The sequence below is a fragment of the Mesorhizobium sp. WSM4884 genome (assembly GCF_029625675.1).
Classification (GTDB): domain Bacteria; phylum Pseudomonadota; class Alphaproteobacteria; order Rhizobiales; family Rhizobiaceae; genus Mesorhizobium.
Genome location: NZ_JARTVO010000018.1, coordinates 54,361 through 106,059, shown reverse-complemented (window position 1 = coordinate 106,059; position 51,699 = coordinate 54,361). Strand labels below are relative to the sequence as shown.

Below are 51,699 nucleotides of genomic sequence, written 5' to 3'. Positions count from 1 at the left end.
ATCCAGAGGTCTCTCAGAATCGATTTCCACATACCGCACAAGAGTCCTTTTCTACTCATGTGCGATTCCCCTGCCCTCAAGGGGGGAGATTAATCGCTTCGCCGATTTCGCCAATTACCAGCGCCACAAAGGAATAAGAGCCGGCATGGTAGCATTTCTTAGTCCTAAGCCCAGAGTTCATTAGCCGGTTAAAAGCTGATCAGTTCATTATCATGGCGCCCGCCGGTTGGAAGGTTGGCAGCGCCTGTGGAAGGACCAGTACCGTCGCGCCGTAGAGGAGCAGGGCGACACCAGACACCTTTGCTATCCGCTCTCCTGACGGGAGGGTCTTTTCCGCAAAGATCAGCAGGGTGACCACGGCCATCGCGGCGAGGTTCATGATCCCCAGAGGAAAAAGAGCGAGAAACAAAAGCCAGCAGCAGCCCAGGCAAAAGAGCCCATGCTGCACGCCCATGCGCACAGCGCCCCACTGACCGTCGCGCCAAGAGGTCAGGATGAAACCGACCGGCGTACGGCATTTGGCGAGGCACAGATCTTTCAGCGGGGAGAGCTGGTAGGCGCCCCCTGCCATCAGCAGCGCCCCGCCGATGCGCGCGGCCGTTGCCGTGGACAATCCCATAGACCCGGCAAGCACCTCCGAGCCCGCCGCACCGGCAAAGGCGAGAATGCCCATCACGCCCCAAACCAGCAGGTACCCGGCCACGAACACCCAGGTCGAGACAAAGGTTTCGCCGCGGCCACGTTTGCCGGCCTGAACTTGGTGAAACGTCAGGATCATCGGCGCGGCCGTTGGAAACATCATCGCAACCATCATGATCATCCAGACGGCGAGAAACAGCGGCGCCTTCATGCCCATGGTGGGCGAGTACATTTCCATGCGCATGTCCGCGTCCAAGCCGATCTGCTGCCAGATGAGCAAGGCCCAGGCTGCCGCCGCGACAGCGATCAGCAGCGCGAGAATGACGTTTCGCTGTAACGTCGACGCCGTGGGCGAATGAGATCCAAGCATGCGGCCAAGCGCTATTGCTGGCCGGACCAATTGATCGGGGCGTAATGTCCGTTCCGGCGCGAATTGTCCCAGCTCATGCCATGGTCGCTGAACGTGCTGCCTTCCACCCCCATCGCCAGGGCGAGCCAGTCGGGATTGATCGGATGGCCGGTTGCCGCCCACATCTGCCCGTCCTCGCGCATGGTCGGCAACGGTTCGACCGCCATCTTCATGACCCCTGCAATCTCAGCCGACCGCTTCTTGCCGTCTATCCGATAGTCTATCGGAACCTTCTTGGCTCCGAGGTTGGTGCCGATCATGGGGGCCAGCAATGCCATCGGACCGCCCGCGGCACCGGTGAAGATCGCGCCCAGCGCCTCTGTTTGCCTGTCATCGGCCCTTTCGTCGATATAGGCGGCGGCTGTCCAATTGCCGTCCGCCATCGGACCGGGCGTGTGGGCAACCATCGCGACGCTGAGGCCGTCCAAGCGAACGTCGCCGAAATTGCCCTTGTCGATGTGAAAAACCAGGCCGACGTCGCAAACGCCTCTCGTCGGCTTCGATGTCAGCTGCGCGTTGGTGGACAGCAGGCAAGGACATACGACATCGCAGCTACAATTTTCGAAGTAACTTCCAGACAATTGCCAGCTGACTGCCATTTTCACCTCCCATTTGTGTCTGGCGCATCGGCAGGATCGCTTTGTGTGGCGCCGTTTCACGTCGATTGCTGAAACGGCAAATAGCCCACGCCGCGACTGTTGGGCACGCCAGGGCATATAATTTCAACTTGCTAATGAGCGTACGCTGATGCCCGGCGCAGTCAAGCTGAGCGGCACTGCTCGGCATTGTGATCGAAATCGCGAGATTTAGGGACAAAGGTGGGCAGTTGGCCAATCTCCGTGGGAGATGTCCGCAGGATATAGGAGGGCGCTGTCCCGTCCGGTAGGATGGGCCGAACCTGCGCTTCGTCATCCTCGGCCTTGACCCGAGGATCCATGCCGTGACCCTTGCCGTAGAGTGCAACGGCGCAGAATTCTGTAACCGTTGCATCGCCTTAGCGTCACGGCATGGATTCTAGGGTCTGCGCGCGTCGCTTCGCTCCTTGCTCCGCCCTAGAATGACGACGGAGATGGTCGCTGCTTTTCGTCAATCGCCAACAAAAAAGGCCGGCATAACACCCCCCGGCCCCTTGATGTCTATCACCGATATATCAGGTGTATCCAGTCTTAAACCAGAACTTTATTAGCCGGCTAACGCATTGTGCATCAGAAACTTATCGCTCGTCCTTCAATCGCCGGCATAACTCGTCGAGCTGCTCCAGCGTGCGATAATTGATGCGCAGCGTGCCGCCTTTGCCCTTGTGCTCGATGCTCACGATCATGCCGATCGTGTCGGTCATAAGCTTTTCCAGCGCCAGCGTGTCGGGATCCTTCTCCGGTGCGCTCGCCGCGGACTTCGCTTCGGCCGGCGTCGGACCGGCGGGCATCTGCGCCAGCGCCTCGGCCTGGCGCACCGAAAGCCCTTCCTTGACGATGCGCTTGGCAAGCCCGGCCGGGTCTTCGGCCGTGACCAGCGTGCGGGCATGGCCGGCCGACAGATCGCCGTCGACCAGCATGCTCTGGATGACATTGGGCAGCTTTAAGAGTCTCAGCGTGTTGGCGACATGGCTGCGGCTCTTGCCGATGACCTGACCGAGATCGGCCTGGGTGTAGCCATGCTCGTCGATGAGCTGCTGGTAGCCTTGCGCCTCTTCGACCGGATTGAGGTCGGCGCGCTGCACGTTCTCGATGATCGCCAGTTCCAGCGCGGTGCGGTCGTTGACGTCGCGCACGATCAGCGGGATCTCGGTCAGGCCGGCACGCTGCGCCGCCCGCCAGCGCCGCTCGCCGGCGATGATCTCGTAGCGGCCGGGCTGCGAGGGCGAGGGCCGCGCCACCACCGGCTGCACGACGCCATGCTCGCGGATCGACTGCGCGAGATCGGTGAGATCGGCATCGCCGAAGTGCCGGCGCGGGTTCTTCGGGTTCGGGCTGACGAACTCGATCGGCACCTTGCCGTCCGCCGCGACTGACGTGCTCGGCTTTTCCGGCGCCGACGGACGGTCGATCTCGCCGATCAGTGCCGCGAGGCCACGGCCCAGTCTTTTTCTTGATTGGTCTTCGCTCATTATGATGTCCAGATCGTTTCGGAATCGAATCGGCTAGTTAACCAAACCTGCTGGATCGCTAGCGGGCTCAAGCGGCGCGCAGCTTGCGCTCGCGGCGGATCACCTCGGAGGCGAGCTGCAGATAAGCCTGGCTGCCCGAGCATTTGAGATCGTAGAGGATCGCCGGTTTGCCGTAGGACGGCGCTTCGGAAACGCGCACGTTGCGCGGGATGATGGTCTCGTAGACCTTGTCGCCCATATGGGTGCGCACATCCTGCACCACCTGATTGGCGAGGTTGTTGCGCCCGTCATACATGGTGAGCACGATGCCCTGGATGGTGAGATCCGGATTGATCGTTCCGCGCACCTGCTCGACCGTCTCAAGCAACTGGCTGAGGCCTTCGAGCGCGAAGAACTCGCATTGCAGCGGCACCAGAACGGAATCGGCTGCCGCCATTGAATTCAAGGTCAAAAGGTTGAGCGAGGGCGGGCAGTCGATCAGCACGTAGCCGAACGGCGCCGCCCGCTCGGCGGCGGCGCGCAGCGCATTGCGCAGCCTGAGCACGCGGTCGGGCGCCGAGGCGATCTCCATCTCGATGCCGAGCAGGTCGAGCGTCGACGGTACGATGGACAGGCCCGGCACCGCCGTCGGCATCGCGGCTGCCTCCAGATCGAGCTCGCCGGTCAGCACGTCGTAGGACGAGACCGTGCGGTCCTTGCGGTCGATGCCGAGACCGGTGCTGGCATTGCCCTGCGGATCAAGGTCGACGATCAGCACGCGCTCGCCGATCGCGGCCAGCGCCGTGGCCAGATTGATAGCCGTCGTCGTCTTGCCGACGCCGCCCTTCTGGTTGGCGACAGTGATGATACGCGGTCCAGTTTTCATGGGTCGATGCCAGTAATTCATTGCGGGGTCGCCGAGCGCAGATCGGTGATTTCCAGGATGATGCCGTGAGGGTCGGTCATGCTTGGATGTTCTACCAGATCGAAGGCCCAGCGGTGAGTGCTTTCTTCCACTTCGGCCCGGTAATCCCGGCCTTTGTGGAAAAGAGCGCGCGCGCCCTTGCTCAGCCACGGCGCTGCCAGATCGAGCAGGTCGGGAAGCGCTGCCAGCGCCCGCGCCGTGACGATTTCCGGTTCGGAAACAAAGGCATAGCTATCATTGATGCGTCGCGCGAGCACCCTCGCCGGCAGGCCGAACTGGCCGATCACCGATTGCAGGAACGACGCCTTCTTGCGGTTGCTTTCGACCAGATCGATCGAGGCGCCCGGCCGCTCGCCGAGCAGGAAACCGAGCACCAATCCGGGAAACCCGCCACCCGAGCCGAGGTCGACCCATCGCGTAGCTGCAGGAGCGATTCGCGCCAGTTGCGCGCTGTCCAGGATGTGGCGGCGCCAGACGTCGTCCAGCGTCGACGGCGCCGCAAGATTGATGCTGCGGTTCCATTTCAGGAAGAGCTGCTCGAAGGCCTGCAGCCGCTCGAATGTTTCACGTGAAACCGGACCCGCCGCCTCCTGCAGGTCCGCCCAAGCACTGGCGCCCAAGTCATCGGCGCTCACGCCACAGACCTTCGCGAGACGAGCTCGGCATTGCGGACATGAGCGACGATGATCGCAAGCGCCGCCGGCGTCATGCCCTCCATGCGCTGCGCATCGGCGATCGAACGCGGCTGGCGCAGCTTCATCTTCTGCTTCAACTCATTGGAGAGGCCCGGCACATCGGAAAAGTCGATGCTCTCGGGAATCAGCCGCGACTCTTCATGCCTAATCTGCGCGACGTCGGCCTGCTGGCGCTCGAGATAGACGGAATATTTTGCTTCCGTCTCGAGCCGCTCGGTCGTCTTCGCGTCGAGCTCGGCGAAGCGGAGCTCGACGCGTTTCAGCCAAGCCATGTCGACGCCCGGATGTGCAAGCAGCTCATAGGCCGAGCGGCGCACGCCGTCCTTGTTGATCTCAAGCCCATGCCGCGCCGCTTCGTTCGGCGTGAAGGTGACCGACTTTGCCAGCGCGCGGGCATCGTCGAGCTTGCCCGCCATCTCGTCGAACCGACGCATGCGTTCCGATGCGGTTATCCCGAGCCGACCGGCCAGGGGCGTCAGCCGCTCGTCGGCATTGTCGGCCCGCAGCGAAAGCCGGAACTCGGCCCGCGAGGTGAACATGCGATAGGGCTCGGCGATGCCGCGGCTGGTGAGGTCGTCGACCATCACGCCGATATAGGCCTCCGTGCGGCTGAGCACGACCGGCTCGCTCGCCGACGCCTTGCGCGCGGCGTTAATGCCGGCAAGCAGGCCCTGCGCGCCGGCTTCTTCATAACCGGTCGTGCCGTTGATCTGCCCGGCCAGGAACAGGCCGGCGACACGCTTCGTCTCCAAAGTTGTTGACAACTCGCGCGGATCGACGTGGTCGTATTCGATCGCATAACCCGGCTGCAGCATCGTCGCCTTCTCCAGCCCGGGTATGGTCTTCAAAATGTCGAGCTGGACATCTTCCGGCAGCGAGGTCGAGATGCCGTTCGGATAGACGGTGTCGTCGTCGAGGCCTTCCGGCTCCAGGAAAATCTGGTGGCCTTCGCGGTCGCCGAACTTGACGATCTTGTCCTCGATCGACGGGCAGTAACGCGGCCCAACACCTTCGATCGAGCCGGAATACATGGCGGAGCGGCCGAGATTGGCGCGGACCAGCTCATGGGTGGCCGGCATCGTGCGGGTGATCCCGCAACGGATCTGCGGATTGGCGATGCGGTCGGTCATCAGCGAGAACGGCACCGGGTCATCGTCGGCTGCCTGGCTTTCCAGCGACGCCCAGTCGATGGTCCGACCGTCGAGGCGAGGGGGCGTCCCGGTCTTGAGCCGCCCGAGCTTGAAGCCGGTGCGGGCCATCGTGGCCGAAAGCCCGTGGCTTGCCTGCTCGGCCATCCGGCCGGCGACGATCTTCCTTTCGCCGATATGGATCAGCCCGCGCAGGAAGGTGCCGGTGGTCAGCACCACGGCGCCGCAGGCGAGGCGCCGATCGCCTGAGACCAGCACGGCCGCGACCCGCCCGTCTTCGATCTCGAGATCCAGAACTTCGCCTTCGACCACGTCGAGATTGGCCTGCTCGCTGATCGCGGCCTGCATGGCCAGCCGATAGAGCTTGCGGTCGGCCTGGGTACGCGGCCCGCGCACGGCGGGGCCCTTGCGACGATTGAGCAGGCGGAATTGGATACCGGCGGCATCGGCGATGCGCCCCATCAGCCCATCCATGGCATCGATCTCGCGCACGAGATGTCCTTTGCCCAGGCCGCCGATCGCCGGGTTGCAGGACATGACGCCGATCGTGTCGAGACGCAGCGTCACCAGCGCGGTCCTGGCGCCAGCGCGTGCTGCAGCGCTTGCCGCCTCGCATCCGGCATGGCCGCCGCCCACCACCACCACATCATAGTGATTGGTCATTTCAAGAATCCGGTTTCAGAAATTGACCGACACATGTCCCCGCGGCTCGATGCTGTCAAGGACGAAGGCCGGACTCGTTTCACGTGAAACAATGAAATGGCGGGGGGCATCCTTTGAGGCCCGCGGGACAGCGTCCCCCTCTGGCCTGCCGGCCATCTCCCCCACAAGGGGGGAGATCAGAGGTCACCCTCGCTTTCGCCAATCGCCAACGTTGCAGGGATGACGCCTTCCGCGGAACTGCCACATCTCCCCCACGTGGGGGAAATGGCCGGCAGGCCAGAGGGGGCGCGAAGGAATGCGGCGGCTCTCGTCCTGGCCTCCGCAGCGCCGCCCGCTGTTTCACGTGAATCACGCGCAGTGTCTCGTTTCACGTGAATCACTTGCCGATGCAGAACTGCGAAAAGATGACATCCAGCATGTCTTCGACATCCACCGCGCCCACGATTCGCCCGAGCCGATCGGTTGCCAGCCGCAGTTCCTCGGCGCGCAACTCCTGGCTCTGCCCCGACACCGCCGCGACGAGAAAACCCTTCGCTTGCCTCAGCAGCTCGACATGACGAAGCCTGGAAGGCAGGACATCGCCGGCGTTTCCAATCGCCGCGGCCGCACGCCGCCCAATCTCATCCAGCAGTTCGGAAAGCCCAGAGCCGTCCTTGGAGGAGATGACCAGGTCGTAGTTGCCGGTAGCCGGGCTTTTGAGGTCCGCCTTGGTCCCGATCTTCAGCAGCGGAACGCCTGTCGGAATCTCGCCCACGGACTGCGGGTCGACCATGTCCTCCAGCAGGAGGACCAGGTCCGCCCCGCCTGCCTTGGCGCGCGCCCGCTCGATGCCGATCGTCTCCACCTTCCCGGTGGTCTCGCGCAGGCCCGCCGTATCGACGACCCGCACCCGCATCCCGTTGAGATCCAGCACCACTTCGAGCAGGTCGCGTGTGGTGCCTGGCTCGTCGGTGACGATTGCCGCCTCGCGTTTGGCCAGCGCGTTGAACAGGCTGGACTTGCCGGCGTTCGGCGCGCCGAGGATGACGACCTCGAAGCCGTCGCGGATGATTTCGGCCGTCTTGAACCCCCGGATGTGGCGCTCGATTTCGCCGATCATCGCCGCCACGTCGGCCCAGACCGCATCGGACACGGAGCCCGGCACGTCCTCTTCGTCGGCGAAGTCGATCTCCGCCTCGATCATCGCCCGCGCATGAATCAGCCGGCGGCGCCAGCTCGCATAAAGTTCGCTCTGCGCTCCTTCGGCATTGCGCAGGGCGAAGCGGCGCTGGGCCTCCGTCTCGGCGTTGACCAGATCGGCCAACGCCTCGGTCTCGACCAGATCGAGCTTCCCGTTAAGAAAGGCGCGCCGGGTGAATTCGCCGGGCTCGGCATGTCTGACGCCCTCGAAACCGGTGATCGTTTCCAGCATTTTGGCGGCAACGGCGCGGCTGCCGTGGACATGGAACTCGGCAACGTCCTCGCCGGTAAAGCTTCCGGGGCCGGGGAAGAACAGGACAAGTCCGTGATCGATGATCGAACCGTCGGGCGCTTTCAGCTTGCGCAGTGTGGTAAACCGATCCTTAACGCCGCCGGCGATTGTTTCGATCACGAATCGAGTCCTCGGGCCGGAAATCCGGATCACGGCAATGCCGGCGGGCAGGCGGCCGCTCGACAGCGCCACGATCGAATCCTTCGAACTTACCATTTGCCCGACCTGCCGAACCACCCTAGGTATCTTCCTTCACGCACCGTTCCGCACGGAAGCCGCTGCGCGGCTTTCCTGGAATTGCTTCGCTCATCAACCAAGCCGAGCCGCCCATCGTGACCTTGCCAGCGCGAAACCTGCTTGCCGAAGAAGCCAGCCCCTATCTGCAGCAGCACAGCGGAAATCCGGTGCATTGGCGGGCGTGGTCGCCGGCAGCGCTTGCCGAAGCGAAGGATCTCGGACGGCCGATCCTGCTCTCCATCGGCTATGCCGCCTGCCACTGGTGCCATGTCATGGCGCATGAAAGCTTCGAGAACGACGCCGTCGCCGCCGTCATGAACCGGCTCTTCGTCAATATCAAGGTCGATCGTGAGGAGCGGCCGGACATCGACCAGATCTATATGGCGGCGCTCCATGCCATGGGCGAGCAGGGCGGCTGGCCGCTGACCATGTTTCTCACGCCCGATGGCAAGCCTTTCTGGGGCGGCACCTATTTTCCGAGCGAGGCCCGCTACGGCCGGCCGGGCTTCGTCCAGGTGCTGGAAGCAGTCGACAAGGCCTGGCGCGAAAAGCAGCAAAGCCTCGCCGAAAGCGCCGACGGGCTGACCGCTCATGTCGAACAGCGGCTGGCCGGCGCGAAAGGCAAGGCGGTGCTCGACCGCGAGGCGCTTGCCGATCTCGCGGGCCGCCTCGATGGCATGATCGACCGCGATCTCGGCGGCTTGCGCGGCGCGCCGAAATTCCCCAATGCGCCCTTCATGCACAGCCTGTGGCTGTCCTGGCTGCGCGACGGCCAGACGGTGCATCGCGACGCCGTGCTCGCCAGCCTGGAAAAAATGCTTGCCGGCGGCATTTACGATCATGTCGGCGGCGGCCTCAGCCGCTATTCGACCGACGCCGAATGGCTGGTGCCGCATTTCGAAAAGATGCTCTACGACAACGCCCAGCTCATCCGCATGTGCAACTGGGCCTTCGCGGCCACCGGCAACGACCTGTTCCGGATACGAATCGAAGAAACCGTCGCCTGGCTGCTTCGCGAGATGCGCGTCGATGGCGGTGCCTTCGCCGCCAGCCTCGATGCCGACAGTGACGGCGAGGAGGGGCTTTTCTACACCTGGAGCAGGAAAGAGGTCGAAACCGCGCTCGGCGACGATTCAGATCCATTCTTCCAATATTTCGAGCTGGCTGCCCCGCATGGCTGGGAAGGCAAGCCGATCATCCGCCAGAGCGAAGCCCAGCAACGCCAGGGTATCGCCGATTATGCCCGGCTCGGGCCGCTGAAGGCGAAGCTGCTGGCCATCCGGGAAAAGCGGGTCAGACCGGGCCGCGACGGCAAGGCACTTACCGACTGGAACGGCCTTGCGATCGCGGCGCTTGCGGAAGCGGGGCGTTCCCTCGGTCGGCGAGAATGGATCGACGCCGCGGCCAAGGCCTTTGCCCGTATCGTCGAAGCCGGCCGGGATGTTCGTTTGCCGCATTCGATGCTGGCCGACAAGAAACTCTTTCCGGCGCTGTCGAGCGACTATGCCGCCATGACCAACGCGGCGATCGCCCTGTTCGAGGCGACCGGCGATGAGGCTTACTCCGATCACGCCCGACGGTTCGTCGCGGAACTCGACCGCTGGCATCAAGACGGTGAAAACACCGGCTACTATTTGACGGCGTCGGACAGCGGCGACGTTCCGATCCGCATCCGCGGCAATGTCGACGAAGCGATCCCGTCGGCCACCGGCCAGATCGTCGAAGCGCTGGTGCGGCTCTCCTCGCTCACCGGCGATCTCAACCTTTGGGAGAAAGCCTGGACGACCGCCGAACACGCCATGGGCCGCGCCGCGCAACAGGCCTATGGCCAGGCCGGCATCGTCAACGCCTGCGCGCTGGCGCTCGAACCGCTCAAGCTCGTCATCATAGACAAGCCAGAGTTTCCAAGCCTCGTTCCGGTCATGAATCGAAATCCCGATCCGCGTCGGGTCGATATCGTCGTGACGGTTGGTACGGAAACGAATCGACCGCTTCTGCCCGGCGGCGTGCTGCCGCCGACGGACAAGCCAGGCGCCTGGTTCTGCAGCGGACAGGCGTGCCTGCCGGCGGTGACGGATGCGGGCGAGTTGGAGAAGCTGCTGCGGCGATAGCGCCTTCCCTTCTCCCACAAGGGGAGAAGGAGAAGCCCACCCAATCACGTATTCATCGAATCGAAGAAATCGGAGTTGGTCTTGGTCTGCTTGAGCTTGTCGATGAGGAACTCGATCGCGTCGGTCGTTCCCATCGGCGCGAGAATCCGGCGTAGCACGAAGATCTTCTGCAGGTCCTGCCGCGGAACCAGCAGGTCTTCCTTGCGGGTGCCGGATTTGAGGATGTCGATCGCCGGATAGATGCGCTTGTCGGCCACCTTGCGGTCGAGCTGGATTTCGCAGTTGCCGGTGCCCTTGAACTCTTCGAAGATCACTTCGTCCATGCGGCTGCCGGTATCGATCAGCGCCGTGGCGATGATGGTGAGCGAGCCGCCCTCCTCGATGTTGCGGGCGGCGCCGAAGAAGCGCTTCGGCCGCTGCAGCGCGTTGGCGTCGACACCGCCGGTCAGCACCTTGCCGGATGACGGCACGACGGTGTTGTAGGCGCGGCCGAGACGCGTGATCGAATCGAGCAGGATGACGACATCGCGGCCGTGTTCGACCAGGCGCTTGGCCTTCTCGATCACCATCTCGGCGACCTGGACGTGTCGCGCCGCCGGCTCGTCGAAGGTCGAGGAGATCACCTCGCCCTTGACCGAGCGCTGCATGTCGGTGACTTCCTCCGGACGCTCGTCGATCAGAAGCACGATCAGGTAGCATTCCGGATGGTTGGCGGTGATCGAATGCGCGATGTTCTGCAAAAGCACCGTCTTACCGGTTCGCGGCTGCGCATTGATCAACGCGCGCTGACCCTTGCCGATCGGCGCCACCAGGTCGATCACGCGCGGCGAGATGTCCTTGCTGGTCGGGTTGTCGACCTCCATCTTCAGCCGCGAGGTCGGGTAGAGCGGCGTCAGATTGTCGAAATGGATCTTGTGCCGGATCTTTTCCGGGTCGTCGAAATTGATCGAGTTGACCTTGAGCAGCGCGAAATAGCGCTCGCCCTCTTTCGGGCTGCGGATCGGTCCTTCGACGGTATCGCCGGTCTTCAGCGAAAAGCGCCTTATTTGCGAGGGCGAGATATAGATGTCGTCGGGACCTGGCAGGTAGTTTGCATTGGCCGAGCGCAGGAAACCGAAACCGTCCTGCAGCACCTCGACCACGCCGTCGCCGATGATCTCGATGTCCTGGGTGGCGAGCTTCTTCAGGATCGCGAACATCAGCTCCTGCTTGCGCATGACGCTGGCGTTCTCCACCTCGAGCGATTCGGCGTAGGCGATCAGCTCCGGCGGCTTCTTGTTCTTGAACTCTGCGAGTTTCATTTCTTGCATTAGATGGACTCTGGGTAGGCTTTTGGGGAGAAAATATCGGCTGGTATGCGACAAATGCCGAGCGCGGCCGAAGCGAGAAAAGGGCGGCGCGTGACGGGAAGGAAGACCCGTCTTTTATCGTCGGTCGTCTGAAAGAGCAAGCCGCCTTTTGCCGGGTGTGAGGAAGCCTCAGAACGGCTTCACAACGACCAGGATGACGATGACGATCATCAGCAATGTGGGGATTTCATTGACGATCCGCCAGTGCCTCGCCGACTTTTCGTTTCGGTCCTCGGCAAATTTTCTCACCGCCCCGGCGAGATAGCCATGCAGGCCTGAAAGCAACAGCACCGCGAGGATCTTGGCGTGCAGCCAGCCGCCCTGGAATCCAAAACCTTTCCAGGCGAGCCAGAGGCCGAAGATCCAAGTCAGGGTCATCGCCGGATTGATGATCGCCCTCAGCAGCCGGCGCTCCATCACCTTGAAGGTCTCGGACTGCACGGAGCCTTTCTCGGCTTCGACGTGATAGACGAAAAGCCGCGGCAGATAGAGCATGCCGGCCATCCAGGAGATGACGGAAATGACATGGATCGCCTTCGCCCAGGGATAGAAGCTGTCGGGTGCTGTGAAGTAGAGCAGGGCAGTCAGCACGACGAGAACGACAATGCCGATCGTCATGCGCTTCATCGCCTGGCCGGTGCTGTTATCATCGCTCTTGCCGGTCATCCTCGGCTCCTCACCATTTTCACCATGGCCTCGACATGCGCCACCGGCGTTTCCGGCGTGATGCCATGGCCGAGATTGAAGATCAGCGGCCCGTCGCCCAGCGAGCGAAGAATGGCGTCGACGCCGTCGGCCAGCGCCTTGCCGCCGGCGACCAGCCGCAACGGATCGAGATTGCCCTGCACCGCGCCCTCACCCTGCAGCGCCTTCGCCATCGACAACGGCACTGTCCAGTCGAGGCCGAGACCGGTAATGCCGGTCTTCCTGCGATAGTCGCGATAGCGCTCGCCGGCGCCTTTCGGAAAGCCGATCACCGGCACATCAGGATATACAGCCTTCACCTGCCGGACGATCTCGGCCACCGGTTCGACGCAGAACGCCTCGAAGGAAGCCTCGTCGAGCACGCCCGACCAGGAATCGAAAATCTGCACCACATCGGCGCCTGCCTCGACCTGACGGATGAGATAGGCAGCTGAATGGTCCGCAAGTATTTTCAGAAGGCGCCCGAAAGCCTCCGGCTCGCGATAGGCGAAAAGCCGCGCCGGCCCCTGGTCCGGCGTGCCGTGGCCGGCAATCATATAGGTCGCCACCGTCCAGGGTGCGCCGCAGAAGCCGATCAGCGTCGTCTCGTCCGGCAGCTTCGCGCGCAGTCGGCGGACCGTTTCGTAGACCGGTTCGAGATTCACGTGAAACGTCTCGCCGTTCAGAGCTGAAATCTCAGCCGTGGCAATCGGCTTCAGGATCGGCCCATGCCCCTCTTCGAAGCGGACCTCTCGTCCGAGCGCATTGGGAACGACGAGGATGTCGGAGAACAGGATCGAGGCATCGAAGCCGAAGCGTTCGATCGGCTGCAGCGTCACTTCGACGGCGAGGTCGGGATCGTAGCAGAGGTCAAGGAAGGATCCGGCTCGTTTCCGGGTCTCGCGATACTCAGGGAGGTAGCGGCCTGCCTGACGCATCATCCAGAGCGGCGGCGGTGAAACCGTCTCGCCCTTGAGGACGTCCAGCATGATCCGTTTCCCAGGCATTCGGCGTTCGCCCTCTCCAGGTCCCTTAAATCAAATATCTATTTTAAAAGAGTCTTCTGATTCTAAGAGTCTGTTGGTTGTGGTGGTTGCGACCTGTCCCGCCTGCCGCTGGAAAAGGCCAGTCAGCATATTGTCGCGCAGCCTCATTCGCAAATTGGAGGGATCTGGGGAAGAATCGGATTCCGGCTTTCGAGTCAGCGGCTTGGCATTCCCGCTCCAGGTCTTGCGCTGTGGACGATATCGCCAAAGAAAAGTTGATCCCCAGTTTTGTCCCCAGTGCCGCGACAAAGCCTACAGCAGAGCGAATTGTGGACAAGGTGCCATCTGATACAGTCGCCCCTCAGCGACCAGGCTTCCTCATCCAGCCTTGTCCACAATTGCCCACAGTCTGGAACCACCCCCTGTGAACAAACCACAAAGCTTCTTCCACCTGCATCTGATATCCGACGCCACTGGCGAGACCCTGCTGGCGGCCGGCCGCGCCGCGTCCGCCCAGTACAAGGATGCGCGCGCCATCGAGCACATCTATCCGCTGATCCGCACCGAAAAGCAGGTCGCCAAGGTGTTCGAGGATATCGAGGAAGAGCCCGGCATCATTCTCTATACGGTCGTCGACCAGAAGCTGGCGCGCAGCATCGACGAACGCTGCGCCGCCATGGGCCTGCCTTGCGTCTCGGTGTTGGAACCCGTGCTCAGCGTCTTCCAGTCCTATCTCGGCACGCCTGCCGGGCGGCGCGTCGGCGCCCAGCATGTGCTCGATGCCGAATATTTCCGCCGCATCGATGCGCTGAACTTCACCATGGAGCATGACGACGGCCAGCTTCCGGCGAACATGGACGATGCCGATATCGTGCTGATCGGCATCTCGCGCACCTCGAAGACGCCGACCAGCATCTATCTCGCCAATCGCGGCATCAAGACCGCCAACATTCCGATCGTGCTCGGCGTGCCGTTGCCGGAAAGTCTGATCGCCGCCAAGACGCCGCTGATTGTCGGCCTTGTCGCCACCGCCGAGCGCATCTCGCATGTCCGCCAGAACCGCATCCTCGGCAACACCGCACCCTATGTTTCGACCGACTATATCGACCGCGCCGCGATCAACGAAGAGCTCGCCTACGCGCGCCAGCTATGCACGAAACATGGCTGGCCGATGATCGACGTCAGCCGGCGCTCGATCGAGGAAACGGCCGCGGCCATCGTTGCCCTGCGCGGAAAGACGAGATAACGGAGATCGAGCCGGGTGAGGGTGGACCTGCCACTGTCGCCGGGTAGATCGAAAAGCCACGACGGATCCCCATGCCTTGGAGATTGGCCGAAACGCCCATCGCTTCGTCATCCTGGGGCGGAGCAAGGAGCGACGCGGCGCAGACCCCAGGATCCATGCCGTGACGCCGAAGCGTTGCGACGATGCAGAATTCTGCTCCGTTGCGCTCTTCGATCGAGGGAACGGCATGGATCCTAGGGTCTCCGCGACGGAGCTTCGCTCCTGCTTCGCCCTAGGATCACGACGTTGGAGAGGGCTCCGGCTAATCTCCACGGTTTGTGCTGGCCCAACGGACCAGCAATGGAATCTCGGTCGCCGGCAAAGCGCCAAACCGGCCGGAACCAACAAAGGGAGCTAATTGGCGAATACCATGGCCGAGAAAATCATCCTCGCTTCGGGCAGCCCGTTCCGCAAGGCGATGCTCGTCAATGCCGGGCTCGACATCGAGGCGGTGCCGGCAAACGTCGACGAGCGGGCGCTCGAGGCGCCTTTGCAGGACAGCGGCGTGTCTCCCGAAGATGTCGCGTCGATCCTGGCTGAAGCCAAGGCGACCGAGGTCAGCGAGCGCAGACCGGGCGCGCTGGTGCTCGGCTGCGACCAGACGCTGTCGCTCGGCGACGAAATCTTCCACAAGCCGGCCGACATGGAAGGCGCGAGGAGGCATCTCCTGGCTTTGTCGGGCAAGACGCATCAGTTGAACAGCGCCGCCGTGCTCTGCCGCAACGGCGAAGTGCTGTGGCGCCATGTCGGCGTCGCCGGCCTGACCGTGCGCAAGCTCGATCCCGCCTTCATCGGCCGGCACCTGGCGCGCGTCGGCGCCAAGGCTTTGGCAAGTGTCGGCGCCTACCAGATCGAGGGCGAGGGCATCCAGCTCTTCGAAAAGATCGAAGGCGACTATTTCACCATCGTCGGCCTGCCGCTCCTGCCGGTGCTGAGGGAGCTGCGCGCGCTGGGAGCGATCGATGGCTGAGCACAAGGCTTTCGTCACCGGCCATCCGATCGCGCATTCGCGCTCGCCGAAGATTCATGGCTACTGGCTGGCGAAATACGGCATCGACGGCAGCTACAGCGCGATCGACGTCGCGCCGGACGATTTCGCCGCGTTCCTGAAATCGCTGGGCGAAAACGGCTATCGGGGAGGCAATGTCACCATACCGCACAAGGAAGCGGCCTTTGCCCTGGTCCAGCGCCGCGACGACGCGGCCGAGGCGATCGGCGCGGTCAACACGCTGTGGCTGGAAGACGATGTCTTGTGGGGCGGCAACACCGACGGTCTCGGCTTTGCCGGCAATCTCGACGAACACGCCCCTAGCTGGGCGGCGAACGGGCCGGCCGTGGTGCTGGGCGCGGGCGGCGCGTCCCGCGCGGTCATCCACGCGCTGAAGCAGCGCGGCGTGAGCGACATCCGCATCGTCAACCGCACGTTGGCAAGGGCTGAAGAACTCGCCGACCGCTTCGGCGCCGGCGTTTCCGCGCATCCAGCCGGCGCGGCCGGCGAACTGCTTGCCGATGCCGGCCTGCTCGTCAACACCACCGCGCTCGGCATGCACGGCAACGAAACCCTCGCCGCCGATCCGGCGGGCCTGCCCGGCCATGCCATCGTCACCGACATCGTCTATGTGCCGCTGGAGACGCCGCTTCTGGCAGCAGCCAGAGCTCGCGGCCTGAAGACGGTCGATGGGCTCGGCATGCTGCTGCATCAGGCGGTGCCCGGTTTCGAGCGCTGGTTCGGCAAGCGGCCGGAGGTCACGCCCGAATTGCGGCGCATGATCGTCGCCGACATCGAAGCGCATTGAGATGGCGGGCAAGGCCATGATCGTGCTCGGCCTCACCGGATCGATCGGCATGGGCAAGTCGACGACGGCCAAGATGTTCGCCGAGGCCGGCGTGCCGGTGCATGATTCGGACGAGACCGTGCATCGGCTCTATGCCGGCAAGGCAGCGCCGCTGGTCGAAGCGGCCTTTCCCGGCACGACGAAGGCGGGCGTGGTCGATCGCGCCCGGCTGACCGAGAAGGTGCTGGGCGATCCCGCGGCGCTGAAGAAGCTCGAGGCGATCATCCATCCACTGGTGCGCGCCGATGCCGATGCGTTCCTGGCCAGGCACCGTGCCAGCGGCGCGCCGCTCGCCGTGCTCGACATCCCTCTGCTGTTCGAGACCGGCGGCCGCAACCGCGTCGACAAGGTCGTGGTCGTCACCGCGCCTGCCGAGGTGCAGCGCGCCCGTGTGCTCGAAAGGTCCGGCATGAGCGAGGAGAAATTCGCCTCCATCCTTGCCAAGCAGGTCCCGGACGCCGAAAAGCGCCGCCGGGCCGATTTCATCGTCGACACCGGCCAGGGTTTTGACGCCGCGCGGGCGGCGGTCGCCGCCATCGTCAGCGATTTGACGACGGCCAAGAATTGACGGGGATAAGTCCGGCAAAAACGCGTCCTGACGCCTGTTGTCAGCAGCCCCCATTGCCATTTTGTTCCGGTGTATGATTCTGCTCTCCTGGAGCAGGCTGATTCGAAATGCGTGAGATCATCTTCGATACCGAAACCACCGGCCTCGATCTGCGCGACGACCGCATCATCGAACTCGGCGGCGTCGAGCTGGTCAACCGCTTCCCGACCGGCCGCACCTTCCACAAATTCATCAATCCGCAGGGGCGCGCCATTCATGCCGAGGCGCAGGCCGTGCACGGCATCAGCGCCGCCGATCTGGTTGGCAAGCCGACCTTCGCCGAAATCGCCGACGAATGGCTGGCCTTCACCGACGGCGCCAAGCTGATCGCCCACAACGCCACGTTCGACATCGGCTTTCTCAACCTCGAATTCAGCCGGCTCGACCATCCGGCCATCGATCCCGGCCGCATCGTCGACACGCTGGCGCTGGCGCGCCGCAAGCATCCGATGGGCCCCAATTCGCTGGACGCGCTTTGCCGGCGCTACGGCATCGACAACACCCGCCGCACCAAGCACGGCGCGCTGCTCGACTCCGAATTGCTGGCCGAGGTCTACATCGAGCTCATCGGCGGCAAGCAGGCGGCGCTGGTCCTCGAGACCGTGGCCGTGCAGATGAACGGTGCCGGCGAGGTGGCCGATATCGACATCTCGATCGGCGCAAGGCCGATCGCCCTGCCGCCGCGCCTCACCCAGGCGGATCGGTCGGCGCATGCCGGGCTGGTCGCGACGCTGGGTGAAAAGGCGCTGTGGCTGAAGGTGGCGGTGGGTTGAGCGGGCCACTGGCGCCAACCTACGCGGTTAGCTGTATTGCCCATTCTTTCGTCATACTCGGGCTTGACCCGAGTATCCATGCCGTGACCCTCGCCGCGGAGTGCAACGGTGCAGAATTCTGTAAGCGCAGCAATGCCTTAGCGTAACGGCATGGATCCTCGGGTCTGCACTGCGTCGCTGCGCTCCTCGCTCCGCCCGTGGATGACGATGGAAGGACGGCCTCGCCAATCTCCAACATCCAAACAAAAAGCCCGGCACGAAGCCGGGCTCTCGACATGGTGCGGCGTTAAGCTGCCTCAGCTCACCTGGACCTTGCTCGCCGCCTGGTCTTCGGCGATGCGCTGCTGGAACATCTGCGCGAAATCGATCGGGTCGAGCATCAGCGGCGGGAAGCCGCCATTGCGGGTGGCGTCCGCGATGATCTGACGGGCGAAGGGGAACAGAAGCCGCGGGCACTCGATGAACAGGATCGGCAGCATGTGCTCCTGCGGGAAGCCGCTGATGGCGAAGACGCCGCCATAGACCAGCTCGACGTTGAACAGCACTTCCTGATCGAAGGAGGCCTTGGCGTTCAACGTGAGATTGACGTCGAACTGCTTGTCCGAAAGCGGATTGGCGTTGACGTTGACGTTGATGGCGATGCCGGGTGCCTTGTCGCGGCCGCGCAGCGAGTTCGGCGCGCCGGGGCTTTCGAAGGACAGGTCCTTCACATATTGCGCAAGCACGTTGAGCGAGGGCTGTGCCTGGTTGCCGTTGCCATTGGCGGCGCCCGCCGCGGCGTCATCGTTGCTGGCCATGAGCCTTTGTCCTTTTGCCTGGGCAGCATTGCTGACCGGATTGAAATCGCGGGTTCGCTACCATGCTCGGCAAGACAAAACAAGTTTTGCCGCCTTATGCATGTCGCCCAAAAGTGCGTAGCGGTTTTGGGACAACGACATGCGTCGGGCAAACTGCATGTCGCCCAAAAGTGCGTAGCGGTTTTTTGGGACAACGACATGCGGTCAGAGGACCGAGCCTGCATCCAGACCTAGTCGTCCTTCAGTCGCCGCCAAGGGGAATTGTGGTCCGGGCCGCGTTTGAAGTCGTCCTCACGCGTATAATCGCTGTCGTCGAGATCGATGACCTTGTCGCGCCGGCGGGCCGAAAAGCCGCTGCTGAAGCTGGTCGCCATCACGATGCGGTTCTTGAGCAGGCGCCAGGCGAGATCCCGCACCGGCGGCAGGAGCAGCAGGATGGCGATGATGTCGGTGATGAAGCCCGGAATGATGAGCAGGACCGCCGCCAGCACGATCATCGCGCCATGCGCGAGCTGGCGGCTGGGATCGCGTCCGGCATCCATTTCCGCCCGCACCCGCGCCATCACCCCGAAACCCTGGTGGCGAAGCAGCAGGCTGCCGGCGATGCCGGAAAGGACGACGAGCCCGACCGTCGCCAGCGCGCCGATTTCGCGGCCGACGACGACGAAGCCTGCGATCTCCAGAAGTGGCAGCAGGATCAGGAACAGCGGGAAGAGTGAAAGTCGCAAATCTCTACCGATCGCTTTCTCTTTTACGGCCTCGCGGGCAATCGCCGCTGGCACTGGGGCCATTAGATAGGTATGGCTGCCTTTGATTTGAATGATTGCGCCCGCCGTTCTATATGCTTTGGGTAATGAACGCTATGCGACCGCCGCCATCCTAGGGGCTCTGGTGGTCCGGCCAGAACAGGGATCGAATTGGCGGAAGATATGGGTTTCTTCGACTTCGGCACGATTTTCTTCTTGATTGCGGCGGTTGTGATCTTCTTCCAGCTCCGCAACGTGCTGGGCCGTCGCACCGGAAACGAGCGCCCGCCTTTCGACCCTTATTCGGCAAGCCGCACGCGCGACCAGGACGCGGCGCAGAAATCCGAGAATGTGGTGTCGCTGCCGCGCAAGCGCATGCCGGGGGAGGCGACGGCCGAGACCTATGCCGCGATCGACGCCTTCGCCAAACCGGACACCGATCTCAACAAGGGTCTGCGCACGATCAAGGACAACGATTCGTCCTTCGATCCGAAGACCTTCATCGACGGCGCCAAGATGGCCTATGAGATGATCGTCATGTCCTTTGCCGACGGCGACCGCAAAACGCTGAAGAATCTTTTGTCGCGCGAGGTCTACGACAGCTTCGTCGCCGCGATCGGCGAGCGCGAGGCGAAATCGGAAAAGATCCAGTCCTCCTTCGTCGGCATCGACAAGGTCGATATCGTCGCCGCCGAGATGAAGGGCACCGAGGCGCATATCACGCTGCGCATCGTCAGCGAGCTGATTTCGGCGACCCGCGACAAGGTCGGCGCCGTCATCGACGGCGATCCCGAGAAGGTCGCCGAGGTCAAGGATGTCTGGACCTTCTTCCGCGATACCCGCTCACGGGATCCGAACTGGAAGCTCGTCGCCACGGAAGAAGAAGACTGAGAGCAAGCGGCGGGGCCAGGTCGTGCCGCTCTCTCCCACATTCATCCAAAAATCCTTCGGCGACCTGCCCGGCTGGGACGCGGACGACCATCTCGCCGCCTTCGCGGCGTTTAAACGCTCTGCCCTCCACGCGCCGACCAAGCCCTATCGCACCGGGTCGCTCGGCATTACCTTCGACGCCTTTGCCGAGGCCTATGGCGAGGCCCGTTCCGTTTCGCCCGCGAATCGGCTGGAGGCTCGGTCCTTCTTCGAACGCTGTTTCGTTCCCGCACTGGTGACGGCGGACGGCGGCGGCGCTGGGCTCGTCACCGGCTTTTACGAACCGGAGGCCGAGGCCTCGCCGGTAAAGACGGAACGGTTCGCCGTGCCGCTGCTCTCGCGCCCCGCCGATTTGATCGACATCGATGACAAAAACCGCCCCGCTGGCATGGATCCCTATCTCGCCTTCGCCCGCGATACGCCCGCCGGTCCGATCGAATACTTCGATCGCGGCGCAATCGAGCGCGGCGCGCTCTCCGACCGGAGGCTCGAGATTGCCTGGCTCGCCGACAAGGTCGACGCCTTCTTCATCCACGTCCAGGGCGCGGCACGACTGAAGATGACCGACGGCAGGCTCTGCCGCGTCACTTATGCCGCCAAATCCGGCCAGCGCTTCACCGGTCCGGGCAAGATCCTGAGCGAGCTCGGCGAGATCCCGCTTGCGAAGGTGACGATGCAGTCGATCCGCGCCTGGTTCGAGACGCATCCCGACCGCGTCGACGAGATCCTCTGGCGGAACCGCTCCTATATTTTCTTCCGCGAAGCGCCGGTCGAGGATACGACGCTCGGCCCGATCGCCGCCGCCAAGGTGCCGCTGACGCCCGGTCGCTCGGTCGCCGTCGATCGGCTGCTGCACACCTTCGGCACGCCCTTCTACATCGATGCGCCGACGCTCACCGCCTTCGACCGGAAACCGTTCCGGCGGCTGATGATCGCGCAGGACACCGGCTCGGCCATCACCGGACCCGCGCGCGGCGATCTCTTCGCAGGCTCGGGTGCCGCCGCCGGCGAAATCGCCGGCGTTGTGCGCAACGCCGCCGACTTCTACGCGCTGGTCCCGCGCGGGCTGGTCGACAGGAGGGGCGCGTGACCCGCCGCGACGACAAGCTCAGCGAGGACGATCGTATCCTCTGGAACCTGGTGGCGCGGACGACGCGGCCGCTGAAAGGCAAGGCCGCGGTCGAGATTCCAGACATCGTCGAGCCCAAGCCGGCGCCGGCGCCCGCGCCGGCCAACGGCGCTCCGGTCGTTGCCGCGAAGCCGAAGCCGCAGCACGTCTCGCATGTGCTGGACGATCAGACGCGAGACAAGCTGAAAAAAGGCCGGCTGCCGATCGAAGGCCGCGTCGATCTGCATGGCATGACGCAGGACGAGGCCTATTCGCTGCTGCTCAGCTTCCTGCATCGCGCCCATGCCGGCGGCATCCGCTACGTGCTGGTCATCACCGGCAAGGGCTCGTCCTCGGGCGGCGACGGGATCTTGCGGCGCTCGGTGCCGCATTGGTTGTCGACACCGGCCTTCCGGCACCTTGTCTCCAGTCATGATCATGCCGCCCGCAATCATGGCGGCTCGGGCGCGCTCTATATCCGCTTGCGGCGGACGCGGTCATGAGGATGCCGGCCTTGAGGACGCGACAGTGACCCCGTTCGGCGAGAAGCTTAGGGCATTGCGCGCCGAGCGCGGCGTCAGCCAGAAGGCGATGGCGCAGGCTATCGGCGTCAGCGCCGCCTATCTGTCGGCGCTGGAGCATGGCCGGCGCGGCGCGCCGACCTGGACGCTGATCCAGAAGATTATCGGCTATTTCAACATCATCTGGGACGACGCCGAGGATCTCGCCCGCCTCGCCGAGACCTCGCATCCTAGGGTGAGGATCGACACCTCCGGCCTGTCGCCCGCCGCGACCGAGCTGGCCAATCTTCTGGCCGAGAGCATCGAGAAGCTGGACGAGGCGGAGCTGCGGAAGATCACCGCATCGGTTCGGGCCGCGCTGAGAAGATAGCCTCTGCCTACTGTACCGAGCCGACCAGGACCGGCTGGCCGTCGCGGATCGAGACCCAGCGGCCGGTGTTGTCGATCGCCTGCCGCTTGAGATAGCGGTAGCCGGTCGCGTCCCAGGCTTTGACCTTGTCGGTCAGATTGTCGAGGATGTAGTCACCCTTGTCGGTGCGCACCGTCAGCACGGAATGGCCTTCGCCGTCGGGCTTGCGCACGACGGTGATCAAGAGATCGGCGAGCGACATGCCCATGCGATAGAGCTCGCGCCGTTTTTCCAGCACATAGTCCTCGCAGTCGCCGAAGCCGTTGTCCGGATAGGTCCAGACCTCGTCCTTGCCGTAATTGTCGAGATCGCTCATCGGCTTGACGGCGGCGTTGACCTTGGCGGTCACGCTGATCAGCCTGCGCCACAGGCCGTCGGTCATCGTGGCCGGCGCGAGATTGGCCGGGCGGATGTTGCATTCACTCGGATACGCCTTGCAGAAATCGTAGTGTCCGATCGGCTGCGAGGTCAGGCCGCCGGTGGCCATGGCGCCCGCCGCCGATGCCGGCACCGCCCAGTGGGCCGAGATCGCCAACCCTGCGACTGCGCACAAGCGCAGCATCCGCGTCATCGGTGAGGAAGTCATTGTCCCCCGGTCCGCCCTGTTCTTTTATTAACGAAACGTTAAAGGCGATTTACAGTCCGTGTCAATTAGAGACAACGGCTAGTTTGACGGCATGGTTACCCGCGCGATGCTGACAGCGGCACTTTCGCAACAGCGCCGTCGGCGAACGCCGCAAGCCGCCCGCCGTTAGCTTCCCTAACCGGCGCGGACGCCTCCTCGTCATTCAAGGGCGAAGCAGGAGCGAAGCTCCGTCGCGGAGACCCTGGAATCCGTGTCGTGAGGTTGCGCGAAGAGCAAAGGCGGCGCAAGACGGAGGTTGTTCTGCACCGCTGCACCATTCGTATGTAACGGCACGGATCCTTGGGTCTGCGCTGCGTCGCTTCGCTCCTTGCTCCGCCCTAGGATAACGAGGCAGCGGGTGTCTCGGCCGATCACCAAGGCATGCGACCCGCCAGCGCAAGCATAGCCGCCGGGCAAGCGTTTCGGCGCCTTGCTCAGCTCTTGGCGGAGCGGACCAGCTTCGGTTTCGCCGCCACCCGGGTCTGGCGGCCATAGCTGGCGATGAAGTCGACGATGCGCGGCACGATCTCGGACCGGAACCGCGAGCCGTTGAAGACGCCATAATGGCCGACGGCCGGCTGCATGTAGTGGGCTTGCCTGTCGGCCGGGATGTTCGCGCAAAGGTCATGCGCGGCCTGGGTCTGGCCGAGGCCGGAAATATCGTCGTTCTCACCCTCGACGGTGAACAGGGCGACGTTGCGGATGAGGCTCGGATCGACGGCCTCGCCGCGATGGGTCATTTCGCCCTTCGGCAAGGCGTGGCGCACGAACACCGTGTCGACGGTCTGCAGGTAGAACTCCGCCGTCAGGTCCATCACCGCCAGATATTCGTCATAGAAGTCGCGGTGCTTCTCGGCGTTGTCGCCATCGTTCTTCACAAGGTGCATGAAGAAGTCCTTGTGGGCGATGATATGGCGGTCGAGATTCATGCTCATGAAGCCCGAGAGCTGCAGGAAGCCGGGATAGACCTCGCGGCCGAAGCCCGGCACCGGCCAGGGCGCCTGCATGATGACGTTGTCGCGGAACCAGCCGATGCCCTTTTCCTCGGCCAGCAGATTGACCGCGGTCGGGTTGCGGCGGGTGTCTATCGGGCCGCCCATCAGCGTCATGGTCGACGGCACGAAGGGGTCGCCGCGCTTTTCCATCAGCGCCACCGCCGCCAGCACCGGCACCGATGGCTGGCAGACCGCCATCACATGGGTGTCCGGACCCAGCGCATGGAACATGTCGATGACATAGTCGATATAGTCGTCGAGATCGAAGCTCCCCTGCGACAGCGGCACCATGCGGGCGTCGACCCAGTCGGTGATGTACACGTCGGCGTGAGGCAGCATCGCCTCGACCGTGCCGCGTAGCAGCGTCGCGTAGTGGCCGGACATCGGCGCCACGATCAGAAGCTTCGGGTCCGGCTTGCGGCCCGCCGGAAGCGAACGCTCGAAGCGGGTGAGGTTGCAGAAAGGCTTCGTCCAGACGGTCTTTTCGGTGACGCCGACGGTCTTCCAGTCGATCACCGTCTCGGTCAGGCCGAATTGCGGCTTGCCGTAGCGGCGCGTGGTGCGCTCGAACAGTTCGGCGGCTGCCGCGACCGAACGGCCGAGCGGCGTGTGCGAGACAGGATTGAGCGGGTTGGAATAGAAAAGCCGCACCGCGTCGGCGTAGAGGCGGGCGGGCTGCAGCGCCGCATGGTTCATTTCGTAGAGCTGGTAGAACATCGGGAACCTCGCTGCTGCCTGACGACCAAAGGGCCGACGAGCAGCGCCGAGCCTCGAATGTCTCGCAGCGAGGTTAACAAGATACTGTTGCGATGCAATACGTCACGTGGCGTGACGAATAGGTCTTTCGTCGAAAGCGTTGGAAAACCGGCTCGAAGGGCACAGCCGGCTCAATGTGCACCGCCGAAATATGTAGGAAATATGTCCGGCCCCTCTTGCCGGACATATCGGACATATCAGACGCGCGCCATGCACACCGCGGTGTGGCCCGAGCCGATGAAACCGAGCTGATTGGCTGCGCCGCGCGAGAGGTCGAGCACGCGGCCTCTGACGAACGGACCGCGATCGTTGATGCGCACCACGACGCTGCGGCCATTGTTCTTGTTGGTGACCCTGAGCCTGGTGCCGAACGGCAAGGTGCGGTGCGCAGCGGTCAGTTCGGCGGGATTCATGCGCTCGCCGGACGCGGTTCTCGAATGCAGCGCATACCAGGAGGCGCGTCCGCATTGCGCGGCGGCCGAGGAGGCGTTCGACGCGCCAGCCATCAGGCCAGCCGCGATCGTTACCGCGACAAGCGCGGTGCGGTTGGTTTTCTTCATCTTTTAGGGGTGGGCTCCGTTTACAGACAACTCGCCGTAAGTGCCGAATGAGGCGGGAAATGCGGCATTGATCTGGCGGTTCCATGGCAAAGGCACACGTTTGGAGTCGCCGCGAAACAGTTTGTCATGAAATTTCCGGAGCACGCAGGCGTATTCTTTGTGAAGACCGAGCCGGTTTGCGGGAAGTCTCGAGTAGGATCGGCCGTCAATCCGCAAGTAGAAGAGGAAGCGATTGCCTGGCTTCCTTTCGCTTCTTTACTGCGCGTGCATTCCGGTGGAGGATCGACTTTCCGGGGGGATTTCGCCGATGCGATTGATCAGGAATTTGCTGGCGCTGCTCGTGCTGGCGATCGGCGTGCTTTGGTCGCTGCAGGGGCTTGGCCTGGTCCAGGGCAGCTTCATGACCGGCCAGAGGCAATGGCTCTATATCGGACTCGTGACCGCGCTTATCGGCCTGCTCGGCCTCGGCTGGGCGAACCGCCCGCGCGTTTGAGGGAGGAAAGCCCTTCTCCCTAGGGAGAAGGGCCCGCTCCGCCTGTCTTCACGCGGCCTTTGCCGCCGGCTTGGCCGTCTTGACGTGAGTGACGCTACGACGTCCGTCGACGCTCACCGGCACATCGCCGTCGACTGTGGCGCGGCGCACGATCCGCTGCTGGTCGCCATAGTCGTTCACCGCGTAATGCTGGGTGGCCCGATTGTCCCAGATCGCGACGTCACCGGCCTGCCAGCGCCAGCGCACGGTGTTTTCGGGCGCCGTCACATAGCTCTGGAACAATTCGTAGAGCTTCGAGGAGTCGCTCTTCGACAGGCCGACGAAGCGCTGGACGAAATTGCCGAGCAGCAGCGAGCGCTCGCCGGTTTCCGGATGCACCCGCACGACGGGGTGCTCGGTTTCGTAGACGGTCGAGGTGAAGACCTCCTCGAAATGCTTCCTTTCCTCGGCGGTGGCGCGAGGCCGCACCGCGGCATAATCGTAGGCATTGCTGTGGATGGCCCAGAGACTGTCGGCCAGCAGCTTGAGCGGCGCCGGCAGGCTTTCATAGGCGGCGTGCGTGTTGGACCAGATGGTATCGCCGCCGGCCGGGGGAATGACGACGCCGCGAAGCACGGAGAATTTCGGATAGACGTCCACGAAGGTGACGTCCGTGTGCCATTGATCCGCGCGGCCGCCGCCGCGGCTGGAATCCAGATTGAGGATCGAGGCGGTGCCCGATACCGGCCCTTGCGTGGGATGCGGCACGAGATCGCCCAGGCGCCGCGCGAACAGTTCATGCTCGGAATCGTCGAGATGCTCCTGGCCACGGAAGAAGATGACCTTGTGCTTCAAAAGCAGCTGGTTGATTGCCGCGATGGTGGCGTCCGGCAGGCTTCCGCCAAGGCGGATGCCCCTGATTTCCGCGCCCACGCGGGCGGTCAGCGGAATGACGTCGGTTGGCGGAATGACCTGGTCGACGGCGGCTAGGTTGCTCATGGGGATCTCCTCGTTGCTGGTTGGGGAAGGGAAATGTCTATGAGGGCCGGTCACTGCGACCAGTATTGCCAGGCCCAGTAGAAGCTCTCGTCGTGTGGCGGCAGGCGGCCGCGCTCCGCGTCGAGCTGGACCGGCGCCGGCGATCGGGGCGCGTCGTCCCGTGACGGCTTGTCCTCGTCGGGAAGGCGCAGAAGCCAGTGCCCGAGCGAGCGGCCGAGATAGGCGAAAAGCACTGCGGTGGAATGGGTCATCGTCATTCTCCTTGGCTCGGATCATTCCCGCCCCGCCCAGGGCACCAGCGCGCGCTCGATCCTGCGGATGACGAATTCCAGCGCGAAGGCGATGGTCGCGATCACCAGGATGCCCATCACCACGACGTCGGTGACCAGGAACTGCGCGGCCGACTGGATCATGAAGCCCAGTCCGCGCGTCGCCGCCACCAGTTCGGCCGCCACCAGCGTCGACCAGCCGGCGCCGAGCGCGATGCGCAGGCCGGTGAGGATCGAGGGCAGCGCGCTGGGCAGCACGACATGGCGGACAAGCTGGTTCCGCGTCGCGCCGAGCGAACGCGCCGCGTCGATGCGCTCGCGCGACACGCCGCGCACGCCGGCGGCGGTCGATAGCGCCACCGGCGCCAGCATGGCGATGGCGATCACCAGGATCTTCGACGGCTCGCCGATGCCGAACCAGATGACGATCAGCGGCAGATAGGCAAGCGGCGGGATCGGCCGCAGGAACTCGAGCAGCGGATCGAACACGCCGCGCCCGACCCTACTGATGCCGATGGCGAGCCCCATCGGAATGCCGACGACGATCGCCGCGATCAGCGCGACGAACACGCGCCAGAGGCTGGCGGCGACGTGCTGGATCAGCGTCGCGTCGACGAAACCGTCGCGGGCGACGACGACGAACTTTGCCCAGACGGCGGCGGGCGATGGCAGGAAGACTGGCGAGACCAGTTGCAGCCGGGCCGACACCGTCCAAGCGGCCAACAGGACGAGGATGGTTATGGCGCTGACCAGCCGTGCCGAAATGCCCGTCCGGTCGCGTCGCAGCCGCGACCATGGCACCGAGAATCCATCGTGCTCCCCGGCTTTCGCTTCCTGTCGTTCGCTGTAGTTGCCGACGCTCATGCCGCCTCTCCCTCGAAGATCGCGTCGGTCAGCTCCGAGCGGGCCGCGGCAAAGGCCGGATCCGCCTTGATCGCGCGAATCGGCTCGCCAGCGGCATAGCGCCGGCCGAAATGGGTTTCGAAGCTGCGCACCACATGGCCGGGTCCCGGCGCCAGCACGACGATCCTGGTGGCAAGCACCAGCGCCTCCTCGATGCCGTGCGTGACCATCAGTACGCCGACCTGGGCAGCCGACCAGAGATCGAGCAACGTCGTCTGCATGCGTTCGCGCGTCAGCGCGTCGAGCGCCCCGAGCGGCTCGTCGAGCAGCAGGAATTCGGGTTCGGCGGCCAGCGCGCGCGCCAGGCCGACGCGCTGGCGCATGCCGCCGGAGAGTTCCCAGATGCGCCTGTCGCCGGCGCCGTCGAGCTTGACCAGCGACAGCAATTCGTCGGCGCGCCGCGCCCTGCTGTCGGCGCTCACGCCGCGCAATCGAAGCGCGAAGGCGACGTTTTCCCGCGCGGTCAGCCAGGGAAACAGCGCATCGTTCTGGAACACCACGGCGCGGTCGGGTCCGGGCGCGGTGATCGGCCGGCCGGCGATCATGGCCCGGCCGCGCGCCGGCTCCACCAGGCCGGCGGCGACGTTGAGCAGTGAGGTCTTGCCGCAGCCCGAGCGGCCGACCAGCACGACGAAGTCGCCCTTGCCTATGTCGAGCGAAATGCGTTCGACCGCCGGCGCCGGTTGGCCGTCATAGTGGACGGTGACCTTGTCGAGCGTCAGATGCGGCATTGGGCTCAAACCTCCGCTGGATCAAGCGCTGGGTCAGGGGGCCTGCCCCGAAGCCGCGCCTCGTAAGCGGTTCCGGGACAGGCAAGCGCATGGCCAGGGAAGAAGGGCCGCGCTTGTCGAGCAATTCCAGGAAAGGCGATCTTCCTTCCGGAACTGCCTGGAGAAAAGCTCAGTTCGAGGCGAGCGCCTCGCTGGCATATTTGGTCGTGACGTATTTCGAATAGTCGGGCAGCACGGCGTCGATTTTGCCCTGCTCCTTGAGGAAGGCCGATGCCGCCGCGATCGCCTTGACCGTGCCGCCGCCGAGGAACTTGTCGGAGGCCTGCTCGTCCAGCGTCGGGAAGACATAGCCCTTGAGCAGTTCCGGCACCTCTTCCAGCTTGGCGCCGGTGATCTTGGCGATCTTGCCGGCCTCAGGCGAAGAGACCGACCAGGCCTCTGGCTTGGCCAGGTATTGGGCATAGGCCTCGCCCGTCACCTTGACGAAGTCGCGCACCGCTTCCGGATGTTTGTCGGCGAAGTCGGCGCGCACGATCCAGGCGTCGAAGGTCGGCGCGCCCCAGGCCGCCACTTGCGAGGAATCGAGCACCACCTTGCCGGAGGTCTTGATCTGGCCGAGCGCCGGGTCCCAGACATAGGCCGCGTCGATGTCGCCGCGCGCGAAGGCGGCGGCGATTTCCGGCGGCCTGAGATTGAGGATCTCGACCGCCTTGGGATCGACGCCCTCGTGCTTCAGCGCCGCGAGCAGGCTGTAATGCGTGGTCGACACGAACGGCACCGCCACCTTCTTGCCGGCGAGGTCGGCGACTTTCTCGATGCCGGCGCCGTTACGGGCGACGAGCGCTTCCGACGGACCGATCAGCCCGACCACGAAGATGGTCTCAATCGGCAGCTCGCGGCTGGCGGCCGCGGCCAGCGGACTCGAGCCGACATAGCCGATATCGACCGAACCGGAAGCGATCGCCGCGATGACATCGGCGCCGGAATCGAATTTGCGCCAGTCGATCGCGGCCTTGGTCGCCTTCTCATAAGCGCCATCTGCCTGCGGCACCTTCGAGGGCTCGACCACCGTCTGGTAGCCGATGGTGATTTTCAAATCCTCGGCCATGACCGGGCCGAGCAGGGCGGCGCTTGCCAGCGCTGCCGACGACAGGACAAGAATGCGTCTGGAAATGGTCGACATGAAAGGCTCCATTCAAAGGAGAAAGCCGGATTGCCTTTCTATCGTCTGTTAATTCTATGGGGTTTGTAGAGTTAAATCCTTCCAACCAAACGGGCTTTGTTGGAAAAAAGCGGCTCCGGGTTGGTTGGAAGGCCGCAAAAGGACAGTCGCGGTGTTCTGCCGGAGACTGTGCTAGGCCCTTTTGGACGCCGCAGCGGCGCTCGAAGCATTCGCTGCGAACAAAAATCCCGCTGTCACCTTTCCCGGGTAAATCCATGCCCCAGATAGCGGCGGAATTGAAACCGGCTTTCGTGTGCGAGCAGGTTAGTATAGTAATCTTATCGACATTAGGGAGAGAGAACGATGCGCGACCAACTGAATCGCATACCGCCAATCGTTCGTGGCGCCGGCCGGGCGGCCGCGGCATCGGCTGCCTCATGGCAGTCGGCCCCGGCTGTCTAGGCCCGATCGCGGCCCCTCGAAAGCTCCTGAATTTCAGCCATGGTTGGACGCGGCAATTCCATCATCATTGTCGGCGGCGGCGCCAGCGGCGTCGTGCTGGCTGCGCATCTGCTTAAGTCGCCGAACCCCGATCTGCGCGTCACGCTGATCGAGAAGCGTCCGCATTTCGGCCAGGGTATGGCCTATTCGACGCTGCTTTCCGCGCATGTGCTCAACGTCAAGGCCTCGGGCATGAGCGCCTATGCCGACGATCCGGACAATTTCGCGCGCTGGGTGCTGGAGCGCGGCCTTGCCCAGCCGGACCAGGGGCCGTTCTATGCGCCGCGCAGCCTCTATGCCCGCTATCTGAAGGAGCTGCTCGACGATCTCGAAGACCGCGAGCGCGAGCGCGGCCGTTTGCGGCTGATCCGCGAGGAGAGCCTGTCGGTCTCGCCGACCCCGTCGGGCGTCGAGGTGGCCCTGGCCAACGGCACCAGCGTCGTCGGCCACCTTGCCGTTTTGGCCACCGGCCATGACGAGCAGCCGGGTGCCTTCCAGGGCCGCGCCATCCGGATGGGATCGGAGGCCGACACGGCGCTCGACCCGCAGGCTCCCGTGCTGGTGCTCGGCACGGGCCTCAGCATGGTCGACGCCTTTCTTTCGCTGGAGCAGCGCGGCCATCGCGGCGAGATCATAGCTGTGTCGCGGCGCGGCCTGCTGCCCTCGCCGCATCGCAAGGGCAACCCGATCAAGCTCGACGTCGCCGATATCCCGCTCGGCACCCAGCTCTCCTATTTCGTCGGCTGGTTCCGCAACCTGATCCGCGAGAACCAGAAGGCCGGCGGCGACTGGCGCGATGTCGTCGACGGCTTGAGGCCCTTCAACCAGAAGATCTGGCAGAACTGGCCGCCCTCGGCCAAACGCCGCTTCGTCGAGCACACCAAAGCCTGGTGGGACATCCATCGCCACCGCATGGCGCCGGAGGTTTACGAGCGTGTCACCGAAGCGGTCGGCTCGGGTCGCATCCGCCTCGTTGCCGGACGCGTCGCGGACATTGAACCGAACGACGGCTTCACCGTCACGATCCAACAGCGCGGCACGCAGGCGCTGGAGACGCTTGAGGTCGCGCGCATCTATGACTGCATGGGCATCGCCCGCGACATCTCGAAGACCTCGAACGGGCTCGTGCGCTCGCTTGTCGAGCGCGGCCTGGCGCGCCCCGACCCGCTGCGCCTCGGCCTCGACGTCACCGCCAGTTGCGAGCTGATAGCGGCCGACGGCACGGTGTCGTCGAAACTCCTCGCCGTCGGGCCGCTGACACGCGGCACCTTCTTCGAGATCGACGCCATTCCCGATATCCGCGTCCAATGCGCCAAGCTCAGCAAGCAATTGCTGGGCTAGCACAGCTAGCGCATTCCAGGAAAAGCGTACCGGTTTCCGTCCGGAATTGCGTAAAAACAAATACTCCAGGTTCCGGTTTGACCTTCAGCCGCCAAGCGCCTCGCAGACGACCCGCGCGGTCTCGGCACCGGAAAAGTTCTGCTGGCCGGTGATGAGATTGCCGTCGCGCACGGCAAAGCCGCGCCACAAGCCGGCTTGGACATAGTTGGCGCCGATCGCCTTGAGTTCGTCCTCGATCCGCCACGGCATCAGATGCTTGCCGCGTTCGAGCGCACCCATCTCCCAGGTGGCTTTGTCGGCAAAATCCTCCTCGGCATTGGCAAAGCCGGTGACGGTCTTGCCGGCGGCGAGCAGCGATCCGTCGGTGTGCCTGGCGTAGCGGAGGATGGCGGTGCCATGGCAGAGCGCGGCGGCCACCTTGCCAGCCTCATGGAAGGCGACGAATATCCGCTGCAAATCGGTCGCGCGCTCGTAGGTGAACATCGGCGCCTGGCCGCCGGCAACGACGATTGCGTCGAAGCGCTCGACATCGATCTCGGCCACCGGTCGCGTATTGTCGACCAGGGCAGAGAGTTTCGGGCTCGAAATGAAGCCTAGCGAGATGAGGTCGGTCTCCGAATAGCCCGATGGATCGCGCGGGTCGCTCAGCGCATCGGCCTCGCACTTGCCGCCGTCGGGCGAAAAGATCTCGACTTGATAGCCGCGTTCGGTGAAGGCGAACCAGGGATGCGTGAGCTCGCTCCACCAGAAGCCGACCGGCCACCCGGTCGTGGTCGAGACGGCCGGATTGGCGATGACGATCGCCACGCGCTTGGGTTTTCGCCCATTGACCGGATTTGGATCCCGCACGCTCATTGTCGCACTCCTTTCTGAAAGTGTTGCCTGCGAAGTCGGACAAGGCAATCTGGCCACATGGCCGGGCAATTTCCGCTTCCGTCGCGGCCCTGCCTTGCCTACCATCTGCACATGGCCCAACGCGGTAGACTCTATGGCTGCCCGGTCGAGTTCGCGCTCGATGCGCTCGGCGGCAAGTGGAAGACGGTAATCCTGGCCCGAATCAAGGAGCGACCGCTGCGCTATTCCGAATTGCGCCGAACGATCCCGTCGCTTTCCGACAAGATGCTGACCCAGCGCCTGGGCGATCTCGTCGAGATCGGTTTCGTCAGGCTCGAGGCATCGCCCGACGGCAAGGGGCGCTATACATTGACCGAGCGCGGCCACGACCTTGCCGCTGCGCTGCAGGCGCTCTACGACTGGGGCAGCGTGCATGGCCGCGCCGAAGGCGTGCGCTTCCGCACCGATGTCGAAGCCGCCGCCTAAAGCCCGTCGCGCTGAAGCGGATTCAGGCGACGCGCTTTAAGTCTTTGTTTTTATGCATGTCCGTTATCGCAAAACCGCTGCGCACTTTTGCGCGACATGCATTAACAAGCCATCTCCTCAGACCGTGTTGGCAAGCGCGCCGCAAAAGCCCGCGGCATCGGTGACAACCGCTTCGCCGAGGAAACGAAGCGCGGCCAGCGAGCGGTCGCGCGCTTCCCTGTTGCCGAAGCCGCAGGCGTCCTCGATCAGAACGGCCACGAAGCCATTGTCGGTCGCTTGGCGCACCGTCGGCTCGATGCCGATCTCCATGGCGATGCCGGCGAGCGCCACGGCGCGCACGCCGCAGTCACGCAAGGCAAAGCCGAGGGCGGTGGAATCGAAGGCCGACATGGTGAGCTTATCGAACACCGCCTCGTCAGGGCGCGGCTCCAATTCGGGTACGATCAGCGTTGCCTCGGCGTCGCGCAGGAACCAGGGCCCGACAGCGTCGGGGTCATCGCGCCGCTGCCAGGCCATGGCGGTGCGCAATTGCGTGGCGCCCATCCATTTCTTCGGCAGCGACAGGTGGCGCGTGAACGCCACCCGCATGCCGGCCGAGCGGGCCGCTTCCAGTGCCGTGCCGGTGCGCTCGATGATCGTCGCCGCGCCTGCGACCTGGCGGCAGATGCCGACCTGCATGTCGTAGACGACCAGTGCCATGCGGCGCGGATCGCACCATTCGGCCAGGCTGGTCGGGATCTCGATGCCTTCGCTCGACCGGATCATGCCGCCGTCCGATCCCAGGGCTTGGCGATGTCGACGGTCGGGTCGAACAGGAATTCGAGCGGCAGCGGCGCGTCGAAGGCGATGAAATGCCATTCCAGCAGTCCGGCCTTGGACAGCGGGAAATCGTCGGTGTAGTGCCTGGCTTCCTCGACGCTGTCAAGCTCGAAGACAATGATCACGCCGCCGACATCTGCACGCGCGTAGTTCTCGCGCACGATGCCTGTCTTCCAAAGCCGCCAGACATTCGAGACCTCGTCGCGCAGATAGGGCCGCAGATCGTCGAGCGTGACGCCTGGCTTGAAGTTGTCATAGGCAAGAATCTTCATCGGCTGCTCCTTGCATTGGCCCCGCGCGGAATTCGGCTAGCATGGCGAAATCGGCGGCTGCAACGAACCACATGGTTCGTTGAAACGTGGCAACCGGATTCCTCATGGAGAATGGAGATCGAAGGCCAGCCCGCCACCGTCCGAGACCGGACCGAGCGCTCACAATCTCGGGCGCGCAAAGGCGGTCTTGGCCGTCGGCCGTCTCCCGTGAAATTCCATTCCCCCACTCGCCGCCGGATTGGCACGATCTATCTTCTTTCCAAGCCGAAAGGGCTGGAAAAGACGCTCCTGTGTGATGCGTGAAGCCGGAATGGATTCCGGCCGCCATCATGCGCGAGATTGTAACTGGTCACCCGCGTCGAACTTGCTTCCATGGAGGGTCCGAGATGAGCGTGCACGGGAAAGCGGCGCCGGACGGCGCGGAAGGCAATTTGGCGCGGCTGCGTCCGCCCTACGCCTCGGTGCTCGACCTGATCGGCCAGACGCCGGTTGTCGAGCTCACCAAATTCGACACCGGCAAGTGCCGGCTGTTCATCAAGCTCGAAAGCCAGAATCCCGGCGGCTCGATCAAGGACCGCATCGCGCTGTCGATGATCGCGGCGGCCGAGAAGGCGGGCCAGCTGAAGCCGGGCGGCACCATCGTCGAGGCCACCGCCGGCAACACCGGCCTCGGCCTCGCCCAGGTCGGCATCCCCAAGGGCTATCGCATCATCCTCGTCGTGCCCGACAAGATGTCGCGCGAAAAGATCCAGCACCTGCGCGCTTTAGGCGCCGAGGTGCGCATGACCCGTTCCGACGTCGGCAAGGGCCATCCCGAATATTACCAGGACATGGCCGAGAAGATCGCCGCCGATCTGCCCGGTGCCTTCTACGCCAACCAGTTCGCCAACCCGGCAAACCCGCTGGCGCACGAGACCACCACCGGCCCGGAAATCTTTACCCAGCTCGACGGCGACGTCGACGCGGTGGTGGTCGGCGTCGGCTCCGGCGGCACGCTCACCGGCCTCGGCCGCTATTTCGCAAGACATTCGCCGAAGACCGAGATGGTGCTTGCCGATCCGGTCGGCTCGGTGCTGGCGCCGCTGATCAAGACCGGCAAGATGGAAGAGGCCGGCAGCTGGACCGTCGAAGGCATCGGCGAGGATTTCGTGCCGCCCAACGCCGATCTCTCGCTGGTCAAGAAGGCCTATTCCATCACCGACAAGCAGAGCATGCTGGCGGTGCGCGATCTCCTGTCCCGCGAAGGCATCCTGGCCGGCTCGTCCTCCGGCACGCTTCTGTCGGCAGCGCTTCGCTATTGCCGCGAGCAGACCACGCCGAAACGCGTCGTCACGCTGGTCTGCGACAGCGGCAACAAATACCTGTCGAAGGTGTTCGACGACATCTGGCTGGCCGAGCAGGGCTTGGCCGACCAGGAGCAGCATGGCGATCTGCGCGACCTTGTCATGCGCTCGCCGCGCACCGGTGACATCGTCACCGTCGGCCCCGAGGAAACCCTGCTCAACGCCTATGGCCGCATGCGCCGCTCCGATGTCTCGCAGCTGCCGGTGCTCGACGACGGCAAGCTGGTCGGCATCGTGGACGAGAGCGATATCCTGGCCAAGGTCGACGGCCCCTATGACGGCCGCTGGGACCGCTTCAACGCGCCGGTGCGCACGGCCATGGCGTCCAGCCTGCACACGCTGCAGGCCAGCCAGACGCTCGATGCGCTGTTGCCTGTCTTCGACCGCAACGAGGTCGCCATCGTCTTCGATGGCGAGGAGTTCATCGGCCTGATAACCCGTATCGACCTGATCAACCATCTGAGGCGCCGCGCAAAATGACCACAGCAAGACCGCCATTGGGCAGGAACCGCCTGGCCTTTTCCACCCGCACCATCCATGGCGGCCAGAGCCACGACCCGACCACAGGCGCGGTGATGGTGCCGATCTACGCCACCTCCACCTATGGCCAGCAGTCGCCCGGCGTGCACAAGGGCTTTGAATATGCCCGCAGCCAGAACCCGACGCGCTTCGCCTTCGAGCGCGCGGTGGCCGATCTCGAAAGCGGCACGAAAGCCTTCGCCTTCGCCTCCGGCCTGGCGGCGATCGGAACGGTGTTGGAACTGCTCGATGCCGGCGCCCATATCGTCGCCACCGACGACATCTATGGCGGCTCGTTCCGGCTGATGGAGCGGGTGCGCAAGCGCTCGGCCGGCCTTGAGGTCAGCTTCGCCGACTTCACCGATCTGGCGGCGGTCGAGGGCGCGATCCGCCCCGAGACGAAACTGCTTTGGGTCGAGACGCCGACCAATCCGCTGCTGCGCGTCGTCGACCTCGAAGCGATCGCGGCGCTTGCGAAACGCAAAGGCCTGCTCACGGTCGCCGACAACACCTTTGCCAGCCCCTATATCCAGCGGCCGCTGGAGCTCGGCATCGACATCGTTGTCCATTCGACGACGAAATACCTGAACGGCCATTCCGACATGGTCGGCGGCGTGGCTGTCGTCGGCGACAACACGGACCTCGCCGACCGGCTGAAATTCCTGCAGAACGCCATCGGCGCCATTTCCGGGCCGTTCGATAGTTTTCTCGCGCTGCGCGGCATCAAGACGCTGGCGCTCAGGATGGAGCGCCACTCGGCGAACGGCCTGAAGATCGCGCAATGGCTGGAAGGTCGCAAGGATGTCCGCCGTGTCATCTATCCCGGGCTTGCCAGCCACCCGCAGCACGAGATCGCGAAGCGCCAGATGCACGCCTTCGGCGGCATGATCTCGGTCGATCTCGACCGCGATCTCGCGGGGACAAAACGCTTCCTCGAACGCACCCAGCTGTTCACGCTGGCCGAAAGCCTCGGCGGCGTCGAAAGCCTGATCGAGCACCCGGCGCTGATGACGCATGGCTCGATCCCGGCGGAAAAACGCGGCGCTATCGGCATTTCCGATTCGCTTGTGCGGTTGTCGGCCGGTATCGAGGATGGCGACGATCTGATCGCGGATCTGGAGCAGGCGTTGGGGGGTTGAAATCTTCGAGGCAATCTCGGAGATGCTCGTCACCCGTGGTGATCCTTCGCGCCCCTCTCTGTCCTGCCGGACATCTCCCCCACGAGGGGGGAGATTGGCAGCTTCGGCGCCTCGCCCTTCCTGCAACGCCGGTAATTGGCGAAAGCCGGCGTGACGTCTGATCTCCCCCCTTGTGGGGGAGATGGCCGGCAGGCCAGAGGGGGGCGCTGTCCCGCCGACATCTCGGTATGTGTGCCATTGCACACCGCGATCCACATTCTAAACTACCTTCACTTGCGATCTCCGGAGGCGTGATGCGCGTGATCGTGTTGGGTGGCGGCGTTGTCGGCGTCACCACCGCCTATCAGTTGCAGAAGGACGGGCACGAGGTCGTCATCCTCGAGCGCCAGGCACAGGTCGCTGCCGAGACCAGCTGGGGCAATGCCGGCATGATCGCGCCCGGCCATTCCTTCGTCTGGTCGTCGCCCAAGGCGCCCATGATCCTCTTGAAATCGCTGGTGCTGAAGGACCAGGCGCTGCGCTTCAAGCTCTCGGCCGATCCCAGGCTCTACAGCTGGTCCTGGCTGTTCCTGATGGAATGCACGGCCGAGAAGGCCAGGCGCAACACGCTGCTCAAGCATCGCCTTGCCGCCTATTCGCAATCGGTCCTGCACGATGTCATCGCCGACGAGCAGATAGACTATGACCGCAACGATCGCGGCATCCTCTACTTCCACCGCAGCCAGCAGGCGCTCGACAAGGGCGTCGAGCACATGAAGCTGCTGGAATCCGACGGGCAGGAGATCAGGGTGCTCGACCGCGCCGGCGTCGTCGAGCTCGACCCGTCGCTTGGCTCGGCGAAGGAAAAAATCGCCGGCGGCATCCATTGCCCGACCGACGAGACCGGCGATCCTGCAAAATTCACCCGGGCGCTTGCCGCCAAGGTCGTGGAGCGCGGCGGCGTGATCCATACGGGAACGACGATCACCGGCATCGAGGCTTCGGGCGACGGCGTCACCGAGGTGCTCACCGACAAGGGAAGCTTCAAGGGTGATGCCTATGTCCTGGCGCTCGGCTCCTACAGCCCGCTGATCGCGAAGACGATCGGCATCAGCCTGCCGATCTATCCGATCAAGGGCTATTCGCTGACCATTCCCGTCGGCAACCGGCCGCATCCGCCGACCATCGCCTCGGTCGACGAGCACAATCTGGTCGCCATCTCGCGCTTCGGCGACCGCATACGCGTCACCGCAACGGCCGAATTCGCCGGCTACGACACCAGCCACAAACCGGCCGATTTCGCCTTCATGAAGGGCGTGACGCAGCAGCTTTATCCCGAGGGCGCCGACTATGACCGCGCCGAGATGTGGGCGGGCCTGAGGCCGATGACGCCGAACAATCTGCCCGAGTTCGGACGGCGGCGCCTCGGCAACCTCTATCTCAACACCGGGCACGGCCATATCGGCTGGACCATGTCGCACGGCTCGGCCCGCATCACCGCCGATCTGATCGCCGGCCGCAAGCCGGCCATTTCGATGGATGGACTTTTGAACTGAACGCTCGGGTCCCGGACGGGAATCGACAAGAAAGGGAATGCCATGTCTGTCGGAGCAGCCCGCCTTCATTCTTCGGCACCGGTCGATCCCAAGCCAGTCGACCTCGGCATCTTGCCGTCGGAGCTCGACGGCGGCCTCGCCTCGCGCGCGGCGATCGGCCTTGCGATCCTCGCCACCGACCAGACGCTGGAGCATGAGTTCCGCGCACTGGTGCGCATTCCGGGCGTCGCCTTCTACGAGGCTCGGCTCTTCAACGACAACGACATCACGCCCGACACGCTGCGCGCCATCGGCCCGCGCATCGCGCCGACCGTCGACCTCATCCTGCCAAGCATTCCGCTCGACGTCGTCGGCTTCGGCTGCACCTCGGCCACCATGACGCTCGGCGAGGAGGCCGTGTTCGCCGAGATCAGGAAGGCGCGGCCGGGCGTCGCCTGCACCACGCCGGTCACCGGCGCGCTCGCCGCCTTCAAGGCGCTCGGCGCCAAAGGCATCGGGCTGCTGACGCCCTACGCCCCCGAAATCAACCAGGGCTTGGTCCGTTATTTCACCGGCCGCGGCCTCGACATCGCCGCCGTCGCCACCTTCGACCGGCGCGACGACCGCGAGGCGGCCCGCATCTCGCTTGCCTCGATCGAGGCGGCGGCCGAACGCATGGCGGCGACGCCGGCAGTGGACGCGATCTTCATCTCCTGCACCAGCCTGCGCGTCGCCGAGGCGGTGGCGGGGCTCGAACGGAAGATCGGCATTCCCGTCACCTCCTCCAACCACGCCATGGCCTGGCATTGCCTGCGGCTCGCCGGCATCGACGACGTCGTGCCGGCCGGCGGCAGATTGTTTGCGCTGCCAGCCGCGGGTTAACGGTTCTGGAAAAGTTTGCTTAACGCTTCGCTACTATGTCCCGCCCCCGGGAGGCAGGACAGAGTGAGCGCGATGAACGACAGCCCCGAAAAGCGCAATGAATGGCGCGCCATCCTCTACGTGCAGGCGCGTGTCGCCATCCTGTTTGTCCCGATCATCGTGAGCCTGCTGATCATCGGCGCGCTCGCCGGCAATGACCGCGACCCCGCCGCCATCGACCGGACCGTCACCAGCTCGGTGAAATAGGCGATTTGTCAGCTCCAAAGGCGAACAGATTCGACGACGACAGCTCGTGGGTCGCGCATTTGGCGCATTGATGGACGAACGACCGCGGCGTTTCTGACGCCGATTTTGAACGAGCGTCAGCGGGGTGAAGATAAGGGCAAGGACACCGTGCCGGCAGTACACGTCTTGACTGGTTCCGTGCTAACATGAGCACGAGAGGATTTTGCTTCCGGCAAGATGAACTGATCCATGTCGCGCTGCGGGGACGTTTATGAAAACAGGGTCACCGGTGAATATGCGGTGATCTTGCGCGGCACCGAAGATCGCGGCGACGGGCCCGGCATCGCCCACCTGACGGCGCGACCGGGAGCCGCGGTGGTGGGCGAACACTTCCATCCCTTTATGGTCGAAAAGTTTACCGTCCTCAGCGGCCGGCTCGATGCCCGCATCGCTGGCCGGACTCTGTCGCTCGGACCCGGACAGTCGGCCACCGCTGAGGCCGGCGTCGCGCATGACTGGTGGAATGCCAGCAAGACGGAAGAAGCGCATGTGCTGGTGGAGGTCCGACAGGCCGGCGGGGCGGCGCATATCGATCCGAATCGCTTCGAGCTTTTGATCGGAATGCTGTTCGGCCTGGCCAATGACGGTAGGGTTGACCGGAAGGGAAGGCCCTATCCTCTCCAGGCAGCCGTGATCGCCAAAGAATTCGCGGATGTCGTCGTGTTCACGCGGCCGCCTCCGGCCGTCCAGCGGATCGCAATCGGCATCCTCGCGCCGCTTGGCCGCTGGCTTGGTTACCAGGCCATCATTCCCGCCTATTGCAAGCCGCATGCGCATGTGACACCGGCTGCCTATGTGTTGGCGGCGGCAGGTCTCACATAAAATAGAGCAATTCCAGGAAAATAGCCGGCGCGACGCGCTTTAGGTTCCGACCCGCGGCGGACGGCATCTGCGGTCATGGATTTTGCCTCGCGATCGTCTCGCGCAGATCCGCCAACGAAATCCCCAACGTCATCGGATCGATGGGCGAGGGATTGAACCCCAGCGCCGCATAGAAACGTCGCGCTTCGTCCGAGATCGCGTGAGCCGGACCGCAACACACATTTCCTAGAATTGCTCTCGGCGGTCTCAAACAAACTTTGGGATTGGGCCGTTCTGCGGCGTCGTCCGCTCGCCGAGGTCGATGAACACCTCGTCGACATAGCACCAGCCCCAGCCTTCCGGCGGGTCGTAACCCTCGATGATAGGATGCTGGGTGGCATGAAAATGCTTGGTGGCGTGGCGGTTGGGCGAGTCGTCGCAGCAGCCGACATGGCCGCAGGTGCGGCAGAGCCTAAGATGCACCCACCAGGAGCCGCTCTTCAGGCATTCCTCGCAGCCGAGCGCGCTCGGCGTCACGTCCTGGATGTCGTCCGTATGCCTGCATTCGTCCATCACGATCTCCTCGCCAATTCGGGGTGACTGGCGCGGCCGCCATTTTGCGCCAGATAGGCGTGCAGCGCCGCAACCACCTGGGCGCATTCGCCGACGGCAGCGGCGACGCGCTTGGTCGAGCCGCAGCGCACGTCGCCGATGGCGAACACACCGCTGCGGCTGGTCTCCATCGGGCCGTGTCCCGGCGCCACGTCCGCTCCGGTGCGGACAAAACCCTTGGCGTCGAGCGCCACGTCGCAGCGCGTCAGCCAGTCGGTATTCGGGTCGGCGCCGATGAACAGGAAGACATGGCGGATGGGGCGCGTCGTCGCCACGCCGGTCGCCCGGTTGCGCCACCGCACTTCCTCCAGATTGCCTTCGTGGCCGTCCAGCGCCTCGATCTCGGTCTCGGGCAGCACTTCGATGTTCGGCTGCGCCTCGATGCGCTCGACCAGATAGCGCGACATGGTGGCGTCGAGGCTGTCGCGACGCGCCAGCAGCGTCACCTTGCGCACCTGGCTCGCCAGATAGACCGCCGCCTGGCCGGCCGAATTGCCGGCGCCGACCAGCGCCACCTCCTGGTCCCGGCAAAGCCGTGCCTCGATCGGCGAGGCCCAATAATGCACGGACGTCCCCTCGAACTGCGCCAGGTTGGCGATGTCGAGGCGGCGGTAGCGTGCGCCGCTGGCGATCACCACGGTGCGGGCGCGCACGGCCTCGCCGTCGCCGACGTCGAGCCGGTAGCCGGTCATGTCGTCGGCGGCGCCGAGCAATTTGGCTTCATCGGGGATCACCACCTCGACGCCGAATTTTTGCGCCTGGTTATAGGCGCGCGCCATCAGCGCCATCCCCGTGATGCCGGTCGGGAAGCCGAGATAGTTCTCTATTCGTGAGGAAGCACCTGCTTGGCCACCGAAGGCGCGGCAGTCGAACACGATCGTCGACAGCCCTTCGGAGGCGGCGTAGACCGCGGCCGCCAACCCCGCCGGTCCCGCGCCGACGATGGCCACGTCGTAGACCTTGTCGGCATCGACCGGCCGCAGCAGGCCGACGCAGCGGGCAAGGTCGCCCTCGCCCGGATTGTGCAGCAGCTTGCCGTTCGGACAGAGCACGATCGGCAGATGGTGCGGATCGACATGAAAACGCTCGATCAACGTCTTGGCGCAGGGGTCGATGTCGGAATCGAGAGCGCGGTGCGGCAGGCCGCTGCGGCGCAGAAATCCCTCAAGCCGCAGCACGTCGCCATTGCCCGGAGGGCCGATGACGATCGGTCCGCTGATACCGCTCTCGAGCAGGCCGACGCGGCGCAGGATCAGCGCCCGCATGACGCGCTCGCCGAGATTCGCCTCCTGCACCATCAGATCGCGCAGCCGCTGCGAGGGGATGACGATCGCCTCGACCGGCTCGGCCGCCTCCGCACTGACCAGCGACGGTCGGCTCGAAAGCTGCGCCAGCTCGCCGATGAAGTTGCCGGCGCCGTAGGTGATGATCGCCTCGCGCGAGCCGAGCCCGCCAGCCTGCGTGATGTCGACCTTGCCCGACAGGATGAGGATCAGCCCGGGCGAGACCGTGCCGGCGGTGACGATATGCTCGCCGGCGGCATAGCTGCGCGCTTCGCCGAAACGACGCATGCGCTCGATATCCGCGTCGGCGAGCACGGGGAACATCTGGTCGCGGCGGGCGGCAATGGTCGGACTGACGGAGAGGGCCATGGGGCGGACCGTAGCGTCATGGCCCCCGGGTTTGAAGCGGTTTGTTCGGGGACTGGTCGGAAGAGGAGGTTGGCTGCAGACGGTGCCGGCGGCCCCCCTTCGCTCTTGGAACTCCGGGATAGCCTGCCATCCGAAGCTCGAAGAGCGAAGGATGGTGCCCAGAAGAGGACTCGAACCTCCACTCCTTGCGGAACACGGACCTGAACCGTGCGCGTCTACCAATTCCGCCATCTGGGCTGGTGGGCGCTCATGTAAGCGGGCAAACGATATGTGTCAACGCGCTTTTTTCACCAGCGTTGGCGCTGCCCCTCATTGCCCCCTGGCCGCGGCGCCGGCGCCCTTCTTGCAACGCCTCACCCCTCCAGCACTTCCTTCGAGGCCACCGTCGAATCGGCGTTGAGCTTGTAGATCACCGGCACGCCGGTGCCGAGCTCGAGCTTGACGATTTCCTCGCCGCTCTTGCCGTCCAGCGCCATGATCAGCGCGCGCAGCGAATTGCCGTGGGCTGCGACCAGCACCGTTTCGCCGCGCAGCACATGCGGCTGCACGTCGTGCAGGTAGTAGGGCCATACGCGCGCGCCGGTGTCCTTCAGGCTCTCGCCGCCGGGCGGCGCGACGTCATAGGAGCGGCGCCAGATATGCACCTGCTCCTCGCCCCATTTCTTGCGCGCGTCGTCCTTGTTGAGGCCGGAAAGGTCGCCATAGTCGCGTTCGTTGAGCGCCTGGTCGCGGATGGTCTTCAGATCGCCCTGGCCGACCACGTCGAGGATGATCTGGCAGGTCTTCTGCGCCCGCTTCAGCGCCGAGGTGTAGGCGATGTCGAACTTCAGGCCGCGCGCCTTCAGCTTCTCGCCCGCGGCGAGCGCTTCCGCATTGCCCTGCTCGGTCAGACCCACGTCGCGCCAGCCGGTGAACAGGTTCTTCAGGTTCCATTCGCTCTGGCCGTGGCGCACGAGCACGAGAGTTCCCGACATGTTTGCTCCTCTAGGGTTTGAGCAATTCCGGGAAAACTGTGCAGCCGTCCGGAATTGCGCGAGAACGAAATACGACAGGATGCCTCAGCTCAGGCCGAGCACGTCCCGCATGGAATAGAGCGCGGGTTTCTTCGCGCGGGCCCAAAGCGCCGCTTTTACGGCGCCGCGGGCGAAGATCGCCCGGTCCTCGGCCTGGTGGGAGAGCGTGATGCGCTCGCCGGTGCCGGCAATGATCACGCTGTGCTCGCCGACCACCGAGCCGCCGCGTAAGGTGGCGAAGCCGATCGTGCCGGCCTTGCGCACGCCGGTATGGCCGTCGCGCGCCCGCACGCTGTTGTCCTCGAGCGCGATCCCCCTGCCCTTCGCCGCCGCCTCGCCGAGCAGCAGCGCCGTGCCGGACGGCGCGTCGACCTTGTGCTTGTGGTGCATCTCCAGGATCTCGATGTCGAAATCCTGCGGCTCGAGCGCGCGGGCCGCCTGCTCCACCAGCACTGCCAGAAGATTGACGCCGAGGCTCATATTGCCGGACTTGACGATCGTCGCGTGGCGCGCCGCCGCCGCGATCTTCGCGTCGTCGTCCGCCGAGCAGCCGGTGGTGCCGATGACATGGACGATGCGCGCCTGCGCGGCGTAGCCGGCGAATTCGACGCTAGCGGCCGGCGCCGTGAAGTCCAGAACGCCGTCGGCCTTGGCGAAGGCCGGCAGCGGGTCGTCGGCAATCGGCACGTTGATGATGCCGATGCCGGCAAGCTCACCGGCATCCTTGCCGAGATAGGGCGAGCCCGGCCGTTCGACCGCTCCGGCGACACGCGCGCCGGGCATGGAATGGATGGCGCGGATCAGCGTCTGGCCCATCCGGCCGGCGGCGCCCACCACCACCAGGCCCATATCGCCCGTTTCGCTCATGCGTTTCTCCCGACGACCTTCTTCGCGCGGCTGCGCGGCAACGGAGTTTGGCCCGAAGTCTGGCTTGCCTTGGCGTCATCGACAAGCCCCAGCCCCTTGTTGCCCTGGACCCGGTGGAAACGGGCATAGACGCTGTGCGGGTCGGCCATCAGCGAGGCATGCGTGCCTTCCTCGACCAGCCGGCCCTCTTCCAGCACGATGATGTGGTCGGCATTGACCACCGTCGACAGGCGGTGCGCGATGACGATGGTGGTGCGCCCTTCCATGACATGGGTCAGCGCCTCCTGGACGCGCGCTTCCGCCTCGTTGTCGAGCGCCGAAGTCGCCTCGTCGAGCAGCAGGATCGGCGCCTGGCGCACGATGGCGCGGGCGATCGAGACGCGCTGGCGCTGGCCGCCCGACAGCGTCACGCCGTTCTCGCCGACCGGCGTGTCGTAGCCCTGAGGCTGCTGGCTGATGAACTCGTCGGCGGCCGCCTGTTTCGCCGCCAGCTCGATCTCGGCGTCGCTGGCGGAGAGCCGGCCGTAGCGGATGTTGTCGCGGATCGTGCCTTCGAAGAGATAGGGCGCCTGCGAGACATAGGCGATCGAGCCGCGCAGCGACTGCTTGGTCACCTTGGCGATGTCCTGGCCGTCGACCACGATGCTGCCTTGGTCGACGTCGTAGAAGCGCTGCAAGAGCGCCACCAGCGTCGACTTGCCGGCGCCGGACGCGCCGACGATCGCCGTGACCTTGCCGGCGCCGGCGGTGAAGCTCAGGTTCCTGAGCACCGGCATGTCGGCGGAATAGCCGAACGAGACGTTATTGAAGCGCACCTCGCCGCTGGTGATTTTCGCCTCGACGGCGTCGGGCGCGTCCTCCTGCTGCGGCTCGAGGTCGAGCAGCTCGTAGATCATGCGGGCGTTGACCAGGGCCCGCTCCATGCCGACCTGCATGCGCGCCAGTCGCCTTGCCGGATCGTAGGCGAGGATCAGCGCGGTGATGAAGGAGAAGACCGCGCCAGGCGGCTGGCCGAGAACCAGCGCGCGATAGCCGGAATAGGCGATGACGGCGGTGACGGCGAGACCGGCCAGCATGTCGGAGATGGGCGACAGCCGCTCCGAGACGCGGGCGATCTTGTTGCTGCGTTGCTCCGCCGTGTCCGCCATGTGGTCGATGCGCCGCGCCAGCTCTCCCTCCATGGTGAAGGCCTTGACGATGGCGATGCCTTGCGTGGCCTCCTGGATGGCGCCGATCAGCCGGGAATTGATCAGTACGGATTCACGGTTGATTTGCCGCACGCGACGGGTGATGTAGACCACGGCCCAGATCAGCGGCGGCCCGATCAGCAGCGAACTCAGCGACAACACCGGGTCCTGGTAGATCATGAGGCCGACGAGGCCGACCAGCGTGACCGCGTCGCGGGTGATCGACGTCAGGGTCAGCGACAGCAGGTCGCGAATGCCGCCGACATTCTCGTTGACCTGCGCCGCCAGTCGGCCCGAACGCGTGTCGTTGAAGAAGCCGACGCCGAGCTTCATCAGGTGGTCGAAGATGCGCTTCTGGTAGCGCGCCACCAGATTGTTGCCGATCTTGGCCAGCGCCACTGCCTGGCCGTAGCCGGCGAAGCCGCGCAGCACGAAGGCTCCCATGAAGCCTGCGCAAATCCACACGATCGCGTCGCCACGCCGCTCGTAGAATATCTGGTTGACCATCGGCGCCATGACCCAGGCCGAGAACGCCGTCGTGGCCGAGACCAGCAGCGAGCAGGCGATGACGACGACATAGGACCAGCGATGGTCACGGCCGTTCTCGGCGAGAATACGGCGGAGCACCGCATTGACCTCGCCGGGCCGGGCCTTTTGCTTGTTTGGGGTTTGAAGTGTCAAATCGGGAGCGCTTCGTGGTTCTCACAGGACGGGGCAGCTTTTTCGGCCCCCTCTTAGCGCCCCGGCTACGGCTTGCCTATGGCAAAACTTCGTCGCGGCGTCGCGGAAGCGGCGGAGGATGATTTTGGAGGGGGGTGCTTGGCACAGGCCTTTCAGACAGGTCCCGGACGAAACTCCGCCCTGAGCTGGACCTCGGCCAGCCTCACGTCCGCCAGTGCCGCCCCGCCGTCTGGACGCCGAACAGCGACGGGGTCCTGGCATAGGCGGCGAGACCAAGCAGCGCCGCCAGCGGATGGGTGATGACATAGACCGGCATCGCGCGCATCAGCGCGCTGTGCGGCGCCTTGTCCTCGAAAGCGGCGCGGAAATTGCCGGCTTTCAGCGCCGGCACGATCTTCTGCGCGATGCCGCCGGTGAGAAAAACGCCGCCGCGGCTCATGAACACCAGCGCCAGATCACCCGCGGTGCGGCCGAGGCAGGTGACGAACAGCGACAGCGCCTCTTCCGCCACCGGATCGGATTTGGCGAGCGCCGCCGCGGTGACCTCGGCCGGCGTGGTGAAGGGCGCCGGCTTTGCGTCGGCCTTGGCCACGGCGCGATAGACGTTGACCAGCCCGCGGCCGCACAGGATCTGCTCGCCGGAGATGCGGCCCTCGAGCTTCTCGATATGCGGAAAAACCTCGAAATCGCGCGGCGTGCGCGGGCCGATATCCATATGCCCGCCCTCACCCGGGACCGGTATCCAATGGCGAAGCGCGTAGATCAGCCCGGCGACGCCGAGCCCGGTTCCTGGGCCGAGCACGACCCGGCCGGCACTGGGTTCCGGCGTGCCGCCGCCGATCTTCTCCATATGCTCTTCGCCGAGCGCCACCACGGCCAGCGCCTGTGCCTCGAAATCGTTGAGCACCACGATCTCGCTTAAGCCCAGATTGGCAAACATCTGGTGCGGTTTGACCACCCAGGGGCAGTTGGTGAGCCGGATCTCGTCGCCGTCGACGGGGCCGGCGACAGCCAGCACCGCAGAATTCGGCTGGATCGACGAGCGGTTGAGCACCGCCGCCTGGATCGCGTCGTCGATGGTCTTGAAATTGGCGGTCTGGACGATCTGCGGCTCGGTCGCTTCCGAATTGGCGTCGAGCACGATCGAGAAACGCGCATTGGTGCCGCCGATGTCGCCGATCAGGACCGGAAACCGCAACGCTGTATCGTCTTCGCCAACCATGCTCTTTGTTCGCCCCGTTCCGGCCAACCGCCGTTTGTCTGTTTGTTGAACTAGCGCATGGGCTGGCAAAGGGAAAGCGGCTCTGACCGCTTCGCGGCCATCTCCCCCTCGAGGGAAGAATTTGTACAGGCTGGCCTCAGTTCCCCGGCCTCGGCCGCGGCAGCGGGATGCCGATCGAAGGTGTGGGAGCGAAGGCGCTGGCCTGGGCCGGCAGCGTCGCCGCGCCGCTGGAGATCGTCTCGGCCGGCACGGTCGGTTCCGGCTTGGCCGCCGCGACCGCCGCCGCGCCGCCGCCCTGATAAGTGACGGCCGCGAGCGAGGGCGCGTCCGGCGCTGCAAGCACCGCCTGGCACTCTTTCGGCAAATTGGCCATGGTCATCAGGTCGCGGGCCTTCGGCGCATCCGGGTTCTTGTTCGGGCGCCAGGGCTCCTCGGTGAACCACCAGGCCAGCGGCTTGCCGCAGCCGTCGTCGTCGGGCGTCGCCTCCTGTGCCTTGCAGCCGGGCGAGCCAGGCTGGCAGCCGATGCGCATGTGGAAATGATAGTCATGGCCCCAGAACGGGCGGACCTTGCGCAGCCAGGATCGGTCGCCGGTGACCGTATCGCAAAGTTTCTTTTTGATGCCCGGATTGACCAGGATGCGCTCGACTTCCGGGTAGCTCGCCGCGCGCTTGAGCAGTCGCGTATGCGCCGGCGTCCACAGCGCGTCCTTCACCAGATGCGTCTTCTCGTCGACCATCAGCGTGGCGCTCATGTTCTCGCGCTCGGCAAACGTCAACGGGCGCCTCGGCATCGGCGTCAGCCAGATGTCGGCGTCGAGGCCGATCTGGTGCGAGGCGTGGCCGGTCATCATCGGCCCGCCGCGCGGCTGCGAGACGTCGCCGATCAAAAGCCCCGGCCAGCCGTCCGCATGGGCGTCGCGCGCGAGCTTTTCGATCAGCGCGATCATCGCCGGATGACCCCAGCGACGATTGCGCGACGGGCGCATCACTTCCCAACTCGGTCCGTCCATCGGCAGGGCGACGCCGCCGGTAAAGCAGCCTTTGGAGTAGAAGCCGAAGGATTGCGCGGGTGCTACCGCCGGCAGCTTCTTGGCGCCGAACAGGTCTTTTGCACGCGGTTCTGCCGAAATCGCGGCCGCCGCCAGCGCGGCCAAAGCCATGAGCGCAAGCGCGGCGGTCAGGAACGGCTTCCTGTCGGGCAGCGATCGCAACGTCATCAGGTCGGGTCCCTCTCCAGTGGCGCGACGCAATCTCGGGCGCTTTAGGCGCGAATCATAACATGCCATGCGCGCCGCTTCGATCACGAGCGGTTCATCGGGCTGCGCGGCTCTCCGTCCCGCCAGTTGCCGTCGGCCCACATCCGCTCCAGCGCCACCCGGTAGTTCGGCAAGCGGAAGCTGTAGCCGGCCGCCTTGATCGCCTTGTTGGCGACGCGCTTGTTCTCGCCATAAAAGGAACGCGCCATGGGCGAAAGTTGGGCGGTCTCGAAAGGAATTTCCGGCGGCGGCTCGACACCCATCAGCCCGGCCGCATAGGCGACGACGTCCTGCGGCGGCGCCGGCTCGTCGTCGGTGACATTGAAGATGCCGCCGAGATTGCGTTGCGCCAGATGCCAGAGCGCGCCGGCGATGTCGTCGCAATGGATGCGGTTGAACACCTGGCCGGGCTTGACCAGCCGCCTTGCGGTGCCGTCCTCGAGATTGACCAGCGCGTTGCGGCCCGGCCCGTAAATGCCGGACAGCCGCAGGATCGCCACCGGTTTTTCGATCTCCCGACCGAGCGTCAGCCAGTCCTGTTCGGCCGCCACCCGCATCGTCGAGCGCTTCGACACTGGTTTGCAGTCGGCGCCCTCATCCACCCAGGCCCCGCCATGGTCGCCATAGACGCCGACAGTGGAAAGGTAGCCGATCCATTCGAGCGCCGGCATCTTTGTCCGGATCGCCTCGCCGGCGGCGTTGAGCACAGCATCGCCAGCTTCGTCCGGGGCGACCGAGACGATGAGATGCGTCGTTTGCCGAAGGGCATCGCCGATCTCGGGGGTCAGCGATCCGTCGAAATGAAGCGGCTCGATGCCTGCTTGCTTCAACGCCTCGAATTTTCCCGGCGAGCGGGTCGTGCCCAGGATCGGCGCGTTCTGGCTGTTGGCCCGGGCGAAGGCCTTGCCGGAATAGCCGGCGCCGAAGATGAAGAACCGTTTTTCACCCATCAGGAATCCTCTGCATGATCCGGCAGCGCCGAAAGCCATTCGTCGCGCACCGCGCTGTCGTCTTCGGTCTCTAGGGCCGACGCGGCGAGCTCCGCAAAATCGCGCCGCGGCGCCAGGCGCGATAGCGCCCATACTGCCGCACCCCGCACCAGCGGGGAGTCATCATGGATCAGGCCGCGCACGACGGGCGCCAGCGCCGCATCGCCGGAGTTGCCGGCGGCGATCAGCACGTTGCGGATGAAACGGTCGCGGCCGATGCGCTTGATCGGCGAGCCCGAGAAGAAGGACCGGAACGCCGCATCGTCGAGCGCGAGCAGTTCCGAAAGCTTCGGTTCGCGCAGGTCCTCGCGCGCGGCAAGCTTGGCCTCCGAGGCGACGCTGGCGAATTTGTTCCACGGACAGGCGGCCAGGCAATCGTCGCAGCCATAGATGCGGTTGCCGATCTTTTCGCGAAATTCGCGTGGGATCGGCCCCTTGTTCTCGATTGTGAGGTAGGAGATGCAGCGCCGCGCATCGAGCCGGTAAGGCGCCGGGAAGGCATCGGTCGGGCAGACGTCGAGACAGGCGCGGCAGGAGCCGCAATGGTCGATCTCCGCTGTGTCCGGCTCGAGCTCGGCCGTCGTGAAGATGGTGCCGAGGAACAGCCACGAGCCATGCGCGCGGCTCACCAGATTGGTGTGCTTGCCCTGCCAGCCGAGCCCGGCGGCTTCCGCCAGCGGCTTTTCCATCACCGGGGCCGTGTCGACGAAGACTTTGACGTCGCCACCCGCCCGCGCGACGATCTTGCCGGCGATCTCCTTCAGCCGGCCCTTCATCACGTCGTGATAGTCGCGGTTTTGCGCGTAGACCGAGATCGCGCCGCGATCGCGTTTTTGGAGAATATTGCACGGGTCGCGGTCCGGCCCGTAATTCATCGCCAGAACGATGATCGAGCGCACCTCCGGCCACAGCGTCGAAGGCTCGGACCGGCGCAGAACCGTCTCTGCGATCCACTCCATCGAGCCGTGAAAGCCGTCGGCGACGAATTCGGCCAGTCGCGCCGGCGCCAGCGGGATCGCGTCCGGCCTGGTCACCGCGATCGCCTCGAAGCCGGCGCGGCGTGCTTCCGCGTCGATCAGCGCGCGCAGCTTCTTCTTGTCAGAAGTCGAGGTCCGCATAATGCGATACCGGCGACAGGCCGCGCACCCGGTCGGTGAGCAGCGGCCGGAACGACGGCCGTGATTTCACGCGTGTATACCATTCGCGCGCCGCCGAGTGCTCGCGCCAGTCGATCTCGCCGAGATAGTCGAGCACCGAAAGCGTCGCCGCCGCAGCGAGGTCGGCATAGGTCACCTTGTTGCCGGCGAGCCAGTGGCGCGTGCCGGCCAGCCAGTTGGTGTATTTCATATGCTGGCGGATATTGGCGCGCGCGGCGCGGATCGCCGCCGAATCGGGCGAGCCGCCGCCCGCCGTCTCCGGCATGACCGGCTTCAGCACGCGCTCGCGCACCAGATGGCGGGTGACCTCGCTTTCGGCCTTGCTGAGATACCAGTCGGTCAGCCGGCGGATTTCGGCACGCTGCATCGGATCCTCGGCGAACAGCCGCTTGTCGCGCTTCAGCACCCCACGCGTCTCGTCGAGATATTCGGCGATCAC

General features: G+C 64.7%; 52 protein-coding genes and 1 tRNA gene (1 of these 53 only partly in view). 19 read left to right on the top strand and 34 right to left on the bottom strand.

The genetic code is table 11. The features are described from left to right. Nucleotides 1-199 precede the first annotated feature (199 nt). From P9236_RS24215 to mnmE, 7 genes are all read right to left on the bottom strand, one after another. The gene (locus P9236_RS24215) at nt 200-1,009 is read right to left on the bottom strand and encodes a DUF2182 domain-containing protein (RefSeq protein WP_278077117.1); all 810 of its coding nucleotides are present in this window, start codon (nt 1,007-1,009) and stop codon (nt 200-202) included. An 11-nt stretch (nt 1,010-1,020) separates the two neighbouring features. Beyond that, entirely contained in the window at nt 1,021-1,647 is a 627-nt protein-coding gene (locus P9236_RS24210; protein ID WP_278077127.1) for a DUF1326 domain-containing protein, read from the bottom strand. A gap of 614 nt (nt 1,648-2,261) precedes the next feature. Further along, the gene (locus P9236_RS24205) at nt 2,262-3,155 is read right to left on the bottom strand and encodes a ParB/RepB/Spo0J family partition protein (RefSeq protein ID WP_278077116.1); all 894 of its coding nucleotides are present in this window, start codon (nt 3,153-3,155) and stop codon (nt 2,262-2,264) included. A gap of 67 nt (nt 3,156-3,222) precedes the next feature. Beyond that, entirely contained in the window at nt 3,223-4,020 is a 798-nt protein-coding gene (locus tag P9236_RS24200; protein ID WP_278077115.1) for a ParA family protein, read from the bottom strand. Nucleotides 4,021-4,037: 17 nt separating this feature from the next. Continuing rightward, nucleotides 4,038-4,679: a 16S rRNA (guanine(527)-N(7))-methyltransferase RsmG gene (rsmG, locus tag P9236_RS24195; RefSeq protein ID WP_278077126.1), complete on the bottom strand. Its 642-nt coding sequence runs from the start codon at nt 4,677-4,679 to the stop codon at nt 4,038-4,040. 11 nt (nt 4,680-4,690) lie between these two features. Continuing rightward, nucleotides 4,691-6,565: a tRNA uridine-5-carboxymethylaminomethyl(34) synthesis enzyme MnmG gene (gene mnmG, locus P9236_RS24190; protein ID WP_278077114.1), complete on the bottom strand. Its 1,875-nt coding sequence runs from the start codon at nt 6,563-6,565 to the stop codon at nt 4,691-4,693. 376 nt (nt 6,566-6,941) lie between these two features. Continuing rightward, nucleotides 6,942-8,252, bottom strand: coding sequence for a tRNA uridine-5-carboxymethylaminomethyl(34) synthesis GTPase MnmE (mnmE, locus tag P9236_RS24185; RefSeq protein WP_278077113.1), 1,311 nt, complete (start codon nt 8,250-8,252; stop codon nt 6,942-6,944). Nucleotides 8,253-8,368: 116 nt separating this feature from the next. On the opposite strand from mnmE, the gene P9236_RS24180 reads away from it, so the two are divergent. Next, a complete protein-coding gene (locus tag P9236_RS24180; RefSeq protein WP_278077112.1) occupies nt 8,369-10,384 on the top strand; it encodes a thioredoxin domain-containing protein in 2,016 nt (671 codons plus the stop codon). 44 nt (nt 10,385-10,428) lie between these two features. Here the strand turns inward: P9236_RS24180 and rho are convergent, their stop codons facing one another. The 3 genes from rho to hemE all read right to left on the bottom strand — a co-directional run bounded on the left by rho (nt 10,429) and on the right by hemE (nt 13,424). Beyond that, entirely contained in the window at nt 10,429-11,694 is a 1,266-nt protein-coding gene (gene rho, locus P9236_RS24175) for a transcription termination factor Rho (protein ID WP_278077111.1), read from the bottom strand. 168 nt (nt 11,695-11,862) lie between these two features. Beyond that, nucleotides 11,863-12,399: a protoporphyrinogen oxidase HemJ gene (hemJ, locus tag P9236_RS24170; RefSeq protein ID WP_278077110.1), complete on the bottom strand. Its 537-nt coding sequence runs from the start codon at nt 12,397-12,399 to the stop codon at nt 11,863-11,865. Next, complete coding sequence (gene hemE / locus P9236_RS24165; RefSeq protein ID WP_278077109.1) at nt 12,396-13,424, bottom strand: uroporphyrinogen decarboxylase; 1,029 nt, start codon at nt 13,422-13,424, stop codon at nt 12,396-12,398. Before hemE ends, hemJ begins: the two co-directional genes overlap by 4 nt. A 403-nt stretch (nt 13,425-13,827) precedes the next feature. Here hemE and P9236_RS24160 point away from each other — a divergent pair, with 403 nt between their 5' ends. The 5 genes from P9236_RS24160 to dnaQ all read left to right on the top strand — a co-directional run bounded on the left by P9236_RS24160 (nt 13,828) and on the right by dnaQ (nt 17,903). Next, nucleotides 13,828-14,649 (top strand): pyruvate, water dikinase regulatory protein, encoded by an 822-nt coding sequence (locus P9236_RS24160; RefSeq protein ID WP_278077108.1) that lies wholly within the window; start codon nt 13,828-13,830, stop codon nt 14,647-14,649. A gap of 409 nt (nt 14,650-15,058) precedes the next feature. Next, on the top strand, nt 15,059-15,658 hold the full coding sequence (locus tag P9236_RS24155) for a Maf-like protein (RefSeq protein ID WP_278077107.1): 600 nt from the start codon (nt 15,059-15,061) through the stop codon (nt 15,656-15,658). After that, the gene (locus tag P9236_RS24150; RefSeq protein WP_278077106.1) at nt 15,651-16,484 is read left to right on the top strand and encodes a shikimate dehydrogenase; all 834 of its coding nucleotides are present in this window, start codon (nt 15,651-15,653) and stop codon (nt 16,482-16,484) included. Before P9236_RS24155 ends, P9236_RS24150 begins: the two co-directional genes overlap by 8 nt. A gap of 16 nt (nt 16,485-16,500) precedes the next feature. Continuing rightward, nucleotides 16,501-17,091 carry a dephospho-CoA kinase gene (gene coaE, locus P9236_RS24145; protein ID WP_278077125.1) on the top strand — a complete coding sequence of 197 codons (591 nt, stop codon included), beginning with the start codon at nt 16,501-16,503 and terminating at the stop codon, nt 17,089-17,091. A gap of 107 nt (nt 17,092-17,198) precedes the next feature. Beyond that, a complete protein-coding gene (dnaQ, locus tag P9236_RS24140; RefSeq protein WP_278077105.1) occupies nt 17,199-17,903 on the top strand; it encodes a DNA polymerase III subunit epsilon in 705 nt (234 codons plus the stop codon). A gap of 296 nt (nt 17,904-18,199) precedes the next feature. Here the strand turns inward: dnaQ and secB are convergent, their stop codons facing one another. Together secB and P9236_RS24130 are read right to left on the bottom strand one after the other, a co-directional pair. Next, the gene (secB, locus tag P9236_RS24135; protein ID WP_059189571.1) at nt 18,200-18,700 is read right to left on the bottom strand and encodes a protein-export chaperone SecB; all 501 of its coding nucleotides are present in this window, start codon (nt 18,698-18,700) and stop codon (nt 18,200-18,202) included. A gap of 230 nt (nt 18,701-18,930) precedes the next feature. Continuing rightward, entirely contained in the window at nt 18,931-19,428 is a 498-nt protein-coding gene (locus P9236_RS24130) for an FxsA family protein (RefSeq protein WP_278077104.1), read from the bottom strand. A 201-nt stretch (nt 19,429-19,629) separates the two neighbouring features. On the opposite strand from P9236_RS24130, the gene P9236_RS24125 reads away from it, so the two are divergent. The 4 genes from P9236_RS24125 to P9236_RS24110 are packed head-to-tail and all read left to right on the top strand — an operon-like array spanning nt 19,630 to nt 22,375. Continuing rightward, the gene (locus P9236_RS24125) at nt 19,630-20,337 is read left to right on the top strand and encodes a Tim44/TimA family putative adaptor protein (protein WP_278077103.1); all 708 of its coding nucleotides are present in this window, start codon (nt 19,630-19,632) and stop codon (nt 20,335-20,337) included. Nucleotides 20,338-20,359: 22 nt separating this feature from the next. Then, nucleotides 20,360-21,466 carry a murein transglycosylase A gene (locus P9236_RS24120; RefSeq protein ID WP_278077101.1) on the top strand — a complete coding sequence of 369 codons (1,107 nt, stop codon included), beginning with the start codon at nt 20,360-20,362 and terminating at the stop codon, nt 21,464-21,466. Further along, the gene (locus tag P9236_RS24115) at nt 21,463-21,987 is read left to right on the top strand and encodes a Smr/MutS family protein (RefSeq protein ID WP_278077099.1); all 525 of its coding nucleotides are present in this window, start codon (nt 21,463-21,465) and stop codon (nt 21,985-21,987) included. The genes P9236_RS24120 and P9236_RS24115 overlap by 4 nt, the downstream gene beginning before the upstream one ends. 25 nt (nt 21,988-22,012) lie before the next feature. Then, nucleotides 22,013-22,375, top strand: coding sequence for a helix-turn-helix transcriptional regulator (locus P9236_RS24110; protein WP_278077097.1), 363 nt, complete (start codon nt 22,013-22,015; stop codon nt 22,373-22,375). A gap of 7 nt (nt 22,376-22,382) precedes the next feature. On the opposite strand, the gene P9236_RS24105 is transcribed toward P9236_RS24110, so the two are convergent. From P9236_RS24105 to P9236_RS24095, 3 genes are all read right to left on the bottom strand, one after another. Next, nucleotides 22,383-23,000, bottom strand: coding sequence for a transglutaminase-like cysteine peptidase (locus tag P9236_RS24105; RefSeq protein WP_278077096.1), 618 nt, complete (start codon nt 22,998-23,000; stop codon nt 22,383-22,385). Between the two features lie 473 nt (nt 23,001-23,473). Next, entirely contained in the window at nt 23,474-24,751 is a 1,278-nt protein-coding gene (locus tag P9236_RS24100) for a polyhydroxyalkanoate depolymerase (RefSeq protein WP_278077094.1), read from the bottom strand. A gap of 236 nt (nt 24,752-24,987) precedes the next feature. Next, nucleotides 24,988-25,350 (bottom strand): septal ring lytic transglycosylase RlpA family protein, encoded by a 363-nt coding sequence (locus P9236_RS24095; protein ID WP_278077093.1) that lies wholly within the window; start codon nt 25,348-25,350, stop codon nt 24,988-24,990. Between the two features lie 307 nt (nt 25,351-25,657). Between P9236_RS24095 and P9236_RS24090 the strand changes: the two genes are divergently transcribed. Beyond that, entirely contained in the window at nt 25,658-25,843 is a 186-nt protein-coding gene (locus P9236_RS24090) for a hypothetical protein (RefSeq protein WP_278077092.1), read from the top strand. Nucleotides 25,844-25,891: 48 nt separating this feature from the next. Here the strand turns inward: P9236_RS24090 and P9236_RS24085 are convergent, their stop codons facing one another. From P9236_RS24085 to tauA, 5 genes are all read right to left on the bottom strand, one after another. Continuing rightward, nucleotides 25,892-26,821: a TauD/TfdA family dioxygenase gene (locus P9236_RS24085; RefSeq protein ID WP_278077091.1), complete on the bottom strand. Its 930-nt coding sequence runs from the start codon at nt 26,819-26,821 to the stop codon at nt 25,892-25,894. A gap of 50 nt (nt 26,822-26,871) precedes the next feature. Next, complete coding sequence (locus P9236_RS24080) at nt 26,872-27,072, bottom strand: hypothetical protein (protein WP_278077090.1); 201 nt, start codon at nt 27,070-27,072, stop codon at nt 26,872-26,874. A 21-nt stretch (nt 27,073-27,093) separates the two neighbouring features. After that, on the bottom strand, nt 27,094-27,954 hold the full coding sequence (locus P9236_RS24075; RefSeq protein ID WP_278077089.1) for an ABC transporter permease subunit: 861 nt from the start codon (nt 27,952-27,954) through the stop codon (nt 27,094-27,096). Beyond that, nucleotides 27,951-28,724 carry a taurine ABC transporter ATP-binding protein gene (locus P9236_RS24070; RefSeq protein WP_278077088.1) on the bottom strand — a complete coding sequence of 258 codons (774 nt, stop codon included), beginning with the start codon at nt 28,722-28,724 and terminating at the stop codon, nt 27,951-27,953. The genes P9236_RS24075 and P9236_RS24070 overlap by 4 nt, the downstream gene beginning before the upstream one ends. 169 nt (nt 28,725-28,893) lie before the next feature. Beyond that, complete coding sequence (gene tauA, locus P9236_RS24065; protein WP_278077087.1) at nt 28,894-29,907, bottom strand: taurine ABC transporter substrate-binding protein; 1,014 nt, start codon at nt 29,905-29,907, stop codon at nt 28,894-28,896. A 480-nt stretch (nt 29,908-30,387) separates the two neighbouring features. Between tauA and P9236_RS24060 the strand changes: the two genes are divergently transcribed. Further along, complete coding sequence (locus tag P9236_RS24060) at nt 30,388-31,728, top strand: FAD/NAD(P)-binding protein (RefSeq protein ID WP_278077086.1); 1,341 nt, start codon at nt 30,388-30,390, stop codon at nt 31,726-31,728. A gap of 84 nt (nt 31,729-31,812) precedes the next feature. Here P9236_RS24060 and P9236_RS24055 read toward each other — a convergent pair whose 3' ends face one another. Beyond that, a complete protein-coding gene (locus P9236_RS24055; protein ID WP_278077085.1) occupies nt 31,813-32,583 on the bottom strand; it encodes a type 1 glutamine amidotransferase domain-containing protein in 771 nt (256 codons plus the stop codon). Nucleotides 32,584-32,694: 111 nt separating this feature from the next. On the opposite strand from P9236_RS24055, the gene P9236_RS24050 reads away from it, so the two are divergent. Beyond that, nucleotides 32,695-33,048 carry a helix-turn-helix domain-containing protein gene (locus tag P9236_RS24050; RefSeq protein ID WP_278077083.1) on the top strand — a complete coding sequence of 118 codons (354 nt, stop codon included), beginning with the start codon at nt 32,695-32,697 and terminating at the stop codon, nt 33,046-33,048. Nucleotides 33,049-33,165: 117 nt separating this feature from the next. Here the strand turns inward: P9236_RS24050 and P9236_RS24045 are convergent, their stop codons facing one another. Together P9236_RS24045 and P9236_RS24040 are read right to left on the bottom strand one after the other, a co-directional pair. After that, the gene (locus P9236_RS24045; RefSeq protein ID WP_278077082.1) at nt 33,166-33,813 is read right to left on the bottom strand and encodes a cysteine hydrolase; all 648 of its coding nucleotides are present in this window, start codon (nt 33,811-33,813) and stop codon (nt 33,166-33,168) included. Beyond that, a complete protein-coding gene (locus P9236_RS24040) occupies nt 33,810-34,139 on the bottom strand; it encodes a hypothetical protein (protein WP_278077081.1) in 330 nt (109 codons plus the stop codon). The genes P9236_RS24045 and P9236_RS24040 overlap by 4 nt, the downstream gene beginning before the upstream one ends. A 386-nt stretch (nt 34,140-34,525) precedes the next feature. Here P9236_RS24040 and P9236_RS24035 point away from each other — a divergent pair, with 386 nt between their 5' ends. From P9236_RS24035 to P9236_RS24010, 6 genes are all read left to right on the top strand, one after another. Continuing rightward, entirely contained in the window at nt 34,526-35,962 is a 1,437-nt protein-coding gene (locus P9236_RS24035; protein ID WP_278077080.1) for a pyridoxal-phosphate dependent enzyme, read from the top strand. Continuing rightward, nucleotides 35,959-37,140: a cystathionine gamma-synthase gene (locus P9236_RS24030; RefSeq protein WP_278077079.1), complete on the top strand. Its 1,182-nt coding sequence runs from the start codon at nt 35,959-35,961 to the stop codon at nt 37,138-37,140. Before P9236_RS24035 ends, P9236_RS24030 begins: the two co-directional genes overlap by 4 nt. 293 nt (nt 37,141-37,433) lie before the next feature. Continuing rightward, on the top strand, nt 37,434-38,675 hold the full coding sequence (locus tag P9236_RS24025; protein WP_278077078.1) for a D-amino acid dehydrogenase: 1,242 nt from the start codon (nt 37,434-37,436) through the stop codon (nt 38,673-38,675). Between the two features lie 42 nt (nt 38,676-38,717). Then, nucleotides 38,718-39,536, top strand: coding sequence for an Asp/Glu racemase (locus tag P9236_RS24020; RefSeq protein WP_278077077.1), 819 nt, complete (start codon nt 38,718-38,720; stop codon nt 39,534-39,536). Between the two features lie 63 nt (nt 39,537-39,599). After that, entirely contained in the window at nt 39,600-39,782 is a 183-nt protein-coding gene (locus P9236_RS24015) for a hypothetical protein (protein WP_278077129.1), read from the top strand. Between the two features lie 279 nt (nt 39,783-40,061). Then, nucleotides 40,062-40,643: a cupin domain-containing protein gene (locus tag P9236_RS24010; RefSeq protein WP_278077124.1), complete on the top strand. Its 582-nt coding sequence runs from the start codon at nt 40,062-40,064 to the stop codon at nt 40,641-40,643. 246 nt (nt 40,644-40,889) lie between these two features. On the opposite strand, the gene P9236_RS24005 is transcribed toward P9236_RS24010, so the two are convergent. The 11 genes from P9236_RS24005 to P9236_RS23955 all read right to left on the bottom strand — a co-directional run. Further along, on the bottom strand, nt 40,890-41,195 hold the full coding sequence (locus P9236_RS24005) for a UBP-type zinc finger domain-containing protein (protein ID WP_278077076.1): 306 nt from the start codon (nt 41,193-41,195) through the stop codon (nt 40,890-40,892). Then, a complete protein-coding gene (locus P9236_RS24000) occupies nt 41,195-42,886 on the bottom strand; it encodes a cyclic nucleotide-binding domain-containing thioredoxin-disulfide reductase (RefSeq protein WP_278077075.1) in 1,692 nt (563 codons plus the stop codon). The genes P9236_RS24005 and P9236_RS24000 overlap by 1 nt, the downstream gene beginning before the upstream one ends. A 152-nt stretch (nt 42,887-43,038) precedes the next feature. After that, nucleotides 43,039-43,123, bottom strand: a tRNA-Leu gene (locus tag P9236_RS23995). Between the two features lie 116 nt (nt 43,124-43,239). After that, nucleotides 43,240-43,860: a 2,3-bisphosphoglycerate-dependent phosphoglycerate mutase gene (locus P9236_RS23990; RefSeq protein WP_278077074.1), complete on the bottom strand. Its 621-nt coding sequence runs from the start codon at nt 43,858-43,860 to the stop codon at nt 43,240-43,242. A gap of 84 nt (nt 43,861-43,944) precedes the next feature. Continuing rightward, entirely contained in the window at nt 43,945-44,766 is an 822-nt protein-coding gene (gene dapB, locus P9236_RS23985) for a 4-hydroxy-tetrahydrodipicolinate reductase (RefSeq protein WP_278077073.1), read from the bottom strand. Continuing rightward, on the bottom strand, nt 44,763-46,634 hold the full coding sequence (locus P9236_RS23980) for an ABC transporter ATP-binding protein (protein WP_278077072.1): 1,872 nt from the start codon (nt 46,632-46,634) through the stop codon (nt 44,763-44,765). The genes dapB and P9236_RS23980 overlap by 4 nt, the downstream gene beginning before the upstream one ends. A gap of 202 nt (nt 46,635-46,836) precedes the next feature. Beyond that, nucleotides 46,837-47,856 (bottom strand): glucokinase, encoded by a 1,020-nt coding sequence (locus P9236_RS23975; RefSeq protein WP_278077071.1) that lies wholly within the window; start codon nt 47,854-47,856, stop codon nt 46,837-46,839. Between the two features lie 136 nt (nt 47,857-47,992). Next, nucleotides 47,993-49,075: a penicillin-insensitive murein endopeptidase gene (gene mepA / locus P9236_RS23970; protein WP_278077069.1), complete on the bottom strand. Its 1,083-nt coding sequence runs from the start codon at nt 49,073-49,075 to the stop codon at nt 47,993-47,995. 83 nt (nt 49,076-49,158) lie between these two features. Then, entirely contained in the window at nt 49,159-50,064 is a 906-nt protein-coding gene (locus P9236_RS23965) for an SDR family oxidoreductase (RefSeq protein WP_278077068.1), read from the bottom strand. Beyond that, nucleotides 50,064-51,221: a tRNA epoxyqueuosine(34) reductase QueG gene (queG, locus tag P9236_RS23960; RefSeq protein ID WP_278077067.1), complete on the bottom strand. Its 1,158-nt coding sequence runs from the start codon at nt 51,219-51,221 to the stop codon at nt 50,064-50,066. Before queG ends, P9236_RS23965 begins: the two co-directional genes overlap by 1 nt. Further along, nucleotides 51,202-51,699: the 3' portion of a glutathione S-transferase family protein gene (locus P9236_RS23955; RefSeq protein WP_278077066.1), read on the bottom strand. Its footprint extends 195 nt past the window's final position; only the last 498 of its 693 coding nucleotides appear in the window; its start codon lies beyond the right edge, outside the window — the gene reads right to left on this strand; its stop codon occupies nt 51,202-51,204. The genes queG and P9236_RS23955 overlap by 20 nt, the downstream gene beginning before the upstream one ends.

Coding starts and splice junctions, on each gene's coding strand:
- P9236_RS24050 (WP_278077083.1), top strand. CDS start 32,695: ATGGCCCAACGCGGTAGACTCTATGGCTGCCCGGTCGAGTTCGCGCTC.
- P9236_RS23965 (WP_278077068.1), bottom strand. CDS start 50,064: ATGGGTGAAAAACGGTTCTTCATCTTCGGCGCCGGCTATTCCGGCAAG.
- P9236_RS24045 (WP_278077082.1), bottom strand. CDS start 33,813: ATGATCCGGTCGAGCGAAGGCATCGAGATCCCGACCAGCCTGGCCGAA.
- dnaQ (WP_278077105.1), top strand. CDS start 17,199: ATGCGTGAGATCATCTTCGATACCGAAACCACCGGCCTCGATCTGCGC.
- mnmE (WP_278077113.1), bottom strand. CDS start 8,252: ATGGTAAGTTCGAAGGATTCGATCGTGGCGCTGTCGAGCGGCCGCCTG.
- queG (WP_278077067.1), bottom strand. CDS start 51,221: ATGCGGACCTCGACTTCTGACAAGAAGAAGCTGCGCGCGCTGATCGAC.
- coaE (WP_278077125.1), top strand. CDS start 16,501: ATGATCGTGCTCGGCCTCACCGGATCGATCGGCATGGGCAAGTCGACG.
- P9236_RS24080 (WP_278077090.1), bottom strand. CDS start 27,072: ATGACCCATTCCACCGCAGTGCTTTTCGCCTATCTCGGCCGCTCGCTC.
- secB (WP_059189571.1), bottom strand. CDS start 18,700: ATGGCCAGCAACGATGACGCCGCGGCGGGCGCCGCCAATGGCAACGGC.
- P9236_RS24060 (WP_278077086.1), top strand. CDS start 30,388: ATGGTTGGACGCGGCAATTCCATCATCATTGTCGGCGGCGGCGCCAGC.
- P9236_RS24095 (WP_278077093.1), bottom strand. CDS start 25,350: ATGAAGAAAACCAACCGCACCGCGCTTGTCGCGGTAACGATCGCGGCT.
- mnmG (WP_278077114.1), bottom strand. CDS start 6,565: ATGACCAATCACTATGATGTGGTGGTGGTGGGCGGCGGCCATGCCGGA.
- P9236_RS24030 (WP_278077079.1), top strand. CDS start 35,959: ATGACCACAGCAAGACCGCCATTGGGCAGGAACCGCCTGGCCTTTTCC.
- P9236_RS24000 (WP_278077075.1), bottom strand. CDS start 42,886: ATGGCCCTCTCCGTCAGTCCGACCATTGCCGCCCGCCGCGACCAGATG.
- tauA (WP_278077087.1), bottom strand. CDS start 29,907: ATGTCGACCATTTCCAGACGCATTCTTGTCCTGTCGTCGGCAGCGCTG.
- P9236_RS24025 (WP_278077078.1), top strand. CDS start 37,434: ATGCGCGTGATCGTGTTGGGTGGCGGCGTTGTCGGCGTCACCACCGCC.
- P9236_RS24085 (WP_278077091.1), bottom strand. CDS start 26,821: ATGAGCAACCTAGCCGCCGTCGACCAGGTCATTCCGCCAACCGACGTC.
- dapB (WP_278077073.1), bottom strand. CDS start 44,766: ATGAGCGAAACGGGCGATATGGGCCTGGTGGTGGTGGGCGCCGCCGGC.
- P9236_RS24100 (WP_278077094.1), bottom strand. CDS start 24,751: ATGTTCTACCAGCTCTACGAAATGAACCATGCGGCGCTGCAGCCCGCC.
- rho (WP_278077111.1), bottom strand. CDS start 11,694: ATGCAAGAAATGAAACTCGCAGAGTTCAAGAACAAGAAGCCGCCGGAG.
- P9236_RS24040 (WP_278077081.1), bottom strand. CDS start 34,139: ATGAAGATTCTTGCCTATGACAACTTCAAGCCAGGCGTCACGCTCGAC.
- P9236_RS24070 (WP_278077088.1), bottom strand. CDS start 28,724: ATGCCGCATCTGACGCTCGACAAGGTCACCGTCCACTATGACGGCCAA.
- P9236_RS24105 (WP_278077096.1), bottom strand. CDS start 23,000: ATGACTTCCTCACCGATGACGCGGATGCTGCGCTTGTGCGCAGTCGCA.
- P9236_RS23975 (WP_278077071.1), bottom strand. CDS start 47,856: ATGGTTGGCGAAGACGATACAGCGTTGCGGTTTCCGGTCCTGATCGGC.
- hemJ (WP_278077110.1), bottom strand. CDS start 12,399: ATGACCGGCAAGAGCGATGATAACAGCACCGGCCAGGCGATGAAGCGC.
- P9236_RS24020 (WP_278077077.1), top strand. CDS start 38,718: ATGTCTGTCGGAGCAGCCCGCCTTCATTCTTCGGCACCGGTCGATCCC.
- P9236_RS24075 (WP_278077089.1), bottom strand. CDS start 27,954: ATGAGCGTCGGCAACTACAGCGAACGACAGGAAGCGAAAGCCGGGGAG.
- P9236_RS24155 (WP_278077107.1), top strand. CDS start 15,059: ATGGCCGAGAAAATCATCCTCGCTTCGGGCAGCCCGTTCCGCAAGGCG.
- P9236_RS24210 (WP_278077127.1), bottom strand. CDS start 1,647: ATGGCAGTCAGCTGGCAATTGTCTGGAAGTTACTTCGAAAATTGTAGC.
- P9236_RS24200 (WP_278077115.1), bottom strand. CDS start 4,020: ATGAAAACTGGACCGCGTATCATCACTGTCGCCAACCAGAAGGGCGGC.
- P9236_RS24055 (WP_278077085.1), bottom strand. CDS start 32,583: ATGAGCGTGCGGGATCCAAATCCGGTCAATGGGCGAAAACCCAAGCGC.
- P9236_RS23990 (WP_278077074.1), bottom strand. CDS start 43,860: ATGTCGGGAACTCTCGTGCTCGTGCGCCACGGCCAGAGCGAATGGAAC.
- P9236_RS24035 (WP_278077080.1), top strand. CDS start 34,526: ATGAGCGTGCACGGGAAAGCGGCGCCGGACGGCGCGGAAGGCAATTTG.
- hemE (WP_278077109.1), bottom strand. CDS start 13,424: ATGCCTGGGAAACGGATCATGCTGGACGTCCTCAAGGGCGAGACGGTT.
- P9236_RS24205 (WP_278077116.1), bottom strand. CDS start 3,155: ATGAGCGAAGACCAATCAAGAAAAAGACTGGGCCGTGGCCTCGCGGCA.
- P9236_RS24090 (WP_278077092.1), top strand. CDS start 25,658: ATGCGATTGATCAGGAATTTGCTGGCGCTGCTCGTGCTGGCGATCGGC.
- mepA (WP_278077069.1), bottom strand. CDS start 49,075: ATGACGTTGCGATCGCTGCCCGACAGGAAGCCGTTCCTGACCGCCGCG.
- P9236_RS24005 (WP_278077076.1), bottom strand. CDS start 41,195: ATGGACGAATGCAGGCATACGGACGACATCCAGGACGTGACGCCGAGC.
- P9236_RS24150 (WP_278077106.1), top strand. CDS start 15,651: ATGGCTGAGCACAAGGCTTTCGTCACCGGCCATCCGATCGCGCATTCG.
- P9236_RS24215 (WP_278077117.1), bottom strand. CDS start 1,009: ATGCTTGGATCTCATTCGCCCACGGCGTCGACGTTACAGCGAAACGTC.
- P9236_RS24125 (WP_278077103.1), top strand. CDS start 19,630: ATGGGTTTCTTCGACTTCGGCACGATTTTCTTCTTGATTGCGGCGGTT.